Annotated in this window: 44 protein-coding genes, 1 tRNA gene and 1 pseudogene (2 of these 46 cut by a window edge); 34 read left to right on the forward strand and 12 right to left on the reverse strand. The window is 70.8% G+C overall.

All coding sequences use genetic code 11. From position 1 onward, the window contains the following. Window positions 1–1787: the 3' portion of a DHA2 family efflux MFS transporter permease subunit gene (locus H504_RS34280; RefSeq protein ID WP_084467520.1), read on the forward strand. The gene continues 205 nt to the left of window position 1, outside the view; 1787 of the gene's 1992 nt are visible here — the last part of the coding sequence; its start codon lies beyond the left edge, outside the window; it ends in the stop codon at window positions 1785–1787. 75 nt (window positions 1788–1862) lie between these two features. Here the strand turns inward: H504_RS34280 and H504_RS0110075 are convergent. Both H504_RS0110075 and H504_RS34285 read right to left on the reverse strand, forming a co-directional pair. Next, window positions 1863–5939: pseudogene (locus H504_RS0110075) on the reverse strand (type I polyketide synthase); the annotation flags it as partial. A gap of 28 nt (window positions 5940–5967) precedes the next feature. After that, the gene (locus H504_RS34285) at window positions 5968–16332 is read right to left on the reverse strand and encodes an SDR family NAD(P)-dependent oxidoreductase (RefSeq protein WP_425394049.1); all 10365 of its coding nucleotides are present in this window, start codon (window positions 16330–16332) and stop codon (window positions 5968–5970) included. Between the two features lie 268 nt (window positions 16333–16600). On the opposite strand from H504_RS34285, the gene H504_RS0110090 reads away from it, so the two are divergent. The 16 genes from H504_RS0110090 (at window position 16601) to H504_RS0110170 (ending at window position 31521) form a co-directional block, all read left to right on the forward strand. After that, window positions 16601–17635 (forward strand): beta-ketoacyl-[acyl-carrier-protein] synthase family protein, encoded by a 1035-nt coding sequence (locus H504_RS0110090; protein WP_026422712.1) that lies wholly within the window; start codon window positions 16601–16603, stop codon window positions 17633–17635. Further along, complete coding sequence (locus H504_RS34290) at window positions 17632–19536, forward strand: HAD-IIIC family phosphatase (RefSeq protein ID WP_035303884.1); 1905 nt, start codon at window positions 17632–17634, stop codon at window positions 19534–19536. Before H504_RS0110090 ends, H504_RS34290 begins: the two co-directional genes overlap by 4 nt. After that, a complete protein-coding gene (locus H504_RS0110100) occupies window positions 19533–19757 on the forward strand; it encodes a phosphopantetheine-binding protein (RefSeq protein ID WP_026422677.1) in 225 nt (74 codons plus the stop codon). The genes H504_RS34290 and H504_RS0110100 overlap by 4 nt, the downstream gene beginning before the upstream one ends. Further along, entirely contained in the window at window positions 19754–20533 is a 780-nt protein-coding gene (locus H504_RS34295; RefSeq protein ID WP_035303887.1) for a 2-oxo acid dehydrogenase subunit E2, read from the forward strand. The genes H504_RS0110100 and H504_RS34295 overlap by 4 nt, the downstream gene beginning before the upstream one ends. Then, the gene (locus H504_RS34300) at window positions 20530–21648 is read left to right on the forward strand and encodes an alpha/beta fold hydrolase (protein WP_051385699.1); all 1119 of its coding nucleotides are present in this window, start codon (window positions 20530–20532) and stop codon (window positions 21646–21648) included. Before H504_RS34295 ends, H504_RS34300 begins: the two co-directional genes overlap by 4 nt. Further along, the gene (locus tag H504_RS41920; RefSeq protein ID WP_051385700.1) at window positions 21645–22394 is read left to right on the forward strand and encodes a maleylpyruvate isomerase N-terminal domain-containing protein; all 750 of its coding nucleotides are present in this window, start codon (window positions 21645–21647) and stop codon (window positions 22392–22394) included. Before H504_RS34300 ends, H504_RS41920 begins: the two co-directional genes overlap by 4 nt. Window positions 22395–22431: 37 nt before the next feature. Next, window positions 22432–23943 (forward strand): FAD-binding oxidoreductase, encoded by a 1512-nt coding sequence (locus H504_RS0110120; RefSeq protein ID WP_035303889.1) that lies wholly within the window; start codon window positions 22432–22434, stop codon window positions 23941–23943. A gap of 21 nt (window positions 23944–23964) precedes the next feature. After that, window positions 23965–24156 carry a hypothetical protein gene (locus H504_RS0110125; RefSeq protein WP_026422680.1) on the forward strand — a complete coding sequence of 64 codons (192 nt, stop codon included), beginning with the start codon at window positions 23965–23967 and terminating at the stop codon, window positions 24154–24156. Window positions 24157–24587: 431 nt separating this feature from the next. Then, window positions 24588–26636: a PIG-L family deacetylase gene (locus tag H504_RS0110130; RefSeq protein WP_026422681.1), complete on the forward strand. Its 2049-nt coding sequence runs from the start codon at window positions 24588–24590 to the stop codon at window positions 26634–26636. A gap of 228 nt (window positions 26637–26864) precedes the next feature. Further along, entirely contained in the window at window positions 26865–26996 is a 132-nt protein-coding gene (pqqA, locus tag H504_RS0110140; RefSeq protein WP_245614166.1) for a pyrroloquinoline quinone precursor peptide PqqA, read from the forward strand. 3 nt (window positions 26997–26999) lie between these two features. Continuing rightward, on the forward strand, window positions 27000–27710 hold the full coding sequence (gene pqqC, locus H504_RS0110145) for a pyrroloquinoline-quinone synthase PqqC (protein WP_051385701.1): 711 nt from the start codon (window positions 27000–27002) through the stop codon (window positions 27708–27710). 68 nt (window positions 27711–27778) lie between these two features. Then, window positions 27779–27976 carry a PqqD family peptide modification chaperone gene (locus tag H504_RS0110150; RefSeq protein WP_425394046.1) on the forward strand — a complete coding sequence of 66 codons (198 nt, stop codon included), beginning with the start codon at window positions 27779–27781 and terminating at the stop codon, window positions 27974–27976. Further along, complete coding sequence (gene pqqE, locus H504_RS0110155; RefSeq protein ID WP_026422685.1) at window positions 27973–29034, forward strand: pyrroloquinoline quinone biosynthesis protein PqqE; 1062 nt, start codon at window positions 27973–27975, stop codon at window positions 29032–29034. Before H504_RS0110150 ends, pqqE begins: the two co-directional genes overlap by 4 nt. After that, on the forward strand, window positions 29031–29897 hold the full coding sequence (pqqB, locus tag H504_RS0110160; protein ID WP_026422686.1) for a pyrroloquinoline quinone biosynthesis protein PqqB: 867 nt from the start codon (window positions 29031–29033) through the stop codon (window positions 29895–29897). Before pqqE ends, pqqB begins: the two co-directional genes overlap by 4 nt. Before the next feature lie 285 nt (window positions 29898–30182). Continuing rightward, window positions 30183–30989: an AfsR/SARP family transcriptional regulator gene (locus H504_RS34310; RefSeq protein ID WP_035303892.1), complete on the forward strand. Its 807-nt coding sequence runs from the start codon at window positions 30183–30185 to the stop codon at window positions 30987–30989. A 43-nt stretch (window positions 30990–31032) separates the two neighbouring features. Next, window positions 31033–31521, forward strand: coding sequence for a DinB family protein (locus tag H504_RS0110170; RefSeq protein WP_026422687.1), 489 nt, complete (start codon window positions 31033–31035; stop codon window positions 31519–31521). Here the strand turns inward: H504_RS0110170 and selD are convergent. After that, window positions 31518–32495, reverse strand: coding sequence for a selenide, water dikinase SelD (selD, locus tag H504_RS0110175; RefSeq protein ID WP_026422688.1), 978 nt, complete (start codon window positions 32493–32495; stop codon window positions 31518–31520). The two genes, H504_RS0110170 and selD, sit on opposite strands and share 4 nt — an antisense overlap. 64 nt (window positions 32496–32559) lie before the next feature. Here selD and H504_RS0110180 point away from each other — a divergent pair. The 3 genes from H504_RS0110180 to H504_RS0110190 all read left to right on the forward strand — a co-directional run bounded on the left by H504_RS0110180 (window position 32560) and on the right by H504_RS0110190 (window position 35488). Next, window positions 32560–32651: transfer RNA gene (locus tag H504_RS0110180), tRNA-Sec, on the forward strand. 12 nt (window positions 32652–32663) lie between these two features. Continuing rightward, window positions 32664–33929 (forward strand): L-seryl-tRNA(Sec) selenium transferase, encoded by a 1266-nt coding sequence (gene selA / locus H504_RS0110185; protein WP_026422689.1) that lies wholly within the window; start codon window positions 32664–32666, stop codon window positions 33927–33929. Further along, window positions 33926–35488 carry a SelB domain-containing protein gene (locus tag H504_RS0110190; protein WP_425394047.1) on the forward strand — a complete coding sequence of 521 codons (1563 nt, stop codon included), beginning with the start codon at window positions 33926–33928 and terminating at the stop codon, window positions 35486–35488. The genes selA and H504_RS0110190 overlap by 4 nt, the downstream gene beginning before the upstream one ends. On the opposite strand, the gene H504_RS41005 is transcribed toward H504_RS0110190, so the two are convergent. Then, window positions 35414–35836 (reverse strand): hypothetical protein, encoded by a 423-nt coding sequence (locus H504_RS41005; RefSeq protein WP_157440326.1) that lies wholly within the window; start codon window positions 35834–35836, stop codon window positions 35414–35416. The two genes, H504_RS0110190 and H504_RS41005, sit on opposite strands and share 75 nt — an antisense overlap. 93 nt (window positions 35837–35929) lie before the next feature. Here H504_RS41005 and H504_RS0110195 point away from each other — a divergent pair, with 93 nt between their 5' ends. From H504_RS0110195 to H504_RS0110205, 3 genes are read left to right on the forward strand one after another with little or no spacing between them, the layout of a single operon-like run. Next, the gene (locus H504_RS0110195) at window positions 35930–36610 is read left to right on the forward strand and encodes a hypothetical protein (protein WP_026422691.1); all 681 of its coding nucleotides are present in this window, start codon (window positions 35930–35932) and stop codon (window positions 36608–36610) included. Next, complete coding sequence (locus H504_RS0110200; protein WP_026422692.1) at window positions 36607–37068, forward strand: hypothetical protein; 462 nt, start codon at window positions 36607–36609, stop codon at window positions 37066–37068. The genes H504_RS0110195 and H504_RS0110200 overlap by 4 nt, the downstream gene beginning before the upstream one ends. Then, window positions 37049–37591 carry a hypothetical protein gene (locus H504_RS0110205; RefSeq protein ID WP_026422693.1) on the forward strand — a complete coding sequence of 181 codons (543 nt, stop codon included), beginning with the start codon at window positions 37049–37051 and terminating at the stop codon, window positions 37589–37591. The genes H504_RS0110200 and H504_RS0110205 overlap by 20 nt, the downstream gene beginning before the upstream one ends. Window positions 37592–37608: 17 nt before the next feature. On the opposite strand, the gene H504_RS34315 is transcribed toward H504_RS0110205, so the two are convergent. Beyond that, entirely contained in the window at window positions 37609–37857 is a 249-nt protein-coding gene (locus H504_RS34315; RefSeq protein WP_157440327.1) for a hypothetical protein, read from the reverse strand. A 247-nt stretch (window positions 37858–38104) separates the two neighbouring features. Here H504_RS34315 and H504_RS0110215 point away from each other — a divergent pair, with 247 nt between their 5' ends. The 4 genes from H504_RS0110215 (at window position 38105) to H504_RS0110225 (ending at window position 41555) form a co-directional block, all read left to right on the forward strand. After that, entirely contained in the window at window positions 38105–38308 is a 204-nt protein-coding gene (locus H504_RS0110215) for a hypothetical protein (protein WP_026422694.1), read from the forward strand. Window positions 38309–38943: 635 nt separating this feature from the next. Next, complete coding sequence (locus H504_RS41010) at window positions 38944–39309, forward strand: hypothetical protein (protein ID WP_157440328.1); 366 nt, start codon at window positions 38944–38946, stop codon at window positions 39307–39309. Continuing rightward, window positions 39306–39872, forward strand: a complete 567-nt coding sequence (locus H504_RS41015; protein WP_157440329.1) for a hypothetical protein — start codon at window positions 39306–39308, stop codon at window positions 39870–39872. The genes H504_RS41010 and H504_RS41015 overlap by 4 nt, the downstream gene beginning before the upstream one ends. A 1224-nt stretch (window positions 39873–41096) precedes the next feature. Further along, window positions 41097–41555 carry a hypothetical protein gene (locus H504_RS0110225; RefSeq protein ID WP_245614168.1) on the forward strand — a complete coding sequence of 153 codons (459 nt, stop codon included), beginning with the start codon at window positions 41097–41099 and terminating at the stop codon, window positions 41553–41555. Window positions 41556–41596: 41 nt separating this feature from the next. Here the strand turns inward: H504_RS0110225 and H504_RS0110230 are convergent, their stop codons facing one another. Continuing rightward, entirely contained in the window at window positions 41597–44731 is a 3135-nt protein-coding gene (locus H504_RS0110230; protein WP_026422697.1) for a S8 family serine peptidase, read from the reverse strand. Between the two features lie 302 nt (window positions 44732–45033). Further along, on the reverse strand, window positions 45034–45360 hold the full coding sequence (locus H504_RS0110235; protein WP_026422698.1) for a hypothetical protein: 327 nt from the start codon (window positions 45358–45360) through the stop codon (window positions 45034–45036). Between the two features lie 442 nt (window positions 45361–45802). Between H504_RS0110235 and H504_RS0110240 the strand changes: the two genes are divergently transcribed. From H504_RS0110240 to H504_RS34320, 6 genes are all read left to right on the forward strand, one after another. Then, window positions 45803–46606: an amino acid ABC transporter permease gene (locus H504_RS0110240; protein WP_245614169.1), complete on the forward strand. Its 804-nt coding sequence runs from the start codon at window positions 45803–45805 to the stop codon at window positions 46604–46606. After that, the gene (locus H504_RS0110245) at window positions 46606–47400 is read left to right on the forward strand and encodes an amino acid ABC transporter ATP-binding protein (protein WP_035303924.1); all 795 of its coding nucleotides are present in this window, start codon (window positions 46606–46608) and stop codon (window positions 47398–47400) included. The genes H504_RS0110240 and H504_RS0110245 overlap by 1 nt, the downstream gene beginning before the upstream one ends. After that, window positions 47390–48292 (forward strand): transporter substrate-binding domain-containing protein, encoded by a 903-nt coding sequence (locus H504_RS0110250; protein ID WP_026422701.1) that lies wholly within the window; start codon window positions 47390–47392, stop codon window positions 48290–48292. The genes H504_RS0110245 and H504_RS0110250 overlap by 11 nt, the downstream gene beginning before the upstream one ends. A gap of 14 nt (window positions 48293–48306) precedes the next feature. Then, the gene (locus H504_RS0110255; RefSeq protein WP_035303898.1) at window positions 48307–49176 is read left to right on the forward strand and encodes a helix-turn-helix domain-containing protein; all 870 of its coding nucleotides are present in this window, start codon (window positions 48307–48309) and stop codon (window positions 49174–49176) included. Window positions 49177–49238: 62 nt separating this feature from the next. Continuing rightward, complete coding sequence (locus H504_RS0110260) at window positions 49239–49676, forward strand: cupin domain-containing protein (RefSeq protein ID WP_026422703.1); 438 nt, start codon at window positions 49239–49241, stop codon at window positions 49674–49676. Further along, window positions 49673–50008: a helix-turn-helix domain-containing protein gene (locus H504_RS34320; RefSeq protein ID WP_051385702.1), complete on the forward strand. Its 336-nt coding sequence runs from the start codon at window positions 49673–49675 to the stop codon at window positions 50006–50008. Before H504_RS0110260 ends, H504_RS34320 begins: the two co-directional genes overlap by 4 nt. Window positions 50009–50038: 30 nt before the next feature. On the opposite strand, the gene H504_RS0110270 is transcribed toward H504_RS34320, so the two are convergent. The 5 genes from H504_RS0110270 to H504_RS0110290 form a co-directional block, all read right to left on the reverse strand. Beyond that, window positions 50039–50926 (reverse strand): NAD-dependent protein deacetylase, encoded by an 888-nt coding sequence (locus H504_RS0110270; RefSeq protein WP_026422704.1) that lies wholly within the window; start codon window positions 50924–50926, stop codon window positions 50039–50041. A gap of 819 nt (window positions 50927–51745) precedes the next feature. Beyond that, window positions 51746–52366, reverse strand: a complete 621-nt coding sequence (locus H504_RS0110275; RefSeq protein WP_035303900.1) for a dienelactone hydrolase family protein — start codon at window positions 52364–52366, stop codon at window positions 51746–51748. A 126-nt stretch (window positions 52367–52492) separates the two neighbouring features. Beyond that, the gene (locus H504_RS0110280; protein ID WP_051385703.1) at window positions 52493–54535 is read right to left on the reverse strand and encodes a xanthine dehydrogenase family protein molybdopterin-binding subunit; all 2043 of its coding nucleotides are present in this window, start codon (window positions 54533–54535) and stop codon (window positions 52493–52495) included. A gap of 17 nt (window positions 54536–54552) precedes the next feature. Further along, window positions 54553–55551: an FAD binding domain-containing protein gene (locus tag H504_RS0110285; protein ID WP_026422707.1), complete on the reverse strand. Its 999-nt coding sequence runs from the start codon at window positions 55549–55551 to the stop codon at window positions 54553–54555. After that, the gene (locus tag H504_RS0110290; RefSeq protein WP_026422708.1) at window positions 55548–56039 is read right to left on the reverse strand and encodes a (2Fe-2S)-binding protein; all 492 of its coding nucleotides are present in this window, start codon (window positions 56037–56039) and stop codon (window positions 55548–55550) included. The genes H504_RS0110285 and H504_RS0110290 overlap by 4 nt, the downstream gene beginning before the upstream one ends. Before the next feature lie 181 nt (window positions 56040–56220). Between H504_RS0110290 and H504_RS0110295 the strand changes: the two genes are divergently transcribed. After that, on the forward strand, window positions 56221–57671 hold the 5' portion of the coding sequence (locus H504_RS0110295) for a sensor histidine kinase (RefSeq protein WP_026422709.1). Its footprint extends 214 nt past the window's final position; 1451 of the gene's 1665 nt are visible here — the first part of the coding sequence; the start codon lies at window positions 56221–56223; the stop codon falls past the right edge of the window.

The raw sequence follows: 57671 nt of genomic DNA on the forward strand, positions 1-57671 counted from the left end.
GTGACCGGTACGGCAGACGGGCGGTGTTCCTCGGTGCCCTCGTGGTCTTCGGGATCGGGTCGGTCGGCTGCGCGCTGGCCGACAGCGCCGTGCTGCTGGTGGTCGCCCGCGCCGTGCAGGGGATGGGCGCCGCCGCCGTGCAGCCGTTGTCGCTCACCCTGGTCGCGGGCGCGGTCCCGGCGGCGCGGCGCAGCATGGCGATCGGCCTGTGGGGCGGGATCAACGGACTTGGCGTCGCGCTGGGCCCGCTGGTCGGCGGCGCGGTCACCGAGGGCCTCGCCTGGCAGTGGATCTTCTGGATCAACGTGCCGATCGTGCTGGTCGCCATCCCGCTGGTGCGCGCGGTGATCGCGGAGAGCACCGGCCGCGACCGCGAACTCGACCTGCCCGGCGTCGTGCTCGCCACCGCCGCGGTCACCACCGCCGTCGTCGGGATCGTCCGCGCCAACGCCGCGGGCTGGACCTCCCCACTGATCCTCGGCTCCTTCGTGGCCGCGGTGCTGCTCGGCGTCGCGTTCGTCTGGTGGGAGCGCCGCGCGCCCGCGCCGCTGCTGCCCCTGCGGTTCTACCGGGTGCCCGCGTTCGTGCTGAGCAACCTGGCGTCGCTGGCCATGTTCTTCGGCGTCTTCGGCGCGATTTTCCTGCTGGTCCAGTACTACCAGGGCCCACTGGGGTTCTCGCCGCTGGAGTCCGGTCTGCGCACCCTGCCGTGGACGGCCATGCCGATGCTGGTGGCCCCGGTCGCCGGTGCCGTCGTCGACCGGGTCGGCGGCGGGCGGCTGATGGCGCTCGGGCTGCTCCTGCAGGGCGGGGCGCTGGTGTGGATCGCCGCGATCAGCCGGATCGACCTGCCCTACGGCGACCTGGTGCCCGCGCTGGCCATCGCGGGGGTCGGTATGGGGCTGGTGTTCGCGCCGACCATGACCGTCGTGCTCGGCTCAGTGCGCGAGGACGAGTACGGCAAGGCGTCCGGCGCCAACAACACCGTCCGCGAAGTCGGCGGCGCGCTGGGGGTCGCGGTGCTGTCCACCGTCCTGGGCACCGTACTCGGCCACGCCAAGATCCTGTCCCCGGTCGACCTGGCTCGCGCCTTCACCGGCGGCATGACCACCGCGCTGTGGATCGGTGCCGCCGTGGTGATCGCGGGCGGCCTGCTCGCCCTGTTCATCCCGCGCCACCGGCTGGCTCCACCCTGCCCCGCCGCCCCACACCGAGACCACGGTCGCCGACGAGGTCCACGCCGATCCCGTCCAGGCAAGAAGGGAACCACCATGTCCGGCCACACCCGCGTCCGCGTGATCGTGCCGCTGGTCGCCGTCACCGCCGCCCTGCTCACCGGCTCGGCCACCTCGTCAGCCGCGCCGCCGCAGGGCTGTGTGGTGCTGGACGACCTGTCGGAGACCATTGTGGACGGAACCGAGAACGAACTCGGCGGCCCGTTCCCCAGCGTCGGCGACAGCGGCACCTACCTCGACCGCCTCCACGACCGGTCCGGCAACCAGGTCGGCACCGTCTACGGTCTCATCAACGTGCCGTTCGCCCTGCCCGACGGCGACCTCGTCGAACACTCCGACGAGCGCATCGACCTGCCGGACGGCTCCGTCGAGGCCGCGGGCTTGTTCAACGTCACCCAGGCCGATGGCCACAAGGCGTGGCAGTTCCTGCCGCTGGTCGGCACCAGCGGCCGGTACCGGGGGATGGTCGGCAAGCGCCACTTCCAGATCCTGGAGTTCCGGCACTCGCTCAACGCACGCATCGAGATGTGCCCGGCCACCGGCACTCCCTGATCGACCGCGCCGCTGATCGAGACAGCACCGGGGCCCGGTGGCAGCCGCCACCGGGCCCCGGTGCTGTGTCCGCGGTCAGCCCGCGGCGGCCGTCGCGAGGTGGCGGGCCAGGGCTGCCGGGGTGGGGTGGTCGAAGACCGCGGCCGGGGTGAGGTCGATCCCGGTGTGGTCGCGGACGACGGTGGCGAGTTCGAGCACGGTCATCGAGGTGAAGCCCAGGTCGAGCAGGTTGCTCTCCGGTGACACCGGCGCGGTCCCCAACAGGGACTGGGCCTGCGCGGTGAGCAGCGAGACGGCCAGTTCCTCCCGGTCGGCGGGGGAGCGGTCGGTGAAGCGGCGGCGGAACTCGTCGGCGCGGTCGGCGTACTGCTCGGAGCGGGTACCGGCGGCAGGCGAGACGACACTGGGGGCGGTGGTGACCGCGGCGAGCAGCCGGGCCGCGCGCGGGTCGGCGGTCGCGGCGACCTCGTCCCAGTCGACGTCGGCGACGATCAGGGACGCCGCGCCGCCGTGCCACGGGAGGCGGTCGAACACCAGGTCCGGGTGGACGGCGTGATCCGCGGGCTGGTCGGACCAGGGACCCCACACGACGGTGAGCGCGGGCCGATCGACAGGGTCCGCCCAGCCGCGCAGCAGGTCGGTCAGGCGGGCGAACACCACGAGCGAGCAGTCCGCCGGCAGGTCCGGCACCCAGCCGCCCGCGCAGATCAGCGTCCGGCAGTGCACCGCCTCCAGCGCTGCGGCCAGGTCGGGTACCACGGTCACACCGGGCTCCGACCCGGCGTCCGCGACCAGGACGACGTCGGGCACACCGCGGCGCGCCAGCCACCGGGCGACGCGCACCCCGAGACCGCCCGCGTCCCCGAGCACCACGACTCCACCGTCCGGCGGCGGCGTCGGCTCCGGAGGCCCGACCGGTTCGATGCGGCGGGCCACGATCCCCGCCGGTCGCAGCGCGACATCGTGCTCGCCGGTCGCGCCGGACAGCACCCGGGCCACCCGCGCCCGCCCGGTGGCGTCCAGCTCATCGGGTACCTCGATCACCCCGGTCGCGCCGTGCGTGGGCCCGGTCGACCACACCGGCACCCTGGCCGCCACCAGTCCGGCCGCCAACACGGCGGAACCGACACACACCACCCCGGTCACAGACTCGTCCACCGCGTCGGCCACACCGTCCGCGCCACCGTCCGCAGCGACTGCCACGACCTTGCCGCCGTGCTCGGTGATCGCCTCGACGATCCCCGGGTGCCGCCCCACGACCAACCAGGTCCCGCGCAGGGTCGCCGGGCCGTCCGGGACCGGGCGCAGGCCGAGCCGGTGCCAGTGCCGCCGCTGCCGCCGCCACGAGGACAGGGCAGGCAGGAGCTTGGCCAGGGCGCCGCCGTCGACCCGCAGCGCGGCCGCGATGGACTCCCGGTCGCCCGACTCGACCGCCGACCAGAACCAGTCGTCCGCGGTGGCCCGGTCGGCCGGGTCGAGCCAGTAGTGGTCGCGTTCGAACGGGTAGGTCGGCAGGTCGACCCGCCGGGAACCGGGTGGGAAGGCGGCGGCGACGGTCACGGCGTGCCCGTCGACGTACAGCCTGCCCAGCGCCGTGGCCGCGGTGAGTCGTTCGGACCTTCCGCGCTTGAGCAGCGGCACCAGCGTGGTCGACCTGTCGTGCGCGAGGCAGTCGTGCGCCATCGGTGTCAGCACCGCGTCCGGGCCGAGTTCGACGAACGTGCGCACGCCGCGGGCGTGCAGGGCGGTGATCCCGGCGGCGAACCGGACTGTCCCGAGCAGGTGGTCCGCCCAGTAGTCCGGGTCGGTCAGCGACTCGGCCGGTTCCCCGGTGAGCGTGGAGATCACCGGGACAGCGGGTGCGGTGAACCGGAGTCCGCGGGCCACCTCGGCCAACTCCGCCGCCGCGGGCCGCATCAGCGGCGAGTGGAAGGCGTGGCTGACGGTGAGCCGCCGGGTCTTGCGGCCCTGACCGGACAGGATCCGCTCCAGCTCGTCGATCGAGTCCCGACCGCCGGACAACACCACCGCCGCCGGACCGTTCACCGCCGCGATCCCGACGTCGGCCCGACCGGCGATCAACGGCAGGACCGCCTCCTCGGTGGCGCGCACGGACAGCATCGCCCCGGCCGTGGACAACGCCTGCATCACCCGACCCCGGGCGGCGACCAGCGTGGCCGCGTCCGGCAGCGACAGCACGCCCGCCACGTGTGCGGCGACCAGTTCGCCCACCGAGTGACCGGTGACGAAGTCCGGGCGCAGGCCCCACGACTCGACCAGCCGGTACAGCGCGGTCTCCACCGCGAACAGGGCGGTCTGGGTGTACTGGGTCTGGTTGAGCGCGTCCGCGTCGGTCCACATCACCTCGTGCAGCGGGCGCTCCAGCAGCGGGTCGAGGTGCGCGCACACCTCGTCGAGCGCGTCGGCGAACACCGGGAACGTCCCGGCCAGTTGTCTGCCCATGCCGAGCCGTTGGGACCCCTGGCCGGTGAACATGACCGCGGTGGCGCCGGTGGTCGCCGCCGTGCCGCGCAGCACGGCGGCGGAGGTCTCCCCGGCGGCCAGCGCCTTGAGCCCGAGCACGAACTCCTCGTGCTGCTCGGCCACGATCGCCGCCCGGTGCCGGAACGTGGACCTGGTGGCGGCCAGCGAGTAACCGGTGTCGCCGGGCTGTTCGTCCACAACGGACAGCAGTTGGCCCGCCCGCGCGGCCAGTGCCGCGGGCGTCTTCGCCGAGATCACCCACGGTCCGGCGACCGGGCGCGCGGAGCGGGGCTGCTCGGCCGCGACCGCCGGGGGTTCCTCGACGATCACGTGCGCGTTGGTGCCGGAGATGCCGAACGAGGAGACCCCGGCCCGCCGTGGTCGCTCGCCCGCGGGCCACGGCACCGCCTCGGTCAACAGCGCCACCCCGCCGGACGCCCAGTCGACGTGCGGGCTCGGCGCGTCGACGTGCAGGGTCTTCGGCAGGGTGTGGTGCCGCATCGCCATGATCATCTTCATGATGCCCGCGACCCCGGCGGCGGCCTGGGTGTGCCCGATGTTCGACTTGACCGACCCCAACCAGAGCGGGCGCCCGCGGTCCCGGCCGTAAGTCGCCAGCAGTGCCCGCGCCTCGATCGGGTCGCCGAGGGTGGTCCCGGTGCCGTGCGCCTCCACGGTGTCGACCTGGTCGGCACCGATGCGGGCGGCCGCGAGCGCCTGCCGGATCACCCGCTCCTGGGCGGGGCCGCTCGGTGCGGTGAGCCCGTTGGAGGCGCCGTCGGAGTTGACCGCGGTCCCGCTGATCACCCCCCACACCCGGTGGCCCAGCCGCCGCGCGTCGGAAAGCCGCTCCAGCAGCAGCAACCCCACGCCCTCACCCCAGCCGGTGCCGTCGGCGGACGCGGCGAACGACTTGCACCGACCGTCCGGCGCGAGCCCCCGCTGCCTGCTGAACTCCACGAACACGTGCGGCGATGCCATCACCGTCACACCGCCCGCAACGGCCAGCCCGCACTCCCGCCCGCGCAGCGCGTTCGCGGCCAGGTGCACCGCGACCAGCGACGACGAGCACGCCGTGTCGATGGTGACCGCGGGCCCCTCCAGGCCAAGCGCGTACGAGACGCGACCGGAGGCGATCGAGCCCGCGCTGCCGGTGCCCAACGATCCCTCGTGCTCCGGCGGCACGTGCCCGAGCCGGGTCGCGTAGTCGCCGTACATCACGCCGGTGAACACCCCGGTCCGACTGCCGCGCAACGACACCGGGTCGATGCAGGCGCGTTCGACCACCTCCCAGGTGGTCTCCAGCAGCAGCCGCTGCTGCGGGTCGACGGTGACCGCCTCGCGCGGGCTGATCCCGAAGAACGCCGGGTCGAACTGGGCGGCGTCGTGCAGGAACCCGCCGCGCCTGCTGTAGGTGTGGCCGAGCCGGGTCGGGTCCGGGTCGTAGAGTTCGTCGACGTTCCAGCCACGGTCGCGCGGGAACTCGGTGGTCGCGTCCCGCCCCTCGGCCACCAGCCGCCACAGGTCCTCCGGCGACCGCACACCCCCGGGGTAGCGGCAGGCCATGCCGACGACCGCGATGGGCTCCTCGGCGGCCGCGGTCAACTCGCGGTTGCGCCTGCGCAGCCGCTCGGTCTCCTTGAGCGCCGAGCGCAGCGCGCTGACCAGCTTGTCCTGGTCCTTGGCCGTCGTCATCTCAGACTCCATCCGTGAGGGCCACCTGGTCGGCCCGGTCATCCCCGGTGTCGCTCTCGTTCTCGTCGAGTGCCAGCCGCACCAGCGCGTCCACCGTCATCAGCTCGATCTCCTCGGGTTCGGCGTCGTCCGGCCCGGTCGGGGCGGGGCCGTCGAACCCGGCCAGGCGCAGCAGCGGGTCCAGCAGACCGGCGTCGCGCAGCCGGGCCAGCGGGATCGACGCGACGGCGTGCCGCAGGACGTCCTCGTCGGGGCGTTCGGCCGCCGGGACCAGTTCGTCGTGCAGGTGTTCGGCGAGGGCGAGCGGGGTCGGGTGGTCGAACACCAGCGTCGCCGGGAGGGCCAGTCCGGTCCGGGCGACCAGCCGGTTGCGCAGCTCGACCGCGGTGAGCGAGTCGAACCCGAGGTCGCCGAACGCCTGCTCGGGTTCCACGGCGCCGCTTCCCGCGTGTCCGAGCACGGTCGCGACCTGTTCGACCACGAACTCCACCACCGTCTTGCGCCGGGCGACCTCCGGTAGCCCGGCCAGTTGCCGCGCCAACGCGTTCGCGTCGACCGACCCGGTGCCGCGGCTGGAAGGGGTGACCAGGTCGCGCAGTACCGCGGGCAGCGCACCGCTGTCGGCGTGCCCGCGCAGCCGGGCGGGATCGATGGCGGTGAGCACCGGAACCGGTTCACCGTCCACCATCGCGGTGTCCAACAAGGACAGTGCTAGATCCGTTGGCATCGCGGCGAACCCGTCGAGGGACCGTTGCGCGTCGACCGCGCCGCCGGTGCCCTCCGCCCAGATCCCCCACGCGACGGAGGTCGCGGGCAGGCCGGTCGCGACGCGGTGGCGGGCCAGGGCGTCGAGGAAGGCGTTCGCGGCGGCGTAGTTGGCCTGGCCCGGGTTGCCCAGGGTGGCCGTCGCCGAGGAGTACAGGACGAACGCGCGCAGGTCGAGGTCCCGGGTCAGGTCGTGCAGGTGCCACGCGGCGTCGACCTTCGGGCGGAGCACGGTGGTGAACCGGTCGGCGGTGAGGTTGCCGAGCAGTCCGTCGTCGAGCACACCCGCGGTGTGGAAGACCGCGGTCAGCGGGTGCGCCGCCGGGATCGCGGCCAGTAGGCCCGCCAGCGCGTCCCGGTCGGCGGTGTCACAGGCAGCCACGGTCACGGTCGCGCCGTGCCCGGTCAGTTCGGCGCCGAGTTTCGCCGCGCCTGGCGCGTCCGGACCGCGCCTGCCTGCCAGGACCAGGTGCCGCACGCCGTGCGCGGTGACCAGGTGGCGGGCCAGGACCGCGCCCAGGGTCCCGGTGCCGCCGGTGATCAACACCGTGCCGTCCGGGTCGAACTCCGGCTCGGCGTCAGGGGCGGGCTGGGCGCGGACCAGCCGGGGCACCCTGGCCGTGTCGCCGTGCAGCGCCAGTTGCGGTTCGCCGGTGGCGATCGCCCGGTGCAGCAGCGGGTTCGCCGGGTCGTCGACCTCGATGACGGTGAACCGGCCTGGGTGCTCGGTCTGCGCCGCCCGCACCAGACCCCACACGGGAGCCGCCGTGAGCTCGTGCTTCCGCTCAGTCAGCAGAACCAGCCTGGTCCCGGTGAACCGGGGATCGGCCAGCCAGCGCTGCAGGACGTCGAGCACGCGCAACGCTGTGGAGTTGGCGGCGGTGTGGACGGCTTCGGCGACATCGCCGGGCGCGGGCGCGCACGGCAGCACCACGACGTCCGGGACCGGATCGCGCAGGTCGAGGTCGGGGCCGACGAAGATCGACGTGACGCCGGTCGGCTCGGGCAGCGGGATCTCGGTCCAGTCGAGCCGGTACCGGGAGCGGTCCGCGCCCGCCGCGCGCAGTTGAGCCGGGTCGAGCGGGCGCAACGTCAGCCGCGCGATCGTGAAGACCGGGTCGCCGTCGGCGTTGGTGGCGTGCACCGAGACCGAGGTCTCGGTGGTCCACGACAGCCGGACGAGCAGGTCGGTGGCCGCGTTCCCGTGCCAGGTGATCCCGTTCCACCCGAACGGGACGAGAACCCGGTCGGTCGGGGTGGACGTCGAACCGAGGACGAGCGCGTGCAGGGTGGCGTCCAGCAGCGCGGGGTGGATGCCGTACCCGGCGTCGTCGACTCCGTCGGGCAGGCGGACCTCGGCGTAGACCGTGTCACCCTGCCGCCACGCGGCCCGCACACCCCGGAAGGCCTCGCCGTAGTGGTAGCCGAGGTCGGTGAGCTTGTCGTAGACCTCGTCCATCCCGACCGGAACGGCGTCAGCGGGTCGATCCGCCGTGGGCGCCGCAGGTCCCGGGTCTGCGCCGAGCACACCGGAGGCATGCCTGGTCCAGGGCTGGTCGCTGCCAGCCCGGGAGTGCACGGTGACCCGACGCCGACCGGTGTGGTCCGGCGCGGCCACGGCCACCTGCAGCCGGGTGTCGGTCTGGTCGGGCAACGGGAGCGGGGCCTCCAGGGTCAGTTCCTCGACCTGGCCGCTCCCGGTCAACCGGGCCGCATGCAGCACGCATTCGACGAACGCGGCACCGGGCAACAGCACGGTGTCGGCTATCGCGTGCCCGGTGAGCCACGTGTGCCCGCGGGTCCCGACCACGCCGGTGAGCACCAGGTCATCGGACTCGGCGACGTCCACGACGCCCGCGAGCAGGGGGTGCCCGGTGCCCGAGATGCCCGCCTTGTCGACGACGGCCGCGGGCGTCTCCAGCCAGTACCGCTGCCGCTGGAAGGCGTAGGTCGGCAACGCCGCGGCGCGCGCCCCGGGGAAGACCGCGTCCCAGTCGACCTCGCCGCCGCGCGCGTGCACGTGGCCCACGGCGGTGACCAGGGTCGTCACCTCGGGGCGGGCGCGGCGCAGCGTCGGGACGAACCGGGTACCGGTGCCCAGGCATTCGATGCCCATCGAGGTCAGCACCGCGTCCGGGCCCAGCTCGACGCAGGTGGTCACACCCCGGTCGCCGAGCACCCGGACGGCGTCCAGGAACCGCACCGGCGCACTCGCGTGCCGCACCCAGTACTCCGGCGAGCACACCTCGTCCGCGCCGAGCTCCCGTCCATCCACTGTGGACACGATGGGGATGGCGGGCGGCGCGAATTCGAGCTCGGCCACGACCGCCCGGTAGTCGTCGAGCACGGGGGCCATCAGCGGTGAGTGGAACGCGTGGCTGGTCGCCAGCCGCTTGGTCCGCCTGCCCGTGCCCGCCAGGGTCGCCGCGATCTCGGTGACCGCGCTCTCGACGCCGGACAACACGACCGCCGTGGGCCCGTTCACCGCCGCGATCCCGCACTCGGCTTCCCGGCGCGCCAGCAGCGGCAGCACCTCGGCCTCGGCGGCCTGGACGGCGATCATCACCCCGCCCGCGGGCAGCGCCTGCATCAGCCTGCCCCGGGCCGTCACCAGTCGGGCGGCACCCGGCAGCGACAGCACACCGGCCACGTGGGCGGCGGCGATCTCGCCGACCGAGTGACCGACCAGGTGATCGGGCCGGATGCCCCAGGAGGTCAGCAGCCGGAACAGGGCAACCTCGACGGCGAACAACGCGGGCTGGGCGAACTCGGTCCGGTCCAGCGCCGCGGGATCATCGGCGATGACCCCGGCCAACGGTCGGGGCAGGTGCCGGTCGAGTTCGGCGCAGACCTCGTCGAACGCGGCGGCGAACACCGGGAACACCCGGAGCCGCGCACCCATCCGCTGCCGCTGGCTGCCCTGACCGGTGAACAGGAACGCGGTCGCACCGGCGGTGACCTCGTCCCGGATGGTGGCCGCGCCGCCGGTGGCCAGGGCGTCCAAGCCGGTCAGCAACTCGGCACCGTCGCCCACCAGTACCGCGCGCCGGTCGAACCCGGTGCGGGTGGTCGCCAGCGAGTACGCCACGTCCAGCGGTGACAAGTCGGTGCTGCGCAGGTGTTCGCGCAACTGCGCGGCCTGGGCGCGCAAGGCCGCCTCGGTCTTGCCCGAGAGCACCCACGGCACGACCGGGAGCGCCTCGGCAGGTTCCCGAACCTTGACCGCGGGCGGTTCCTCGATGATCAGGTGGGCGTTGGTGCCGCTGATGCCGAACGAGGACACGGCCGCTCGACGGGGCCGCTCACCCGGTTCCCACGGCGCGGCCTCGGTGAGCAGGGACACCGCGCCCGACGCCCAGTCGACGTGCGGGCTCGGCGCGTCGACGTGCAGGGTCTTGGGCAGCGTGTGGTGCCGCATCGCCATGATCATCTTCATGATGCCCGCGACCCCGGCGGCGGCCTGGGTGTGCCCGATGTTCGACTTGACCGAGCCGAGCCGCAGTGGACGATCGCGGTGCTTGCCGTAGGTGGCCAGTAGTGCCTGGGCCTCGATCGGGTCGCCGAGCGTGGTTCCCGTGCCGTGCGCCTCCACTGCATCGATGTCCGCAGTGGACAGTCGAGCGTCGGCCAACGCCTGCTGGATCACGCGTTCCTGCGCCGGGCCGTTGGGCGCGGTGAGCCCGTTGGAGGCGCCGTCCTGGTTGATCGCGCTGCCGCGGATGACCGCGAGGACCGGGTGGTTGTCCCGCTGGGCGTCGGACAGCCGCTCCAGCAACAGCATCCCGGCGCCCTCGGCCCAGCCGGTGCCGTCCGCGGTGGCGGCGAAGGACTTGCAGCGCCCGTCGAACGAGAGCCCGCGCTGCCTGCTGAACTCGACGAACAGTTGCGGCGTCGCCATCAGAGTCACCCCGCCCGCGAGCGCGAACCGGCAGTCGTGGTCACGCAGGGCGCGCACCGCGAGGTGGGTCGCCACCAGTGACGACGAGCAGGCGGTGTCGATGGTCAACGCGGGCCCGCGCAGGCCGAGCGCGTAGGCGATCCGACCGGAGGCGACCGAGGCGGCGCTACCCGTGCCGATCAGGCCCTCGTACTCGGGCGGGATCGGGTTGATCCGGGCGGCGTAGTCGTTGTACATCACTCCCGTGTAGACACCGGTTTGGCTGCCGCGCAGCGCTGCGGGGGTGATGCCCGCGCGCTCGACAGCCTCCCACGCCGTCTCCAGCAGCAACCGCTGTTGCGGGTCGGTGGCCAGCGCCTCACGCGGGCTCATCCCCCAGAAAGCGGCGTCGAACCGGTCCGCGTCCCGCAGGAACCCGCCGTTGCGGGTGTAGACGGTGCCGTGGTGGTCGGGATCGGGGTGGTAGAGGGCGTCGAGGTCCCAGCCCCGGTCGGTGGGGAAGTCGCCGACCGCGTCAACGCCATCGGCGACCAGCCGCCACAGGTCCTCCGGAGTCCGCACCCCGCCCGGGTAGCGGCAGGCCATGCCGACGATCGCGATCGGCTCGTCGGTGCGCGTCACGGTCACCGTTGCCGCGTTCGCGGTGGGGGTGCCGACGAGTTGGGCCAGCAGGTGTTCGGTGAGTGCCGTGGGGCTGGGGTGGTCGAAGACGGTGGTCGCGGGGAGCCGCAGGCCGGTCGCGGTGTTCAGCCGGTTGCGCAGTTCGACGGCGGTCAGCGAGTCGAACCCGAGTTCCTTGAAGGCCCGGGTCGGTTCGACCAGGTCTGGGTCGGTGTGCCCCAGCACGGCCGCGATCTGCGCGCGTACCAGGTCGAGCACGATCCGCTGCCGCTCGGCCGGTGGCTCGCCCGCGAGCCTGCCCTTGATCCCCGTCGCGGTGCCCGCCGTGGCCGCTTGCCGGGGTGGGGTTCGCACGAGTCCGCGCAGGACCACCGGCACCGCGTCTGCCTTGGCGCGTTCGCGCAGCGCGGCCAGGTCCAGGTGCGCGGGCACGACGTGCGGCAGGTCCAGGGCGAGAGCGGTGTCGAGCAGGGCCAAAGCGGCCTCGGTCGGCATCGGCGCGATCCCGCCGCGGGCGAGCCTGGACCGGTCGACGTCCCCGGTGAGCGCGCTGTCCGCCTGCCACAGGCCCCAGGCGAGCGAGGTCGCCCGACGGCCGCCGGACCGGCGGTGGTGCGCGAGGGCGTCGAGGAACGCGTTCGCCGCCGAGTAGTTCGCCTGGCCGGGGCTGCCGAGGGTGGCCGCGGCGGAGGAGTACAGCACGAACGCCGCGAGGTCGAGGTGCGCGGTCAGCTCGTGCAGGTGCCAGGCGGCGTCGACCTTGGGGCGCAGCACGGTGGTCAGACCGTCGTCGGTGATGGAGCCGACCGCGCCGTCGTCGAGGACGCCCGCCGCGTGGAAGACCGCGGTGAGCGGGTGCTCGGGCGGGATCGCGTCGAGGACACCGGCCAGTTGGTCCCGGTCGGACACATCGCAGCGGACAACCGTGATCTCGGCGTCCAGTGTGGTCAGTTCGGCCGCCCCCGGCGCGTCCGGACCCTGGCGGCTGACGAGCAGGAGATGCCGGGCACCCCGCGCGACCAGGTGCCGGGCCAGCACGCGACCCAGGACGCCGGTTCCGCCGGTGATCAGCACGGTCCCGTCGAACGAGGGCGGCTCGACGGCCGGTGGCGTCGCGTGCGCGAGCCGGGGGACGAACGCCGTCCCGTTCCGCAGGGCGATCTGCGGCTCGGCCGAGGCGACCGCGGCGGCGATCGCGGCCGGGTCCGAGGTGTCGGCGTCGAGGAGGGTGAACTGGTCGGGGTGCTCGGTCTGGGCCGACCGCAGCAGACCCCACACGGCCGCGGCGGCCAGGTCCTCGACATCCGACCCCACCGGGACCGCGCCCCGGGTCAGCACAACGAGCCGGGAGTCGACCAGGCGCTCATCCGCCAACCACCGCCGCACCAGCCGCAGGACGTCCCTGGTTGCCCGGTGGGTCTCCTCGACCACGTCCTCGCCCGATGTCCTGATGGGAGCGAACACCACCGGTGGCCGGGCTTGCGCCACCGCTGCGAAGTCGCCGTCGAGCGTGACCCAGTCCGCGCTCGGCTCGGCCTGCCGCAGGGGCGACTCGGCCCAGGTGAGGTGCAACGGCGGTTGGCTGCTCACCGGGCTGTCCACGGTGATCGCTCGGGTGTGCAGCCCGCCGATGGTGACGACGGGGGAGTTGGCGTTGTCCAGGATCGTGACGCTCGTGGTCGCACCGGTGGTGACGATCGCCCTGGCCGTGACCGCCCCTACCGCGTGCAGCGCGATCTCGGTGCAGCTGAACGGAAGTCTGGCCTCGGTCGAGTCCGCCATGAGCGGGAGCAGTTGCAGTGCGGCGTCCAGCAGGGCCGGGTGCACGCTGTGGCCGCCGACCTCGGTGTCCTCGGGCAGGGCGAGGTCGGCGTAGACCTGGTCACCCAGGCGCCAGGCCGCGCGCAGCCCTTGGAACGTCGGACCGTACTCGTAGCCGCGTTCGGCAAGCCGGTCGTAGGCATCGGTGAGATCCAGCGCAGCGGCCCCCTGTGGCGGCCAGTGGGCCGGGGTGGTGACCGGCGGTGCTCCGGCGATCAACGTCGCGGACGCGTGCAGTGCCCACGGCCGGTCGTCGGTGGTAGGTCGCGAGTGGACGGTGACCGTGTGGTCGTCGCGGACCGTGACCTGTAGCTGGACCGGACCGATGAGGACGAGTGGGGCGTGCAGGGTGATCTCGTCGATCACCTGGTGCGAGCCGTGCCGGATCGCCGCGTGCAGCACCAGGTCCACGAACGCGGCCGCGGGCAGCAGCGGCGTCCCGTTCACCGCGTGGTCGGCCAGCCAGGGATGGGTTGCGGTGCCGATGTGTCCGGTGAGGACGGTCGAGGTCCCGTCGGCGAGGGTGATCGCGCCGCCCAGCAGCGGGTGCTCGGCCGCGGCGAGCCCCAGCCGCCCGGGATCGGCCGCCCCGGCCGGGGCGGTCAGCCAGTAGTTGCGGTGCTGGAATGGGTAGGTGGGAAGGTCGACGTGCCTGCCGCCGGGGAAGACGGGGAGCCAGTCGACGGGCGCGCCGTGGACGTGGGCCTCGGTGAGGGCGGTGATGAACTGGCGCAGGTCGCCTTGGTCGCGGCGCAGCGTGCCCAGGGCGGTCGCGGTGTCGATACCACCGGTCAGCACCGGGTGCGGGCTGGTCTCGACGAACAGCGAGTGCCCGGACTTGACGATGGCGTCGACGGTTGTCTGGAACCGCACGGGATTGCGCAGGTTCTGGAACCAGTAGTCGGCCGTCAGCCGGGTGGTGTCGAGCAGTTCCCCGGTGAGGGTGGAGAAGAAGGGGGTGTCTGCCCGCGTCGGCGTGATGTCGAGCGCGGCGAGCAGCGGCTCCCGCAACGGTTCCATGTGCGGGGTGTGCGACGCGTAGTCGACGGGGATGATCCGCGCCCGCACCTCGCGTGACTCGTACCAGCCGTGCAGGTGCCGCAGTTCGTCGGCGTTCCCCGCGACGACGGTGGCCGCAGGCCCGTTGATCGCGGCGAGGTGCAGGTCGTCGTACTCGGCGATGTCGTCGCGGACCCGGTCCGCCGGGAGGGCGATCGACATCATGCCGCCGCCGGTGATCGCGGTGATCGCCTGTGACCGCAGGGCGACGACCTTCGCGGAGTCGGCCAGGGTGAGCGCGCCCGCGATGTGCGCGGCGGCGATCTCGCCCTGGGAGTGGCCGATGACGGCGGCGGGTCGCACGCCGTGGCTCTCCCAGAGCCGGGCGAGCGAGATCATCATCGCCCACAGCGCCGGTTGCACCACGTCAACGCGGTCGAGGGTGGGCGCGTCGGGGGCACCGAGCAGGACGTCGACCAGCGACCAGTCGGTGTGCGGGGACAAGGCTTCGGCGCACGCGTCCAGGTGCTGGGCGAACACGGGTGATTCCCGGTAGAGGTCGACCGCCATGCGTTCCCACTGCGAACCCTGACCGGGGAACACGAACACCGGCCGTGCCTCCGCCCCCGCAACTGCCGTGACCACGTTCCCGGCGGGTCGGCCATTGGCCACCGAGGCAAGTCCCGCGCGGAATTCCGCCCACGAGCCGCCCACCACCGCGGCCCGGTACGCGAACCTGGTTCGGCTTGTCGCCAGGGCGAACCCGATATCCGACGGGTGGGTCTCCGGCAGGTCGAGCAGCCGCCGCGCCTGATCGCGCACCGCCTCGGCCGTCCGCCCGGACAGCACCCACGGCACCGCACCCCCGGCGAGCTCCCGATTGGCGAGCTCCGGAGTCGCGGGGTCTTCGGCAGGTGGCTCTTCGAGGATGACGTGGGCGTTGGTGCCGGAGATCCCGAACGAGGACACCCCGGCCCGCCGTGGTTGCCCGCCCGCCCGCCACGGGCTCGGGTCGGTAAGCAGGCCGATGGCGCCGCTCGTCCAGTCGACGTGCGGGGTGGGGGTGTCCACGTGCAGCGTCCTGGGCAGGATGCCGTGCCGCATTGCCATGATCATCTTGATCACCCCGGCGACGCCCGCGGCGGCCTGGGTGTGCCCGATGTTGGACTTGATCGAGCCGAGCCGCAGCGGCCGATCCCGGTCCCGGCCGTAGGTGTTCAGCAGCGCCTGCGCCTCGATCGGGTCGCCGAGTGTCGTGCCGGTGCCGTGCGCTTCGACCGCGTCGATGTCCGTTGTGGACAGTTGGGCGTCGGCGAGCGCCTGCTGGATGACCTTCTCCTGCGCGGGTCCGTTCGGCGCGGTGAGGCCGTTGGACGCCCCGTCCTGGTTGACCGCGCTGCCCCGGATCACGGCGAGCACCGGGTGCCCGTTGCGCCGCGCGTCCGAGAGCCGTTCCACCAGCAGCACCCCGGCGCCCTCGGCGAAGCCCGCCCCGTCGGCCGCTCCCGCGAACGACTTGCACCGGCCGTCCGGCGCCAACCCCCGCTGGCGGCTGAACTCCACGAACAGGCTCGGCGTCGGCATGACCGTCGCCCCGCCCGCCAGCGCCAGGTCGCACTCCCGCTCGCGCAGCGACCGCACCGCCAAGTGCAGCGCGACCAGCGACGAGGAGCACGCCGTGTCCACGGTCAGCGCCGGGCCTTCCAACCCGAGTGTGTAGGACACCCGACCGGACGCCACGCTGGTCGTGTTGCCGGTCAGGAAGTAGCCGTCCGTCGCCTCGGACACCCCGGGCGCGTACTGGTTGTAGATGACACCGGTGAACACCCCGGTTCGGCTGCCGCGCAACGACTCCGGCACGATCCCGGCCCGTTCCACCGCCTCCCAGGCGGTCTCCAGCAGCAGCCGCTGCTGCGGGTCGGTCGCCACCGCCTCGCGCGGGCTGATCTCGAAGAACGCCGGGTCGAACGCGCCCGCGTCGGACAGGAACCCGCCGGTCCTGGCGTAGCTGGTGCCCGGGTGGTCCGGGTCGGGGTGGTAGAGCCCGGCCGGGTCCCAGCCCCGGTCGGTCGGGAACGCGCCGATGGCGTCGGTCCCGTCGGCGACCAGCCGCCACAGGCCCTCCGGGTCGCGGACCCCGCCCGGGTAGCGGCACGCCATCGCGACGACCGCGATCGGTTCGTGCGCGGCGGACTCCACCCTGGCCAACTGCTGCCGGGTCCGGCGCAGCTCCGCGGTCGTCCACTTGAGGTAGTCGACCAGGCGGGTCTCATCCGGTTGCCTGTCATCGGTCATCGCGTCCCTCTTCCCCGGGTGCGCACGGCGAACGGGTCCCGCGCCGCGGCGGCGTGGCCGCGGCGCGAGCGCAACGGCCATCGTCGGCGCGGTGCCTAAAGGCTGTCCTAGGGCCTGCCGGCGGGCCCAGCGGGCAAGGCCGCCTTTAGCGGCTCTTTGCGGCCCGCCCCGACGATTGCCCCGTCACGCGCCGACCCGACCGCGGCGCGTTCCCAGACCTGCCGGAAGGACCGCGATGGCCGAGATCAACCTGGCCGCGGTGGGCACCGCGCTGCCGGGGCCGCCGATCGACAACGCGCGCCTCGGCGAGCTGTTCGGCAGCGGCCCGGTGTTCGCCCAGTGGATCGACTCGTTCATCGGCACCAAGACCCGCCACCTCGCCGTCGACCTGGACACCGGGGAGATCACGCACTCGCTGGCCGACCTCGGCGAGAGCGCGGGCCGCCGGGCGCTGGCCGCCGCGGGCCGGACCGCCGCCGACATCGACCTGGTCGTCCTGGGCACCGCGACCCCGGACGCGCTGATGCCCGCGACGGTCAACCTGATCGCCGACCGGCTCGGCATCGACGGCGTGCCGACCTACCAACTGCAGTCCGGTTGCAGCGGCGCTGTGCAGGCGCTGGACATCGCGCACCAGTTGATCACCACCGGCAGGCACCGCACCGCGCTGGTCCTCGGCGGCGACGTGTGCGCCAAGCACGTCGACCTGAGCGTGGACTTCGCCAAGCTGCCGCCAGAGCAGTTGATCAACACCGTGCTGTTCGGGGACGGCGCGGGCGCGGCCGTGCTGACCGGCCTGCCGGTCCCCGACCCGGTCCGGCTGCGGCGGGTGCTGGTCCGGTTCACCGGGCTCAACCGGCCGCCAGGCCAGCGGGTCGAGTGGTTCGGCCTCGGCGACCGGCACCTCGACCTGCCCGCCTTCGCCGAGGACTTCAAGGCGATCGAGGAGTCGGTGCCGGTCATGGCGGGCGAGATCCTGGACGAACTGCTCAAGGACGAGGGCTGGGTCGACACCGACGTCGACTACCTGCTGCCGCCGCAGCTCTCCGTGCGGATGACCGACGAGATCGTGCGCGGCCTCGACCTGCCCGGCGCGCGGGAGATCAGTTGCGTCGCCGACACCGGCAACGCCGCCAACGCGCTGCCGTTCTTCCAACTCGAGCGGTTGCTGCCGGACATGGGCGCCGGGACCCGGGCGGTCGCCATCGCCGTCGAGTCCAGCAAGTGGATCAAGGCCGGGCTGGTGCTCGCCAAGGGGGGTGCCCGGTGACCACGACCACCGACCCGACTGCCCGGCAGCGGTTGCTCGACCTGCACCGCGCGGGCGCGCTGGCCGCGAACTACCCCGCGGTCCGGCGGTTGCTGGCCGAGGTCGACGCCGAGGACCTGGCGCGGTGCGGCCAACTGCTGGCCCGGCTCGACCCGGCCGACGTGCTCGTCGCTCACCCGGAGCAGCCGGTGCTGACCGTCGCCATCACCGGCCACGGCACGGTCGAGCCGCTGGTCCCGCCGCTCACCGCCGAACTGGCCCGGCACGGCCTGCTGCTGCGCCCGCACGTCGCCGACTTCGACAGCTACGTCTTCGACCTGTCCGACCCGGACAGCGCGCTCTACCGGGCCGAACCCGACATCGTGCTCTGCCTGCTCGACCCGCGGGTCGTGTTCGACGAGGTCCCCACCCCGTGGGGACCCGACGACGTCGAACGGGTCTTCGCCGAGAAGCTCGCCCTGATCGAGGGCCTGCTGACCCGGTTCACCGCCACCACCTCCGCGACCCTGGTGCTCAACACGGTCCCGCTGCCCCGCGACCGCGGCGCGCAACTGCTCGACTACCGCTCCCGCGGCAGGCTCGGTGTCGTCTGGCGCGAGGCCAACGCCCGGTTGCTGACCCTGGCCCAGCAGCGGTCGAACCTGGTGGTGATCGACCTCGACCCGCTGATCGCCGAGGGCCCGGCGGCAGTCGACCCCCGGCTCAGCGTCTACGCCGGGGCCCACCTGTCCGCCGAGCTGCTGACCGGCTACGCCAGGGAAGTCGGTCACCTGGCCCGCCAGCTCACCGGTCGCACCAAGAAGGTCCTGGCCCTCGACCTCGACGGCACCCTCTGGGGTGGGATCCTCGCCGAGGACGGCGCGGACGGGATCACCGTCGCCGGTGGGTACGCAGGCGCCGCCTTCGCCGCGTTCCGCGAGCTGGTCAAGCAGATCGGCTCCCAGGGCGTGTTGCTCGCCGTGGTCAGCAAGAACGACGCCGAACCGGTCAGCGCGGTCCTGCGCGAGCACCCCGACCTCGGTCTCACCGAGGACGACTTCGTGCGGGTCGTCGCGAACTGGCTGCCCAAGTCCGACAACCTCCGCGCCCTCGCCGACGCGCTCAACCTCGGCGTCGACAGCTTCGTGTTCGTCGACGACAGCACCTTCGAATGCGGTCTGGTGCGGCACGAACTGCCCGAGGTCGCCGTCGTCCAGGTCGGTACCGACCCGGCGACGCACCTCGGTGCCCTGCTGCGGGACGGCTGGTTCGACACCCGCGCGCTGACCGCCACCGACCGCATCCGGGCCGCGACCTACCGCGCCGAGTTGGCCCGCAGGGACTTGCTGGACAGCTTCGCCACACTCGACGACTACCTGCGGCAACTCGACCTGGAAGTGCGCTTCGCGGCGGCGACGGACGCCGAGGTACCGCGGGTGTCGCAGATGAGCCTGCGCACCAACCAGTTCAACCTGACCACCCAGCGGTGGCAGGAGAACGACGTCCGCGCGGCCCTGGCCGACCCCGCCCGACAGGTGCTGACCATCCGGGTCCGCGACCGGTTCGGCGACAGCGGAATCGTCGGCGTGGTCAGCTACCGCCGAGACGGCGCCGTCGGCCACATCGACAACTTCGTGCTGAGCTGCCGGGTGTTCTCCCGCGGCGTCGAACAGGCATGTCTCTCGGCGCTGCTCGGCCACGCCCGGGAGTCCGGCGTCGAGGCCGTGCAGGGTGTGTACCGGCCCACCGCGAAGAACCACGGCGTCCGCGAGTTCTACCCCCGGCACGGGTTCGAACCGGTCGACGGCCCCGACCCCACCTACCGGCACGACCTCACCCGGATCGCTCCGCCGCCGGACCACGTGCGCCTCGTCCTGGGCGACCCCGTCGACCCGGCCCGCGCTGAAGGGACCCCCGCATGACCGCCGACGAGTTCGTCGACCTGGTGCGCGACGAGTTGGGCCTGGACATCTCCGCCGAGCACCTGGACCGGGGGTTCGACCAGGTCCCCGGCTGGAACTCGATCAACTCGCTGCGGCTGCTCGCGCTGCTGGAGCGGGCGGTCGGCAAGCCGCTGTCGGTGCCGGACCTGCTCTCGGCACCCACCCTCGGCTCGGTGTACGCGCTGGCGGCGGGCGGATGAGCGTCGCGCCGGTCGCCCGGGAACGCAGGCACACCCTCGGTTTCCTCGGCTACGCCCGGTCGTTCGCGCCGGTCTTCCTGGACACCGAGGTCGACATGACCGCCGTCCGCGACCACCGGGACCGCCGGGGCGGGGACACCCGCTACTCGTGGACCACCTACCTGCTGCACGCCGCCGCGCGGGTGCTCGCCGAACACCCCGAGGCCAACTCCGCCATCCGGGGCGGGATCCGGCCCAAGGTCGCCAGGTACGACGCGGTGCACGTCAAGCTGGCCCTGGACAAGCGGCTCGCGGGCCACCGGGTCGTGCTGTCCGCGGTGCTGCCGGACGTGCACACCGCCGGACTAGACGAGATCCAGCGGTCGCTGGCGCACTACCGCGACGGCGACCCGGAGACGATGCCCGAGTTCGCCCGGACCCGGGCGCTGCACCGGCTGCCCCGGCCGCTGGGCGCGCTCGCGTTCAAGGCTGTCTCCCGGTCGTTGCGGGCCCGCGGCCGCACCATGGGCACGCTCGCCGTCAGCTCGCTGGGCCACGCCGCCGTCGACGGGTTCCACTCGGTGGGCGGCACCACGATCACCCTGGGCGTCGGCCGGGTCGTCGAGCGGCCGGTGGTCCGCGACGGCCGGGTCGGCGTCGCGCCGGTGCTGCGGCTCAACCTCGCCTTCGACCACCGCGTGATCGACGGCGCCGAGGCCGCCGACGTGCTCACCGCCATCCGCGACCGGCTGGAGCGCTTCACCGCTGCCGACGGCGAGCCGGAGGTGACCGGGTGAGCAACGACGTTGACGAGCTCAAGCAGTTCGCCTGGCTGCACGCCAAGGCCCAAGGCCTGACCGGCGCCCGCACCGTCCTGGACCGCATCCGCACCGACGACGGCGACGCGCCGGGGGCGTGGACCGGGGAGTGGTCCCGGGCGGCCGACCGGCTGCGCGACCGGGGCGAGACCCTGGCGGCGGTCGGGCACTACACCATGGCCCGTTTCCCCTACGTCGACGGCGAGGCCCGCGCTCAAGCCCAGCGCGACTGCGCGGACTCGTTCGCCGAATGGGCTGCCCCCCGGTCGGTCGAGCGCCTCGACCTCGACGTCGATGGCGCGCGGGTCCGGTGCTGGACCACCGGTCTGTCCGCCCGGCACCGCCGACCGGTCCTGCTGATGTGCGGCGGGATCGTGAGCGTCAAGGAGCAGTGGGGCCCGGCGTTGCCCGCGATCGCCCGCCTCGGTCTGGCCGGGGTCGTCCTGGAGATGCCCGGCGTCGGCGAGAACCCGCTGCGCTACGACGGCGACAGCGCGCGGCTGTTCAGCGCCGTCCTCGACGCCGTCGCCGACCGGGTCGACCCCACCGCGTGCTACCTGCTGGCGTTCAGCTTCAGCGGCCACCTGGCCCTGCGCGCCGCCCTGCGGGACCACCGGATCCGCGGGGTCGTCACCGCGGGCGCCCCCGTCCGGCAGTTCTTCACCGACGCCGGGTGGCGGGCCGCGCTGCCCAGGGTCACCGTCGACACGCTGGCCCACCTGACCGGCTCCCCGGCCGACGGGCTCGGCGAGCTGATGGCGCCGTGGGCGTTGACCGACGACGACCTCGCCGCGCTGGACATCCCGGTCGGCTACGCGGCGAGCGACCGCGACGAGATCATCCCGCCGGGCGACCCGGAACTGGTCCGCACCGGGATCCGTGCGGTCCACCTGGTGCGCGCCGACGACGTGCACGGCTCGCCGCGGCACATCGCGCAAACCCGGCTCTGGGCGGTGCACACCGTCCTGCGGATGCGCGGTGGCCGTCCGGTGCACCGCGCGCTCGTCGGCGCCGCGCTGCGGGCGGCCCGGCTGCGATCCCGGATCGGGTCCCCCCGGCGGGAGTCCCAACGAACAGAGGTGGTGGCGGGTTGAACAAGCGAACACTGGTCGAGGGCATCATCACGCACGCGGCGGCGATCGAGAAGATCGTGCTCGAGCTCGCTCCGGACGCGCCGATCCCGACGTGTCCGGAGTGGACGCTGACCGGTCTGGTCGGGCACCTCGGTCGGATCAACGACGCCGCGCTCAAGAGCCTGGACGCCGACCCGGCGGGCACCTGGCCGCCGTTCGTGCAACCGCCGCAGGACTGGGAGTCGGCGTTCGCGTGGTGGCAGCAGCGCGGCAGCGAGTTCCTGGAGCGGTTGCCCGACCTGGACCCGGCCGCCCCGTCCTGGGTCTTCTCGCCCGGCGCCCCGCGCACCGTCGAGTTCTGGCTGGGCATCATGGCCCACGAGATGGCCCTGCACCGGCTGGACGCCGAGTACGCCCTGCGCGGCGCCGACCAGCCCGACCTGCTCACCTTCGGCTACCAGCCCGACTTCGCCGCCGACGGGGTGCACCGCTTCCTCACCGCGATGATCCCGTCGTTCGTCTCGCACCGGGAGCCGATCGCGGTCACCGGCACGGTGCTGGTGCACGCCCGGGACGTCGACCGGTTCTGGCTGATGCGACTGGTCCCCGACCGCATCCCCGAGGTGACGGTGCCGGACAGCCCCGTCGACGCGGACGTGGTGCTCGCGGGCTCCGCGGAGGGCGTGTACCGCGCGCTGTGGGGCCGCCCGACGACCGCCACCACCACCGGCGACGCCGCCCTGCTCTACGGCGTCCGCGCGCCGTGACCAGCGCCGACCATCCAGGACGGAAAGCGAGAACACCATGACCCTCTCCCGCCGTTCGCTGCTGCGAGCGAGTGCCGGTGCCGCCATCGCCACGGCGGCCACGGCTGCCGCGGGCCCGGTGTGGCCCAGCGCGTGGGAACAGTTGCGGCGCAACCTGCAGGGCACCCTGGTCCTGCCCGGCAGCGCCGACTACCCGCAGGCCAAGCAACTGCACTTCGCCGAGTTCGACGCGGTCAACCCGTCCGCGATCGCCTACTGCGCGTCCGCGCGCGACGTGGTGACCAGCGTGTGCTTCGCGCAGGACCACGGCATCCGGGTGACCGCCCGCTCCGGCGGCCACAGCCCCGCTGGCTACTCCCTCACCGACGGCGGCCTGGTCGTCGACCTGTCCCGGCTGCGCTCGGTCACCAGCGGCCCGTCCTCGGTCGTGATCGGGCCGGGCGTGCAGCAGGTCGACGCGCTCAACGCGCTGTGGCCGCAGGGCCTGGGCATCGTCGGTGGCCTGTGCCCCACGGTCGGGGCGGGCGGCTTCATCCAGGGCGGCGGCATCGGCATGCTCACCCGCAAGCACGGCCTGGGCTGCGACCACCTCCTCGGCGCCGACGTCGTCCTCGCCGACGGCCGCCTGGTGCACACCAGCGCCGCCCGGGAACCCGACCTGTTCTGGGCCCTGCGCGGCGGTGGTGGCGGCAACTTCGGCATCGTCACCGCGTTCGAGGTCACCCCGGTCCCGGTCAACCGGATGATCAACTTCAGCACGTCCTGGGCCTGGGCGGACGCCGCCGACGTCATCCGCGGCTGGCAGCAGTGGGCCGTCGACGCCCCGCTCGAACTGGGCTCCGGCATGGTCGTCCAACTCACCGACGCCGCGCCCGGCGCCGTCCCGGTCGTCCTCGTCTTCGGCGCCTGGAGCGGCTCGCCCGCGGCGCTGGAGACCGCGCTCGACGACCTGGCGTCGCGCGTCGGGCACGCCCCCACCAGCCGCACCGCCCAGGACCTGACCTACCGCGACGCGATGATGCAGCGCTACAACTGCTCGGAGCGCACGGTCGACCAGTGCCACCGGGTCGGCACCACCCCGGTCGCCCAACTGCCCCGCGCCGACTTCACCATCGAGCGGAGCAGGCTCTTCGGCGCGGCCATGTCCACCACGGCCGTCGACGAACTGCTCACCGCGTTCGACGCCGACCGCAGGGCGGGTCACCTGCGCGCCATCCACGGCGCGGGTCTCTTCGGCGGCACGGCCAACACCGTCGCCCCCGACGCCACCGCCTTCGTGCACCGGGACGCCCAGTTCAGCATGGCCGTGTCCACCAGCCTGGCGGGCAGCGCCCCCGCGGCGCAGGAGCGGTCGGCGGCACTGGCCTGGGCGGCGACCGGGTTCGGCGCGCTCAGCCGCTACTCCACCTCGACCTACCAGAACTTCATCGACCCCTACCTCGACGGCTGGCAGACCTCCTACTACGGCGCCAACTACGCCAGGCTCGTCGACGTCAAACACCAGTACGACCCGAACCGCTTCTTCACCTTCCCACAGGCGATCGGCTGAACGCTCACCAACCGTGTTCGGGTGAGTCTGCGGTCCGGGCGGCAATCAATCCACAAAGGATGGATCGGCGCTGCCGGACAACCGAACCGGGACCAACTCTACGGCGCCTTCGCCGACAGTTGGACCCAACCACCCCCCACCCCCACCCCCTACACCCTCCTCATCGACCCCACCGGCAAATCCACCGCCACCCTCCGCCTCCGCGCCGCCTGAGATCCGCGGCGGATCTCGCAGTGCCGGACCGAGTCGGAGCACGGGGACTGCCCGCGTTGGGCTGAGGTGTCCGCCCTTCGCGCGATCGGCGGCATTTGGTCTAGACCCTTCCTCCTCGGTCGTCTCGCGATCGTGCCGGGAAGTGTTCTCGCGCGTTCACGCCGTATGTCCTCTGGCGGACAATGGCTCAACCATTTGCTGAAGTTGTCCGACGGAAAACGGGAATCTGCCTGGATTACCGCGTCTGACGCGGCAGGTGTGCGGCCATTCGCGAGCTGGGACGGGTCTTGGTGAAGTCGATCACTTCCGCGCCGTGGTACGGGCGAAGTCGTTCTGAAAACTCGTGATCTTCGCCCGAACTTCTCTCCCGACGGTTGTGCCACGATCGACCGGGAAAGGGACCTCGGCATCGGAGAAATCGGGGAGATCTCATGCCACACAAGGGAATCGCGCTTGTCGGCGCGGCCATCGCATTGGTGGCCCTGGCACCCGCGGCGCAAGCCGCCATACCGACACCTGTGGTGGTCAGCGTTGTCGCGCACCAGGACGACGACATCCTGTTCATCGATCCGGACCTGCGGAACACGATCCACGCGGGCCGGGCGGTCACCAACATCTTCGTCACCGCGGGCGAGGCCTGGTTGGCGCCGGGCGCCCCGGGCCCCCTGCCGGACGCGTCGGGGTGCCGGGCCGATCTGGTCCGTGAGGCCTACGCGTACTGCCGCCAGCGCGGCGCGATGGCCGCGTGGGCGAACATGGCGGGAGTGGCCGACACCTGGTCCGCCGATCGCGTCACCATTTCCACCACCGCGGGCAACGTCCGGGTGGAGCGCCGAACGCTGGCGGCGCGCCCCAACGTGCAGCTCATGTTCCTCAACCTGCCGGAGAACGCCGACAGCAATTCCGACGTCGCGGGTCCGGACGGCGCGAGCCTGGTGCACCTGTGGCAGAACGACCGCACCGCCAACACGTTGGTGCCGTGGGGAAACACGAACCAGCGCTACACCTATGACCACGCGCGGTTGACGCAGGTGCTCGCCGGGTTGTTCACCCGGTTGCAGGCCACCGTGATCCGCACGCAGGACCCCCACCCCGATCCGCGCTACCAAGGCGATCACAACGACCACGTGATGACCGCGCGGTTCGCGACCGAGGCGGCGGGCGTCTACAGCGCGACCCGGTCGTCCGTGCAGCTTTACCACTACCGGGACTACAACATCGCGGACGCGCAGCAGAACCTGCCCGGTTCCGCCAGCACTGACAAGGGTGCCACGTTCTCCGCTTACGCCGCCTGGGACGGCTTCGCGGACCCGACACCCACGGGTGACTACCTGTCGTGGACCCAGCGGCTCTACCACCGCGACCCAACTGGAACCACCTGGGTCGGGCAGAACAACGACGGCCGGTTGCAGGCGTTCGCGGTGGAGAGCGGCAAACTGGTCACCTGGTACCAGCGCGCGGGCGGCGCGATCAACACCGGCGAGGTGCTGACGACGCCGTGGCCGCTGTCGCCCGGGGTGACCGTCGGCCGCAACGCCGACCGGCGCCTGCAGGTGTTCGCCCGCCGAGCCGACACCAACGAGATCGTCTCCACCTGGCAGACCGCCGTCGACGGGAACTTCGCCACCACCTGGGTGTCGCTGGGCAACCCCAACACCGGTTCGGACGACGCGTTCCAGGTCGGTGCCCCGGTTGTCGCGCTCGGGTCCGACGGTCTACTGCGGGTCGCGGTGAAGAACGCAGGCGGCGGGGTCAGCGTGAACACCCAGCAGGCGCCGAACTCCGGCTTCGGTACCACCTGGGACGACATCCACGGCACGGGCGCGCAGGACCCGATCGCAGTGGAGGTCGACCGCGAGGGCGGCGTGAACGTGTTCGCCTACGCCATCGAGAACGGCGTCGGCCACATCCGACACTGGTACGCCCCCTACGACGCGGGCACCCACACGACGGGTGCCTTCACCCAGCAGCCCTACCTGGCGGGCTATGAACCAGCAGGCCCGCCCACCGCGGTGCACAACGAGGACGGCCGCCTCGACGTCTTCTACCGCCTGGCCACCAACTCGACCGACGCGTTCGCGGGCCTGGTCGGCCACACCTGGCAACACCCGGACAACACCTGGACCACCTCCGGCGAGGAAATCGGCGGCCAGGGCGGCGTCGGCGAGGTCGCCGCGGCCGATGCCCCGGGCACCTGGTCGGACTCAACACCAATCGCTGACTCCCGCATCCTCGTGTTCACCACCAATGGAACCGGCGGCCTCAGCACCACTCGCCAATCCGACCCCAACGGCGGATACCCGGGAACCTGGACTGACCTCGCAGGCGTACACGTAGGCCAACCCGCGTCCGGAGTAGACCGCCAAGGCTGCGTGTTCTCCTTCGCCCTGACCGACTCCGGCTCCCTGGTAGTCCGCAACCAAACAACCTGCTCTGGCGACCAGCCCCTATCGCGAGTCCGCGAGATCGCGGGCCCCTGACCCACAGCAACCCGCGACCTCTCGCAGCCCTCGGAACCTCTGGGGGCTGCGAGAGGTCGTTGCGCCAGAACGTCAAACCTCGGTCGTTGGTGCCCTGGTCAGGGCGCTGCGCACGATGAGGGCGGTGGCGGCGTTCGTGGCCAGGAGCGCGGCCGCTTGGTGTTCGTCAACCACTGGAGACGTAGGGCGCTCCAGGTGTGGTCCAGCGGGGGTCCAGCGGGGGAGGGGATGCTGGGACGGCACGTGTCCCTGGAAGCGAGAGGAGTGCAGATGGACAGCCGCGAGGTGTGGGTGGCGCCGGAGTTTGACGACTACGACACGCCGATGGAGATTACCGCGTACGTCGCTCGGCAGGACTAGGCGGTGGTCCGGACGGACGTCCCGCCGACCGAGTTGTTGTCGGGTGAGGAGTTCTTGGGGCGGTTGCGGGCTTTGGAGGACCGGTATTGGGGTTCGCACCCGTTTCACCTGCGCATGCATGCCGGGGAGTTGAGCCGGGATGAGTTGCGGTTGTGGGCGGCGAACCGCTGGTACTACCAGAGTGTGTTGCCGCGCAAGGACGCCGCGATCGTCGGCAACTGCCCGTTGCCCGAGGTGCGCCGGTTGTGGGTGGAGCGGATTCGCTACCACGACGGGGCGGTCGACGGTGAGGGTGGTCGGGAGGATTGGCTGCGGTTGTGTGACGCGTTGGGCCTGGACCGGGCCGAGGTGCTCGATGAGCGGCACGTCGTCCCCGGGGTCAGGTTCGCGGTGGACGCCTATGTGCGGTTCGCGCAGACGCGGCCGTGGGTGATCGGGGTGGCGTCCGGGCTGACCGAGATGTTCTCCGGGCATTTGATGCGCCGCCGGGTGACTGACGTGTTGGCGCACTACCGGTGGATCCGTCCCGCGGATCTCGCCTACTTCACCACCCGGGTCGACGCGGTGTCCGGTGAGGGGAAGGAAGCGGTCGACCTGGTGGTGGCGCATTGCCGCACCAGGGCCGAGCAGGACGCCGCCGTGGCCGCCTTGGCCTTCAAGTGCGATGTGCTGTGGTCGATGTTGACCGCCATCGACGGTACGGCGCCTCGGTGACCGGGTGGGCGCCGCGGCTGCGGCGGGGCGCGCGACTGGGGTTCGATCCTGTCCGGCGAACCCCAGTCGTGCTCTTCCCGGAGGGGGTGCTGGTGTTGAACTCGACCGCCGAGGCGGTGCTGCGGTCCTGCGACGGCGCGGCGACGGTGCCGGAGATCGTGTCGGTGCTGGAGCGGCGGTACGCGGGGGTGCGGGCCGAGGACGTGCTGACCGTGCTGCGCGGGTTCGCCGCGCGTGGCGTGATCCAACCGGAGGAGCAGGCGTGACCCAGCCGCCGCTCGGTCTGCTGGCCGAGCTGACCCACCGCTGCCCGCTGCACTGCCCGTACTGCTCGAACCCCGTGGAGCTGGTGGTGCGGGACCGCGAGTTGACCACCGACCAGTGGCGTTCGGTGTTGACCCAGGCCCGGGAGCTCGGGGTGCTGCAGGTCCACCTGTCCGGCGGGGAACCGTTGGCGCGTCGGGACTTGCCGGAGCTGGTGAGCCACGCGTCGAGCCTCGGCTGTTACGTCAACCTGGTGACCAGCGGGCTGGGGTTGACCGAGGAGCGGATGGCCGACCTGGCGGCGCGCGGCATCGAGCACGTGCAGTTGTCCGTGCAGGCCGCCGATCCCGCCCGCGCCGACCTCATCGCCGGGACCAGGGCCGCCAAGCACAAGCGCGCGGCCGCCAACGCGGTGCGCGCGGCGGGGCTGCCGTTGACGGTCAACGCCGTGCTGCACCGGGGCAACCACGACCAAGTGGGTGCGATCATCGACCTGGCGGAGGAACTGGGCGCCGACCGCTTGGAGTTGGCCAACACCCAGTTCTACGGTTGGGCGTTGCGCAACCGGGCGGCGTTGATGCCGACGAAGGCGCAGTTGGCGGCGGCGGAACCGATCGTGCGGGCGGCCAGGCGGCGGCTGGCCGGGCGGCTGGAGGTGATCTACGTGTTGGCCGACTACCAGGAGAGCTACCCGAAGCCGTGCATGCACGGGTGGGGTGCCCGGCAGTTGACCGTGGCCCCGGACGGCGCGGTGCTGCCGTGCCCGTCGGCGACGGTGATCAACACGCTGGAGTTCGAGAACGCGACCCGGCGGCCGCTGGCGGAGATCTGGTACGAGTCGCCGTCGTTCAACGCCTTCCGCGGTGAGGACTGGATGCGCGAGCCGTGCCGCTCGTGTGAGCGCCGCTCGGTCGACTTCGGCGGGTGCCGCTGCCAGGCGTTCATGTTGACCGGCGCCGCGGAGAACGCCGACCCGGTGTGCGCGTTGTCCCCGCACCACGGCCTGGTCGAGGACGCCGTGCAGCCGGTCGCGGAGCTGCCGTTCGTGATGCGCGGATGAGGGTCGTCGTCCTGGGTACGGCCGCGGGCGGTGGTCTGCCCCAGTGGAACTGTGCGTGCGAGTTGTGCGAACGCTGCCGCGAGGGCGATCCGGCCGTCTTACCCCGGCTGCAGGACTGCGTGGCGCTGACCGCCACCGGCCGCGACTGGTACCTGCTCAACGCCTCCCCGGACCTGCGGGCCCAGATCGTCGCCACCCCGGAGCTCACGCCCGGCCCGGGGCGCCGCGAGACGCCCGTGCGCGGCGTTCTGCTGACCGACGCCGAACTCGACCACACGCTCGGTCTCACGCTGTTGCGCGAGGGCGAGTTGACGGTGTGGGCGTCGGAACCGGTGCTCGCCGCGGCGGCGGTCCGTCCCATTTTGTCGTATTACCAGGATTGGTCGTGGCTACCCGCGGACTCGGCGTTCACACTCGACGACGGGCGATTGGAATGCGCGGTGTTCCCATTGTCCGGGAAACGACCACGATACGCGCGGGAGGCGGCGGAGTCGAACGACTGGGTGGTTGCATATCGAATCACAGATGTGGCGACCGGCGGTTCCCTGGTATACGCACCATGTTTGGCCGGGTGGGCACCAGGATTCGACGAGTTCACCGCGGGCGCGTCCTGCGCGCTGATCGACGGCACTTTCCACGCCGCCGACGAGATGTCGAGCAGTACCGGCCGCGCTGACCAGCGGGTCATGGGCCACCTGCCCATCGTGGAATCGCTGCCGCTGCTCACCGGCAGCTCGACGAAGTGGTTTTACACACACCTGAACAACACGAACCCGGTGGCGGCGCGCGGTTCCGCCGAACGCGACCGGGTCGAGGCCGCAGGCGCGGCAATCGCCGAGGACGGCACCCGGATCGACCTTTGATCCGGATTCCGTGGTGTTTTCCCGGGGTGCCGCGGCCCACGTGATCACTCGAATGGATGGCAGGGTCGGCAGAGGCTTGCCTTTTCCCGGTGTGAACCGATTGACTCCCGGGGTCGGGAAGGTTTCACCGGCCGGGCGACAACCGTGGTATTCACACACTCGGTATTCACACACTCCGGTATGTGTGGACCGGGCTGTGCGAACGCGTGAACTGCCGTGCGTCGTCCGGGCCCTGCTGCCGCGTCACCTCCCAGGTCGGGTTCCCAACGCCACCAGGGGTAGGTCATGCACATCACCGTGCTCGGTCCGCTCACCGCCGTCGCCGGGCAGCACACGGCGGCGCCCAGCGCCACCAAGCCGAAGCGGATCCTCGCGTTGCTGGCCCTGCGCGCGAACACCGTGGTCAGCACCGCGCGGTTGATCGATGAGCTCTGGGGCGCGCGCCCGCCCGCGAGCGCGGTGGTGACGCTGCAGACGTACGTGCTCCGGCTGCGCCGCCTGCTCACCCCGCTGCTGGACATCCCGGTGCGGTCGGTGCTCACCACCGAGTCCGGCGGTTACGCGCTGCGCCTGTGCCCCCAGCAGTTGGACCTCACCGTGTTCCGGCAGCACGCCGCCGACGGGGCCGACGCGCTCGCGGCGGGCGACCCGGAGCGGGCCGCGACCCTGCTGCGCGACGCCTTGTCCCTGTGGCGCGGGCCTGCGCTGGCCGACGTGCGGCCGGGCAGGCTGCTCGACGTGCACGTCACCCGGCTGGAACAAGAGCGGCTCAGCGCGCTCGAACAGCGCATCGAGGCCGACCTGCGGCTCGGGCGGCATCTCAGCGTCCTTGGCGAGTTGGCGGAGCTGTCCCAGGAACACCCCCTGCACGAGAACCTGCACGCCCTGTACATGGTGGCGTTGCACCGCGCGGGCCGCCGCTACCAGGCGCTGAAGGTGTTCCAACAACTACGGCGCTCCCTCGCCGACGAGTTGGGCCTGTCGCCGACGGGCTGGGTCGAACGCGTACACCAAGCCGTCCTGTGCTCGGACGAGTTGCGTTGCCTCGACGAGTTGGGTCTACCGGGTCAGGTCACCGGTACGCGCCCGTGAGGCTCTTAGACTTGGTCTCCAGTCAAGCGACAGGGAGACGTCGATGGGGTCGTTCGATGTGCCGTTGGACGACGAACGCACTCAGCTCGACGCGTTCGTCGAGGAGTACCGCGGCGCTGTCGAGGCGGTGCTCGACGGTCTCACCGAGGAGCAGGCCCGCCGCAGGCTCGTCGCGTCGGCGACGACGTTGCTCGGGCTGCTCAAACACGTCACGTGGATGCAGCGGGTGTGGTTCGAGGAGTGCGTCGGCGGCACGTCCCGCCAGGAGCTCGGCCTGGTGGGGAGCCCGGACGAGTCCTTCCGGCTCGCGGCCGACGACACTGTCGCCTCGGTCACCGCGGCCCACCGGCAAGCCTGCGCCACCGCCCGCACGGCGGTCGCGGCCCTGCCACTCGATGCCGTCGTGACCGGCCACCGGTCCGGGCCGCGCACGCTTCGCTGGGTGTACCTGCAGGTGTTGCGGGAGTTGGCCCACCATTGCGGACACGCCGACATCCTGCGCGAACAGGTACTCGTGGAGAATGACTCTTAGCGCACCACGACGGTGTGGTCGGTTCGCAGGACCAGCTCGCCGATGACCGTGGCGCCGGGGATCTCCCCGGCGAGTAAGAGGCCACCGGACGTCTGGGCGTCGGCGAGCAGCAGCGAGTCGGCGCCCAGGGACACGTGCGGTGCCACCCAGTCCAAATTCCGCTTGGTACCGCCGCTGACATACCCATCGCGCAGTGCTTCCCGTGCTCCGTCGAGGTAAGGGACGGCGGCAGCGTCAACGATCGCTGTGACCCCGCTCGCGCGCGCCAACTTGTGCAGGTGGCCGAGCAAGCCAAACCCGGTGACATCGGTGGCGCAGGTGACGCCCGCCGCCACGGCCGCCACAGAGGCGTCCCGGTTCAGCGTGGCCATCACCTCGATGGCCTCCTGGAAGACCTCGCCGGTTGTCTTATGCCGGTTGTTGAGCACGCCCAGACCGAGCGGTTTGGTCAACGACAGCGGTAGACCTACCTGGCCAGTGGAGTTCCGCATGACTCTTGCCGGATCGACCACACCGGTCACGGCGAGCCCGTACTTCGGCTCCGGGTCGTCCACGCTGTGCCCACCACCGATGTGACACCCCGCCCCGGCCGTGACGTCCGCGCCGCCGCGCAGCACCTCGGCGGCCACCTCCATCGGCAGGACATCCCGTGGCCAGCCCAGCAGGTTCAGGGCGACCACGGGGGTGCCGCCCATGGCGTAGACGTCGGACAGCGCGTTCGCGGCGGCGATCCGACCCCAGTCGTGCGGGTCGTCGACCACCGGGGTGAAGAAGTCCGTGGTGGCGACCAGCGCGAGGTCGGGCCGCAGCCGCACGACCGCCGCGTCGTCTCCGGTCGCCAGGCCGACGAGCAGTTCGCCGTGCGCGTCCCGGGGGGTGGTGGTCAGGCCGGACACCACTCGTTCGAGTTCGCCCGGCGGGATCTTGCAGGCACAACCGCCACCGTGTGCAAACTGCGTCAACCGATAAGACACGCCCGGTAGTGTGGCACGTTCGGTCCGTTATCAGCGCTGTGTCATGATCTGCGGCGTGTCCCGGGGAGGCGTCTCCGGCCTGGTGGCCGGCTCGGTCTTCAACACCGACGAGCGACAGGACCTGCCGCTGGCGGGTTCGATTCCCGTCCGCCTCCGCCGGACCCGGCGATGAGCGACCCGCGCAGGCAGGTGCCGCGCACCGACGCCCTGCTCGCCGAACTCGCCGACGAGGTGGGCCTGCACGGTCAACGGGCCGTGAAGACCGCGATCCACTCGGCGCAGCAGCAGGTCCGCGCAGGCGCCATCCCGCCCGCGCGGGCGGCCGCCGAGGCCAGGGCCGCGTTGCGCGCCGGACCGCGGCCGGTGATCAACGCGACCGGCGTCCTCGTCCACACCAACCTCGGCCGGGCCCCGCTGTCCGGTCCGGCCCGGGAAGCGCTGCGGCTGGCCGCGGGCACGACCGACGTCGAGTTCGACCTCGCTACCGGCACTCGCCGCCGCCGCGGTCAGGACACCCTGGACGCGTTGCGCGCCGCCGTGCCCGACGCGGGTGACGTGCACGTGGTCAACAACAACGCCGCCGCCCTGCTGCTGTGCGCGGTCGCCATCGCGGGCAGCCGGGACATCGTGATCAGCCGCGGCGAGCTGGTCGAGATCGGCGACGGCTTTCGCATACCGGACCTGCTTACCTCGGCGGGCGCGCGGCTGCGCGGGGTCGGCACCACCAACCGCACCACCGTGCGCGACTACGCCGACGCCATCACCGGTGACACCGGCTTCGTGCTCAAGGTCCACCCCTCCAACTTCCAGGTCACCGGGTTCGCCTCGACCCCGTCCGTCGCGGAACTGGCCGCGTTGCGCGCGCCGCTCGTCGTGGACATCGGATCTGGCCTGCTGAGTCCGCACCCCGCGCTGCCGGACGAGCCGGACGCGCGAACCGTGCTGCGTGATGGCGCGACCTTGGTGACCGCGAGCGGCGACAAGCTCCTTGGCGGACCGCAGGCCGGGTTGCTCTTAGGGGACGCTCGACTGGTCGAGCGACTGCGGCGGCACCCGATCGCGCGGGCACTACGGGTCGACAAGCTGACGTTGGCTGCGCTGGGCGCCACACTGCGGGGACGGTCGCCGGTCGTAGACGCTCTGGAAGCCGACACGGCCGACCTCACTCGACGGGCCCAAGAGATCGCGGTAGCCCTGTCAGGGCTCGGTGTCGATGCTGAAGCCGTGTCGTCTATGGCCGTAGTTGGTGGGGGAGGGGCGCCGGGCGTCGAGTTGCCGAGCGCTGCGGTGAGCCTGCCCGAGCGGTACGCGGTCGCCTTGCGCCTACGGGCTGTTGTGGGTCGGGTGGAGCACGGTCGCTGTCTGCTCGACCTGCGTACCGTGCCCGCAGACGACGACTCCGCGCTCATAGAGGCCGTGTCGCAGTGCACGTGATAGCCACCGCCGGCCACGTCGACCACGGCAAGTCCACTCTCGTCCGCCGCCTCACCGGGATGGAGCCCGACCGCTGGGCCGAGGAACAACGACGCGGCCTGACCATCGACGTCGGATTCGCCTGGACGACGTTCCCCCGCGTCGGCGAGATCGCCTTCGTCGATGTCCCCGGCCACGAACGGTTCGTGCCCAACATGCTCGCCGGGGTCGGCCCGGTCCCGGCGGTCCTGTTCGTGGTCGCCGCCGACGCCGAGTGGATGCCGCAGGCCGAGGAACACCTCACGGCCTTGGACGCGCTCGGCGTCAGGCACGGGCTGTTGGTGGTCACCCGTGCCGATCTCGCCGACCCCGCCGCCATCCGACAGACCGCCTCAGCGCGCATCTCCCGAACCTCGCTGGGTGCCATACCGTCCGTCGTCGGTATGGACGGGCTCCAGAGGGCCATAGAGGACCTCGTGGAACGGATGCCCGCGCCGGACGTCGACGGTGATGTGCGGCTGTGGGTGGACCGCTCGTTCACCGTTGCCGGAGCGGGCACAGTCGTCACGGGCACCTTGCAAGCAGGCACACTGCGTCCAGGAGACGAGTTGCTGCTGCGCGGCCGACCTGTGCGGGTGCGCGCACTTCACGCGTTAGGCCAATCGAAATCCTCCGTGTCCGCCGTCGCGCGGGTGGCCGTGAACCTGCGGGGCGTGCCGCGAACAGACATCGAACGCGGCGACGCGTTGCTCACCCCGGACGCCTGGTGGGACGCGCGAGTCGTTGACGTCACCGCCGCTGACTTGCCCCGGCAGCTAGTCGTGCACATAGGCTCGGCGGCCGTACCGGCCCGCGCACACGGTATTCCCAACGGTAGCCGGTTGTTCCTCTCGCGCCTCTTACCTTTGCGAGTAGGCGATCGCGTATTGCTCCGCAACCCCGGCACCCACGAGCTCGTCGGCGGCACGGTCACCGACCTCGACCGGTTGAGCAAGTCGCCGTTCTTCCTGCGTGCACAACAGAAGGCCCTGGGCCGACAGGGCAAACTGATCGCGGGGGAGTGGCACACCGATGCCTGGGACGACCTCGTCACCCGAGCCGACACCGAGTTGACAGCCTGGCGCGCGGCGCATCCCATGGACACCGGAATCCCGACCGAGACCCTGCGCCACAAGCTCCGCCTCCCCAGCGCCGACCTCGTCGCCCCCTTGCTCACCCGCCGGACCGAGCTGCCCAAGGCGATCATGAAGGCGTTTTCGGCTCTGCACGACGACTTCGTCGCGGCCCCGTTCGCCGCCCCGGACGCGAACCGCCTTCGCGAACTCGGGCTCGGTTCCCGCGAACTCGCCGCGATCGTCCGAACGGGTCGACTGGTCAAAGTGGCCGATGGCGTGTTCTTACCGCCAGAAGCACCAACTTGCGCGGCCGCCGTACTAGCCCGGATTGACCAACCTTTCACCACTAGCCAAGCGCGACAGGCCCTCGGCACGTCCCGCCGGGTAGTCCTACCGCTGTTGGCGATGCTCGACCGCACCGGCGTAACCGAGCGGCTTCCCGACGACACCCGTCAACTGCGGTAGTAGCCACCACGTCATCGCCAACACGAACCCAGCCGCCAACGCCAGTGTGGACTGGACCGCAGGCTCGGCCGTCGAACCAATCGCGAAGAACGCCGCCCGGCCCACAACGAGCCAGGTCACCGGGCCTTCACCGCGGAAACAACCACACGGCGAACCAGGCCGCCGGAGCCTGCGATCCGCGAGATAGAACGTGAATGCCCCATAGAGGGCCACCACGGCATAAGGGGTGAGGACAACCGAAGCGGCCACGGTCAACTCCGCCACCGCGAGCCACCACCGGCCGCGAACGTGCCCGATCGCGGCGATGACCAAGAGGATCGCCCCGCCGACGGCCACTGCACCCACCACGCCGACCACGCTAGACCCGCTGTGGGGAACGGGAATCCGACATCCGGCCCAATTGGTTGATCACCGTCCGGGTGTGCTCTAGCGTCAACGCGCATGACCCCGGCTCAGCGGCTCGACCTGGTGGCGCCCAGCGGCGCCCGGGTCGCCATCACCCTCCCCGGCCCGGAGCCGGTGTCCAGCGTCGCCGCCGCCGTCCGGTTCGCGGGTGGCTCACACGGCACGGGCTTCCAGATCGGCCCGCGCGGCTACCACGAGTTCGCCAACACCCACGTCGCCCCAGGGTCGGTCCGTGACCGGTTCCTGGTGCACGGCAGGGAAGTCGTCGTCTCCGAGGCGAGCGACGGCGAGTCGTCCATGGCGGCGCTCATCGGGGACTACCACGAACTGCTGACCGTCTACGCCGGTCCCGCCCCGCGCCGTGACAAGGTGTTCGCCTTGTTCACCTCCTTGCGGGTCAACGACTCCGTCGCCGGTATGACGGTGTCACCCCGTCGGGCCACCCTGCTGGACACGATGAGCGAGCACATCGTGCTCGCCGTCCGCGACCACGGCCAGGTGTCGATCCCCGGTCCCGCCCAGGCCCACAACCACGTCCCGGCGCACGCGGGCGCCCGCACCGAACACGGCGAGGTGTGGAAGGTGCCGCTGCCGACCAGCGGCCACATGTTCGTCCTCGGCTTCCCGGCCGGGGTCGCGGAGGTCCAGTTGGCCGGGGACACCCGGCGGCACCTGGACTGGCTGGACGGCATCGCGGTGTCCTGGAGCGCCGCGTGAGCGCGCTGACGGCGTTCCTGGTCATCACCTGGGCCGCGATCGTCGTGCTGTTCCTCGGCCTGGCCGCCGTGCTCCGCGAGGTCCGGCTGCTGCGGGCCACCGTGGCCCGCGACCCGGGCGGGTTCACCGCCGCCGAGCCGGACATCGACCTGGGCGAGCGGTTCGCCGGGAAAGTGGTGCTGGCGGCCGATTCCGGGTGCCCGCTGTGCGTCGCGGTCGCCCGGCGGCTGACCGACGCGGTGCTGTTGACGCACGAACCGGCCTCGGTGTGGGACGTGCCGTTGGACGTGGTGACCGACCGGGCGGCGTGGCGGCTCGTGTCGCACCTCGCGCCGCCGGTGCTGATGCTGGTCGGATCGGACGGGCGGGTGCGCCGGATGGTGCTGCCGGTCCGCGTGGAACAGGTGGACGACGTGCTGGACGACTGGGGGGTGCGCGGTGGCGCTCACACTGGCTGACATTCCGGACCACGAGGCGGGGACCGGCCGCTCGACCGCGTTGGCGGACCTGGAGTTCACCGGCCGCCGCCGCACCGTGTTGCGCGGCATCACCCTGGGCGCCCTCACCCTCGGCGCGGCCGCCCTGGCGTTCCCGCGCCGCGCCCGCGCCGAAACCGGCCCCAACGCCCTCTCCGGCTGGGACCGCACCGACTGCCACGACGCCTACCCCACCGGCTACGACGAGAACCCCGACACCAGCGGCACCTTCGTCAACGGCTATGCCGCCTGCGTCGGCGGCGCCTGGCGCGGCAGCGACTTCTGCGACGCGGGCTGGCACAAGTACGGCACCACCACCCAGGGCGACGTCCAGGTCGACCACCTCCCCGTCTCCACCGCCTGCGGCACCACAACCACCAAGAACGCCTGGCGCTGGACCACCCCCGACGGCAACGTCTACCGCTGCTCCGACGGCTTCAGCACCTACTGGGGCGGCGGCCAATCCGGCTACACCTACCTCACCATCTGCCGCGCCAGGGTCTGACCATTGTCCTCAGTGGACTACGCACAGGGCCTCGGCAACCCCGGGTGCGGCGTGAAGTCCGCGCTCCCCGCCGCCCAGGTGAAACGGGCCAGATCAGCCTCGACCAGCGTCATCCGGCCGGATGTGGTGTTCTGCGCCCCGCTGTATGGTGCGGGCGGCACCGGGTTGACCGCCCGCCACCACCGGCCGCCGAAGTTGGTGAACTCGATGCCGCAGTGGGTGTAGAGCTCGTAGTCGTACGTCTCCCCGACCACGGGCTGCTTCACCGTGCCCGCCGGAGCTGCCGACGTTGTCACTACGGTCGTTGACCCTGGCGCCCCGGCGCTCGGCACGGTGGCATCGCAGCCTGCTGCGAGTACAAGAAGGACAACCATGCCAAGCACTACACGCATAGCCCCGTACCGTACGCACGGGCGGCAGGCGACAAGGCCACCGGCCCCCACCTGCCGGTGCCGTGCGTCACATCCCACGCGATGCCGCCTACGGTCTACGGCCGCTGACCTGATAGTGCCGGTGACCGGCTACGACCTCAGACAGCATGACTTTGCCGCCGCGCCGCTGAGAGTGGGCCCCAGCCAGCTCTGCACCAAGCTCGATCCCAGCTACGCGAACCCGACGTTCTCCGCTCTGGTCATCCATGCCGCTCTTGACGCGGCGCTGGATACGCATGACCTAACCGAGGAGCAGGATCGCCGGGTGATCGCGGGTCTTTGTTGAGCTGTTGCGGGAGTTCGCGGCAGGCGAGACGCCTGCGCTGGGAGCGGTCCTGGTGAATGGGGGCTGGACTGTCGCCGCTTCTGTCCAGGCTGTGCGGCTTATTCGGCGGTGTCGAAGTAGAGGCCGATGGCGGCTGAGGTGGTGTGCCTGGCGGTAAGGACGGCCGTCATCGAACGGTCGCAAGGGCGCTGATCCGGGAGATCGCGCTGCGCAGCGGTGAAAGGGTGCCCGGCATCATCGAGATTGATTCCCAGGGCTGAGTTGCGTTCACCGCGTTCTAACGAATCGCCAAGCGACATTGAAGACTCACTACGATCGCGCGAAATAGGACGCAGATAGCGTTGCGCGTAGGGCAAACCTTGCCACAAGAGGCTTGTTGGCTACCCAGAGTAACGACAGGGCGGCCATGTGGGTGGTAGTTTGGCAAACATGTGCACACCGTCCGAATAAAAGATGCACTTCGTCGCGATCCAGCTCTGGCGGAACCCCTGCGTAGTCTCATGGCAGAGATCGAGCCGCATACGCTTGCAACTGGCGGTGCTGGCACGCAAACGGTACGACAGGAGGCATCAGGCCGCGGCCGAAACTATGCTGCTGGACGTGACATCAACATCGGTCGGAAGACGAGCTAGTCGATGAGTACGTTCGACAGGGGCTCCACCGAAAGCGGCACGGACGACGCATCCGAAGCTATCCGGCTGGAGATGGAAGCTGGCGGCCATGGGCGTAACTATTACGCCTATGGCGATATGGTTTTCATCCACCACCTGCGCGACGTCATACGATCTGAGCGGATCTCATCATCCAGGCTGACGGATGAAATGCGGTATTTTGTGGAACCTGTTGGCTTCCGGGATGCTCTCACGAAGCTGACTACGCATCGTATAGTCGTCCTGTGCGGTCCGGCAGAGTCAGGACGACACACTTCAGCACTTGCCCTGATTGTAGAGCTCAACCTGCTCAGGCAGAGGGCGGTCCAGCCTAGTCCGTTCTGGCTGTGAGGGAATTGGTACCGGACTGGAGCGACCCCGACGTCCATCGCCTCCCGTCGGTACCATCAAGCGGATACCTCCTTGAACTGGCTCGCGCTGGGGACGCCAGGCCCGGCGTCGACTTTGGTCGCGAACTGGTTGAATACTCTGGCTCGCTGGAAAGTGAAGATGCCTTCCTGATTGTCCTCGCAACACCTGAAGAGTGGCAAGACTGTCGGGGCGCAGCCGCCGTGGTTACGGTCGATTTGTCACCTCCCGATGCCAAAGAGATAGTCAGGCGGCGACTGGGCGATCAGTTTCGGCCAGAGCGGCTGCGTCATCCAATGACAGACTTCTTTACCGAAATCCTCGGGGCCGACCTTCGTCTAGCGAATGCTATTGAGCTTGCCAAGGCGGTCGGTGAAGCCACTGACACCGACGAGGCAATGCGCCAGGTAGTAGACAGATTCCAGGGGTGGACAAGCTACCTCACCGAATGGTTCAACCAAAACCAGTCAGTCGGAGATCGTGCGCGACTGATCGCCGCACAGCTGATTACCTTGCGATCCAACGGGATGAGCAAGCTAGAGTAGCGCGAGTAGCGAAGCGCCTGCGCAGTCTCAAGGACATATTGTCCGAACCGGGATTGGCTCAACTATGGTGGGCCGACCGAAACCCTGAACTACTGCCGTACCTGGCCAATGGCACGTTTGCGTCAGTTATGTCGGCACTTCCGCAGTCGTCGACAGGCGCGACGGATACCTATTCTTCAATCCTAAGCGACTACCTGTCTTCCCTGACCGACGAGGATCACCGATACGCGCTGACAGTTTTGAGCATGCCTTGGAAAAGGTCGGCTCCCCGGCTGAACTGGTCCGCCTCAAAAAGCTACGCGAGAGCCAAGTGGCCGACGAGGACGCGTGAGAAGTCTCTGTGTATTTGGGGCTCAAGTTCGGGTTGATCATGGTCGTGGTCGGCGGGCTGATCTTGTCGGTGCTGGTGGGTAGGCTGTGTATTTGGGGGCTTTGCTGGCGGTTGATCTTGGTGTGTGTGGGTTGGCCTCGGGTTTCGGCCTGGTCGCCTGGCGGCGACGCCGGCCTGGGGCGCCAGATAGAGCGGGAGTGCCCGCTGGGGTGAAGTTGTTTTGTTTGGGGCCCCTGTGCGGTGGCCTGGGTAAGGCTAAAAGGCGGGGCCACTGGAAAGCGTGGCCTTACCCGCCAGCCGGCTTAGGCTGCTGTCCCCCCCCCCCCCAACAAAGCAACTTCACCCCAGCGGGCGGTTGGTGTCGGCGGCTTCCGAGGAGCGCGGTGCAAGTGTGGCGCTTCGTCGATGGGGGCGGGTTTCGAGGAGCGCGTGCCGGTTCGGTGTGGTGGGTTGGCGGGTGGCGGTGGTGTTGTGGGTTGGTGGTCGTGGGTGGTGCTGTATGGGAGGGGGATGGGGGGGATGCGGTGGGCTGGTTGAGGTGTGGTGCGTGGGTGAGGGGGCGCGGGTGCGTGGTGTGGGTGCGTGGTGTGGGGGAGTGGGAACTGTTGTGGTGTGGGGGATCGAGGTAGCGTGGGTGGGAGGTGGTGAGGGGAAGGGGTGTGGGGGTGAGTCGGTGGCATCCGCTGGTGGTGGCGGTTGTGGTGGCGGCGGTGGCTGTTGGTGGGGGGTTGTGGGCGCCGTGGGTGTTTGTGGGGGTGGCGGCGGGGTTTGCGACTTCGGGGTCTACTTGAAGTAAGAACTCGGCACATGTGCTGAGCTCGCCGGTCTGGCGGGGGTCTCCTGTGGCCGCGTTCTGCGGTGGGTTGGTGGTTGGTGGCGCGATCAGTGCGTCGGTGTTGGTTGTGGTGGGGTCGTTGCTGCGTGCCCCGTTGCCGATGTCGGTGCGGTGGGGGGTGGTTGGCGCCGTGGTTGTGGTGGTGGGGTTGACGGAAGTTGGGGTGCTGAAGATCCGGTTGCCGGAGAACCGTCGGCTGGTGCCGGAGGGGGTGTTTCGGCTCGGCAGGCACCTGGGGCCGTTGCAGTTCGGGATCGAGATGGGGACGGGGGCCCGGACCTACCTGCCGAGCGGGCTGCCGTACGTCGCGGCGGCCGTTGCCCTGTTCATCGCGTCGTTTCCGCAGGCGCTGCTGATCGGGGTGGGGTTTGGCGTGGGGCGGGCGGTGATGACGACCGCGCACCTGCGGTACCCGGGTGACTGGGACCTGCAGTGGGCCCGGTATTCGACCCGGTTGGCCGTGTTGCTCAGTGGGACGTTCCTGGTGTCGCTCCTTGGGGTCGTCTTGGCGAGCTGAGCGTCCGGTGGTCGGGGACGACCCCGACCACCGGATGTGGTTCAGCCGACCTGGTAGGCGCGGATCACGGTCTGGGTCACCGCGTTCCCGTCGGCGTCCTGGGCGTTGACCCGCAGGGACACGAACCCGGCGGTGCTCGGGTTGACCAGGACCGCCACACCGTCACCGGTGGACGAGTGCAGGGTCAGCGCCGGGTGCCAGGTCTTCCCGTCGTCGGTGGAGTAATCGGTGCGCAAGGTCGTCACCCGGGACGTGGGCGCCCCGGCCTGCCGCTGCACGGTCAGCCGGATGGGCAGCACGCTGCCGGGCGCCGCCTTGCCCTGCGAGTCGACGTCGGCGGTGGTGCGGACGGTGAGTGCGGGTGGGGGAGTGGTCGAGCCGCTGCCGCCTTCCTTGAACGTCCACGAGATGTCCGCGTGGGTGCCGATGACCGACCACGGCACGGTCCGATCCACCGAGGTCAACAAGGTGTAGGTGCCCGGGGTCGACGGGAGCGGGAACGACCCGGCGCCGGGTAAGTCGCTTGTGCCCAGCACCTTCCCGTCCCGCGTCAGCTTCGTGCTGCCCGTGGCGTTGGCCGCCAGCACGGTGGACTGGTCCGGGTCGCCGCCGGACAACGGGGCGACCGCGACCGTCAAGGTGTCACCGGCGCGGGCGATGCCGAAGCCCAACTCGGGCGAACCGAACGCCGGGCTCAACGGGGCGCGGTTCCAGTGCGTCGCGTACCGGCCGGGCTGGTACGTGCGGTACGACACCGAGGTCTCCACGTCGGACGCGTCGGCTGGGAACACCCCGAACAGGTGCTCCCAGCTCGGCCCGGCGGCGAAGTACTCGGTGCGGTTACCGGGCACCGGGATCTGATACGCCTGGAACGCCCCCGAGTTGACCCCGGGTGCGTCGAGCCGGGCGTAGTCCGCGCGCAGCGACAACGAAGGCGCGCCCTGCGCGTAGTAGCGGGCGTCGACCTGGGCGAGATCACGTTGCCGCGCCGTGTACTGCCCGGACGGCATGGTGCCCCTGTCGAGGAACGCGAGGTGGTAGATCGACCCGGTCGCCTCCAACGTCGCCCGGTAGGCCACCAGGAACGTGTGGTCGGAGACCCTACCGTCCACCGGCACCAGGTAGACCTGTTGTCCCGGTTGCGAGAACCAGCCCAGCGCGGATGTCCGGTCACCGCTCGCGTTCCCCGACACCAGGGTGAACTCGCCCGCGACCAACGAGGTCTTGGCGTTGTCCACCGTCGTCGACACCGCTCGACCCCTGGTCGCGTCCAGCGTCACCGACGTGTCCCGGTCCACCGTCACCCCAGGCCGGGTGAGCAGGCTGACCTCACCGGTGGTCGCCACCTCGATGGCCTGGAAGTCGTAGTGGCCCTTGGGAAGCCGCGTCACGCCGGTTCGCACGCCGAGAGCCGCGCCGGTGTCGGTGTTCACGGCCTTCACCACCGTCGATGCCGACGAGCCTGTGCGCCCCTTGACCGTCACGGTCGCGTTGTAGCTCTCGGCCTCCAGCACCGCCGTGAGCGCGGTCTGCACCACCACACCGCCGCCGGTACCGGTCAACCGCCCGCTCTGCCGCCCGGTGCGCCCGCTCGGATCAGCGTTGACCGCCACGGCCGCCGTGCCGTGCGCGGGCACGACGACCTGTTTGACGGCCGCGCTGAACACCGGGTTGTCGGTGCTCAGCGCCAGAGTCACCGCCGCGTCACCGTCGTTGCGGTAGGTGACCGACTTGCTCAGCCTCGTCGAGTGCGGCCACGCCAGGAAGCCGTACCCGAGTCCGCCACCGACCGCGCTCACCACCTGCTGGACCGCGCGCGCCGCGTCGACCCGCCCCGCGCCCTGCTCGAACGCGTCCGCGGTCGGCTTCGCGCTGCTGACCAGGACCGCCCGCAACTGCTCCGCCGTCCAGTCCGGCCGCCGCTGCGCCATCAGGGCCGCGGTGCCGGCCACGTGCGGGGCCGCCATGGACGTGCCCGACAGCGTCGCGTAGTGCTCGTCGACGGGTGCCTGGTCGCCGGACGGGGTGCCCACCACGCGGTCGGACACGATGTCGCTACCGGGCGCGGCTAAATCGGGCTTGACCGCGTAATCACCCAACCTCGGCTGCCGCGGTGAGAACGGGCTTGTGGTGTCCTCTTTGGTCACGCTGCCCACCGCGACCGCCGAGTCCGCCGCCGCGGGTGAGGTGACCGACGCGAACGGGTCCGGGGTGTCCAGTGCCCGGTCGTTGCCCGCCGCCACGACGAACAACGTGCCGTACTGCGCGGTCAGCGTGTTCAGCGAACGCGACACCGGGTCCTTGCCGTCGCTGTACGCGCCGCCCAGGCTGATGTTGACGACCTTGGCCTTCGGCGCGATCCACTCCATCCCCGCGATCACGGCCGAGTCGGGACAGCCCATCCGCGCGCACACCTTTCCGCTGACCAGCTTGGCGTCCGGCGCGACCCCGCGGTACCTGCCGCCCGAGGCGGCACCGGTGCCCGCGATGATCCCGGCGACGTGCGTGCCGTGTCCGATTTGGTCGGTGGTGCCGGTTCCGGTGAAGTCGTTCTGCTCCACCACCTTCCCGGCCAGGTCCGGGTGCGTCCCGTCGACACCCGTGTCCAAGAGCCCGACGGTGACACCTGCACCGGTATAGCCGGCCTGCCACGCGCTCGGCGCGCCGATCTGAGCCACGCTCACGTCCTGCGTCGGCTGGGAGTACCCGTCCAACCACACCGACGCGTGTGTCGTGGCCAGCCAGGACCAGAAACCGGGCCCGACTTTCATGGCGGCACCGTTGACGCTGGGCAGCGGCCGCACATCCGTCGCGGACAACGACAAACCCGCCCTCGGCCCGCTGTCGGTCACGATGACCGGGGTGGCCGAGTCGCGGGGGAGCAGCGACAGGTCGAACAGCCGGGGATCGAGCCTGCCGGACTCGACCAGCGGCTCGGCGTCCGCGGGCACGATCCTGCTGCCGTCGCGCAGGAAACCGACGTGCTCGCGGCCGGGTGTCGGCAGCACCTCGACCGCGAACTCCCCGCGTGGACCCGGCAACACCCGTAGTCGATCGCCGGTGACCAGTGTGACCGCGTCCCCGGCCGGTGCCGTCGTGGCCGCCCCGACCCCGGCCGATGGCAGCACCAGCGCGGCGGCCACGACGACCGCCCCGACCAGACCCCTGAAGCGCATGGCGATTCTCCGTTTCCTGACGTGAGGAAACAGTGGTACCAGGAGTGCGGCGATGACCGCATCCCTTCATCCACAGGCTCGTCCGGACGGCCGTTTCCCGCCGGCTGCCCGGGATTCCGCCTGGCGCACCGCGAATCGCGTTCATGATCGGTGCCAGATGACCGTGGTGCCAACGGGTGTTGGTTCCAGGTAGAGCTACCGGTGGAGGTAGCTCTACCTGGAACCGTTGGCAACAAGTGTGAATAGTGTGATCGCGGATGGGGGGTCGTGGACTGGACCATTCGGCGCACGCCGCGCCGGGGTCAGGAGGTCGGGTAGTCCGTGGCGTCCCCGGCCATCTGCGCGTCCCCTTCGCCCAACTGGCCCTCGTCCTGCTTGGCGACGCGGGGGACGAACAGCAGCCGCAGGTGGAGCCTGTGGTCGCGGCCGAGGACGAAGGTCAGGATCGGACGGAGGTTCGCGCGGGCGGCGGCGGTCAGGGCGGTGATGGTCGGGCTGGTGGTCGTCGCGGTCGCTTTAGACGCTGTGGTGGCTGTGGCGGACGCGGTGGTCGTGGTCAGGAGAGCCGTGGTGAGGAGGGCGAGCATCATGGTGGCGACGGTGACGGCGGCGGTCAGTGCTCGGGACATGACGGTCCTTCCGTGCGGGCTGGCGGTCGAGCGGTTGGGCTGCGGGCGGTGAACGGTTGCGTGTTGGTGATGACTCGGGTGCGGATCGGTGATGCCACTCGCCCCGCGACCACTCGAACGAGACCCCGGTCACCGCGGGTCAATCGGTCACATCGCCCCTGACCTGGGCAACGATCGTTGGGGTGCCTCCTCCGGCCCGGCGACCTCCCTGGCCGACTCCCATCCAGCGAGCGTCAACCACCGTGGTGATTACGCGCTGTGAGCGGTTGGTGTGCCAGCCCGCCCGTGTTCACCCACTCCGGCGGTTGACGATGGCCGCGAACTGCCTGATCCACAGTCGACAGTCCACCTCGAACCCCGGTCAACAGGTTGGCACGGAGAGTCAAGATTCCCGCCCGCCACCCCGCATACCTTCTTCCGCACCCGGAAAGGGAGGGGAAGGATGATGCTGGACACCCTGCACACGCTGGAGATCGTGCGCCGCCGGGGGTTCCTGGCCCGCTGGGGTGTGGGCGCGGTGCTGGTCGCGCTGGTCGCCTGGCTGGTCTTCACCGTGGTCACCAGCCCGAACCTGGACTGGGTGGTGATCGGGAAGTACTTCCTGTCCACCCCGATCATGGAGGGGGTCGGGACCACCCTGGTGCTGACCTTCGCCACCCTCGGCGTCGGGTTGGTGCTCGGCGCGGTGCTCGCCCTGATGCGGCAGTCGGGGAACCCGGTGGCCATCGCCGCCGCCGGTGGCTACATCTGGTTCTTCCGCGGTGTGCCGCTGGTCGTGCAGATCGTGTTCTGGTTCAACCTGTCGCTGCTGTTCCCCACCCTCGGGTTCGCCTCGACGAACGAGGTCATCACCCCGTTCCTGGCCGCCATGCTCGGCCTCGCGCTGCACGAGGCCGCCTACATGGCGGAGATCATCCGCGGTGGATTCCTGGCCGTTCCGCGCGGGCAGGTCGACGCGGCGCTCACCATCGGCATGACCCGGGCGACCGCGACGTGGACGATCGTGCTGCCGCAGTCGATCCGCGTCATCCTGCCCGCCTTGGGCAACCAGTTCATCTTGATCCTCAAGGGCACCTCGCTCGTATCGGTCATCGGCGGCGGTGACCTGATGACCAGGGCCCAGCAGATCTACGGCCAGAACTACCAAGTGATCGCGCTGCTCTTAGTGGCTACGGGTTGGTACCTCATCCTGGTCACCGTCGCCGGTATCGGGCAGCGGTTCCTCGAGCGTTGGGCGGCTTCCTGATGGCGGGCGGACTCCGGTTGCGCGGTCTGCGCAAGTCCTACGGTGACCTCGAAGTGCTCCGCGGCGTCGATTTGGACGTCGAGCCGGGCGAGGTCGTGTGTGTGATTGGCCCATCCGGCAGCGGTAAAAGCACGTTGCTGCGGTGCGTCAACCACCTGGAAGTACTCGACGGTGGTTTCGTTCAGGTCGACGACGTCCTCGTCGGCTACGAACCCCGCGACGGCAAGCTCTACGAGAGCAGCGAGCGCGAGGTCGCCCAGGCCCGCCTGCGGATGGGCATGGTCTTCCAGCAGTTCAACCTCTTCAGCCACCTCACCGCCCTGCGCAACGTCACCCTCGGTCCGACCAAGGTGCTCAAGCGGGACCCCGGCGAGGTCGACCGGGAGGCTCGGGCGCTGCTGGACCGGGTCGGGCTCGCCGCACACGCCGACAAGCTGCCCGCGCAACTGTCCGGCGGTCAGCAACAGCGGGTCGCGATCGCCCGCGCCATGGCCATGAAGCCCGCGGTGATGCTGTTCGACGAGCCCACCAGCGCGCTCGACCCCGAGCTGGTCGGCGAGGTGCTGACCGTCATGCGCGGGCTGGCCGAGCAGGGCATGACCATGGTGGTGGTCACCCACGAGATCGGGTTCGCCCACGACGTCGCCGACACCGTGGTGTTCATGGACGACGGTGTGGTCGTCGAGTCCGGTCCCGCCCACCAGGTGCTCACCACTCCCACGTCAGAACGCACCGCCGGGTTCCTCGCCCACGTCCGCCGACACCCCCAGAAGGAGAACGACCATGCGCAATAGACCCCTCAGATACCTCGCGGCATCGGTGGCCGTACTCGGCCTTCTTACCGCGTGCGGGGACCCCGGCGCACAACAACAACCGGCCGCGGGGGCGAACACCGCCCTACCCGCCAAGGACCAAGCACTGCACGACATGCTGCCGCAGCGGGTAAAGGACGCAGGCGTGCTGCACGTTGGCACTACCTTGCCGAACTTGCCGTACCTGCTCACTGACGACAGCAACAACATCACCGGCGGTATAACCGTTGACGTCGGCAAGGCCGTCGCGGCGAAACTCGGACTGGACTACCGCATCGAGAACATCGCCTGGGAGGCGCTGCTGCCCGGCGTCGTCGCGGGCCGCTTCGACATGGCCGACGACGGCCTGTCCGACACCGCGGAACGCCAACAGGTCGGCGTGTTCGTGGACTACATGCAGTCCGCCAGCGTCCTGGTCACCGCGAAGGCCAACGAGGGCAAGTACAAGTCCGTGGACGACGCCTGCGGCAAGCGGATCGCCACCATCCGCGGCACCACCGACGTCCAGCACGCCGACGACATCTCCAAGGCCTGCGTCGACAAGGGCAAGCCCGCCGCCGAGGCCCGCCAGTACCCGACCGCGCAGGACGCCGACCTCGCGCTGCGCTCCGGCCAGGCGGACTTCCAGGTCGCGGTCACCGAGCAGGCCAAGTACGCGATCAGCACCCAGAACGCCCCGATCGTGATCGTCTCCGACAACTTCGGGCTCAGCTACGTGGGCATGTACCTGCGCAAGGACGACACCGCACTGGCCAACGCGCTGCTGGCGGCGTTGAAAGCGCTCAAGTCGGACGGCACACTCGACCGCGTCATCGGCCACTATGGACTCACGTCCATCCCGGAGCCGGGGCTCAACCTGGCGAAGGGCAACTAGCGGAAGGGGACGGCGTGGCCGGATTCCCAGGGCCGATCCCGCTGCACGAGATCGAGGTCCCGACGCCGAGCGGCCTGTCGCCGTTCGCCATCGGGACCTTCGACGAGATCGGCTCGTTCACCCGGGCCCGGTTCCCGCACCGGCACGACTTCTACGAGATCCTCTACCTCACCGGCGGCGGCGGTGTGCACGTCGTCGACTTCGAGCCGTACGAGATCGAACCGAACACGCTCTACGTCATCGCGCCGGGCCAGGTGCACTTCTGGCAGGACACCGAGCTGACCCGTGGCCGGGTGCTGGTGTTCTCCGAGGAATTCCTCCTCGTGCACCCCGGTGGCCTGCTACCCGGTCCCGCCGGGAGCCCGCGGCTGCGGTTGCGCGGCGCCGAGATCGACCTCATCGAGGGCGTGCTCGACGACATCGACCGCGAGTACCGCGCCCGCGATGCCGGGTACGCCACCATGCTGCAGGCGCACCTGCACATCCTGCTGGTGCACGTCCAACGCCTGCGGCGGACGGAACTGTCCGTGCCGTCGTCGTCATCGACCGTGTGGCGGTTCACCCGGCTGGTGGCCAGGCACTTCCTGGTCGAGCGGTCCGTGTCCGCCTACGCCGACCGCGTCGGGGTCAGCACGAGCCACCTCACCGACCTCGTGCGCGCCGCCCTGGGCACGACCCCGGGCGCCGTCATCCGGTCGGCCCTGGCGTTGGAGGCCAAGCGGCTGCTGGCGCAGACGGAGCTGTCCGTCGCCCAGATCGCGCACCGGCTGGCGTTCGAGGACCCGTCCTACTTCGGCCGGTTCTTCAAGCGTGAGACCGGTGCCAGCCCCGGGGACTTCCGGCGGGACATCCGCGAAAAGTACCAGATCGCCCTCGGGGCGTGACTGGGGTCTCCGGCCCCGGGTTCCTACCTTCGAAACAGGCCGAATCGAAGGAGAACCCAGTCATGGCAGGCAAGTGGGAGAAGAACATCGTCCGGAACATGGTCCGTGAGGAGCTGCCGAACGAAGGGGTGCTGGCCTACGGCGAAACCGAGGGCGGTACCAGCGGGGCGCACGCGCTCATCAGCGGCTGGCAGGTCGACGGGGCCAAGGTGCACATCGCCTACAGCTGGATCTACCAGGTGCCGACCCCCAACCCGTACGTCTTGGAGCACGTGCACGACTACGACGAGGTCCTGCTCTGGATGGGCTCGAACCCCGACGACATCAACGACCTGGGCGCGGTGGCCGAGCTGACCATCGAAGGCGAGGTGTACGAGATCTCCACCAGCGCGTCGGTGTACATCCCCGCGGGCGTCCGCCACTGTCCTCTTGGGTACAAGAGCGTCGACCGCCCGTTCCAGTTCATCGCCTTGTCGTTGAACCCCGAGTACAAGTCGTGACGGATCCACTACTACTACGACGCATCCACGCGTTCATCGACGCCCGTCTCGCCGATCCGGAGTTGACCCCAACCCGCGTCGCGGCCGCCAACCACGTGTCCACTCGTCAGCTCTACCGGCTGTTCGAGAGCGAGGGGACAACCGTGGCCAGGTGGATCCGGGACCGCAGGCTGGAGAACTGCCGCAAGGACCTGCTGACCGCTGACGCGTCCGCGGTCAGCGTTGTCGGGGCCCGGTGGGGCATCCCGGACTCGTCGTACTTCAGTCGGGTCTTCCGCCAACAGTACGGGTGCCCTCCCAGGGACTACCTGCGGAAGACGAGGGTGGGATAAGAGGTTCGTGGTGAGGTGGGCGCTCCCACCTCACCACGGCTCTCCCTTGTGGACCCGGCCCGCGAGTTCGGTGAGCGCCGCCCCCAACGGCCGATCCACCCGGACCGTGGCATGCACGTCCCCCCGCGTCGGCCCGTGCGTGATGATCGCGACCGGCTTCCCCCGCTCAGCGGCCCGCCGGACGAACCGCAGCCCGGACATCACCGTCAGCGACGACCCGAGCACCAACAACGCGTCCGCCGCGTCAACGAGCTCGTTGCACAGCTCGACCCGCTCGCGCGGCACGTTCTCGCCGAAGAACACCACGTCCGGCTTGAGCACACCGCCACACCCGTGACAATCGACGACGATAAAACCTCGCGTAGTGGCTTCGTCCAAGTACACGTCCCCGTCGGGGTTGACGGCATCGGTAGTGACGTCGAAGCCCGAGTTGGCGGCGTGCAGCCGCTCATCGAGCTCGCCCCGACTGGTCAGCGCGCGGCATTGCAGGCAGATGACCCGGTCCAGGCTGCCGTGCAGGTCGATCACGTCCGGAGTCCCCGCGGCCTGGTGCAACCCGTCCACGTTCTGCGTGATGACACCCGACACCAACCCGGCCGCCCGCAGCTCGGTGACCGCGCGGTGCCCGGCATTCGGCTCCGCCCGCGCGATCGTCCGCCACCCGACGTGGCTACGCGCCCAATACCGCTGCCGCGCCCGCGCCCCGGCGACGAACTCGCCGTACGTCATCGGCACGTGCTTGCGCAGGCTCCCCTCGGCACCCCGGTAGTCCGGAATGCCCGACTCGGTGGACAGCCCCGCCCCGCTCAACACCACGACCCCGCCCCGCCCGACCACCGCGACGACCTCGTCGAGGCTGGTGGTGCGGGGGAGGGGCGGCCCGGTGGACGTCCAGGTCAACGTCGGCCTGGTGCGCATGGCGGGAATCTGACTGCCCATGCGCCCGAGTTTACGGATCGCCGCCACCCGTTGCGGGGATGTCACACACCGTGACAGCCGTGGTGACCAGGTGAAACCCTGATCCCGAGCCTCCCCTTCAGGTCTCGCCTGCTGAGTTTAACTATCCACTATTCACTATCAAGATATCCAGTAGTTAGCCTCGAAGGTCGGCTCGGCAAGAGGGAAACAGACAGAAAAGAACGCCTAGACGAGAGAGACGGCCACCTTGGCCGCATTCGAGTCTCCGGCGGCGAGCGGTGGGAGATGACAAAGGACATCCAGGCGAAAGCGGCAGTCGGTGGTTCGTTGGGTATCGGCCTGGCCACGGCGTTCCTGGCAAGCGCAGAAACGGCCTCGTACTGGACCGGCGACGCGGCCAGGGGTGAGGCACCGGAACGGCCTCGCGCTGGGGCGTGGACGGGTTCGGGTCTCTCAGCAGCGCATGGGACACCAGGCCCACTCGACGGCGGGCGGGTGAGCAGGTCTAGGTGACCCGATCGTTGGGACCTGCGCACGCGACATACCGGCGGGGGAGAGGGGTGCTGAAAGTGCACCGAAGCGACCGGATTCTGGCGCCAGTCCATCTGGGACTTGGCGGAGTGGACCGACCGAGTCTGTCGGCGCGAAGCCTGACTCTGCTGAGAGCAGGGCGGGTGAAACCACCGGCCGTTGTGTCGGCTCTGCTGACTAGGCTGGAATTCGGGGGCTGCTCAGCACGATTGATCTTGCTGGCCACAGGCCCGTGCGCGGAACTGTTGACGGGTCGCCGCCCACGCGCCGGCGGGCGGCGACGTCGACCTAGTTCTTGCGGAGGTGGTCGCGGAACCAGGCGGTGGAGAGTTCGCAGACCCGGTTCATCGCGCCGTGTTCGGTGAAGAGGTGTCCGGCCTCCAGTACGACCCGCAGTTCGCTCGGGCCGCCGAGCGCGGCCTGGGCCTGCTCGTTGGCGTGCATCACCTCGGGGTCGTGCTGGCCGACGACCAGCAGCGTGGGCGCGCTGACCATGTCCAGTACGGACTCGGCCAGGTCCGGCCGTCCGCCCCGGCTGACGACGGCGCGGACGGTCCACGGGCGGGCGGCGGCGGCGCGCAGGGCGGCGGCCGCGCCGGTTGAGCTGCCGAAGAGGCCGATCTTCATCCGGTGGGTGTACTCGTGGTGTTCGACCCAGTCGATGGCGGCGAGCAGCCTGCCGGTGAGCAGCGGGAGGTCGAACCGGTGCGCCTCGGCCTCGGTGGGGGTGAGCAGGTCCATCAGCAGGGTGCCGATGCCGTGTCGGTTGAGGACCTCGGCGACGGCGCGGTTGCGGGGGCTGTGCCGGGAGCTGCCGGTGCCGTGCGCGAACAGCACGATCCCTGGCGCTCCTGGTGGAGCGACGAGGTCGGCTTCGAGGTGGTCGGCGGGCAGTTCGATGACAGACATGTGCTGCTCCTCTCCGGGTTCCCGGGCGCTGAGCGGGCGGGGACGACGTGTCTCCATTGAACGCCCAACCCGGTTGGGAGCGTGGCCGGTTCGGGTAGTCCGGTCGAGCGAAAAGTCAGCGCGAACTCAGGGCAAACCGGCCAAAAGCTTGTCAAGCGTCAAGGGCAAGTGCCGTACCCGGATCCCGGTGGCGTGGTGCGCGGCGTTGACGATGGCCGCCGCGGTGCCGACGATGCCGATCTCGCCGATCCCCTTGGCGCCCAGGCGGTTCACGTGCGGATCGTCCTCTTCGATCCAATGGGCCGCTACGTCAGTGGCATCGGAGCAACTGGCGATGTGGTACTCGGCGAGGTCGTGGTTGATCACGTGGCCGAACCGCGGGTCGAGCACGCTGTGCTCGTGCAGGGCCATGGACAGCCCCATGGTCATGCCGCCGACGAACTGGGAGCGGGCGGTGCGCGGGTTGATGATTCGCCCGGCGGCGAACACCCCGAGCAGTCGGGGGACGCGGATCTCGCCCGTGTCGGCGTGCACGCGGACTTCGGCGAACTGGGCGCCGAAGGCGTAGGTGGCGTAGGGGCCGCCCTCGAAGCCGGTGCCGATGAAGGTGTTCTCCGCTTCGTCGCCGTCGGCCGGGTCGTCGCCGTACTTGTCGCGGAAGGTGTCGGCGGCGGTGAGGATCGCCGAGCCCCAGGTGGCGGTGCCGGACGAGCCGCCTGCGACGGAGGCGAACGGGTACGCGGAGTCGCCGATCCGCACGTCGACCTGCTCGACCGGGACCCCGAGGGCGTCGGCGGCGATCTGCGTGAGGACGGTCCAGGCGCCGGTGCCCAGGTCGGCCGCGCCGAGCTCGACGGTGTACCGGTTGTGGTCGAACCGGATGTTGGCGGTGGTCCGGAGGGTGAACGCGGGGAACACCGAGGCGGCGACACCGGTGCCGATGAGCCAGTCGCCGTCGCGGGCCCCGGCGACCCGGTCGGCCCAGCCGAACCGCTCGGCGCCCTCGCGCAGGCAGGCGATGAGGTTGCGGCTGGAGAAGGGTTTGCCGGTCTCCGGGTCGACCTCGGGTTCGTTGCGGACGCGCAACTCGATCGGGTCGATGCCCAGCGCGTCGGCGAGCTCGTCCACGGCGACCTCGGGGCCGAACATGCCGGGGCATTCGCCGGGGGCACGCATGTAGGTGGGGACGGCGACGTCGAGGGCGGCGATCCGGTGGCTGGTGGCGCGGTTGGGCGCGGCGTACATCATCCGGGTGGGTGCCGCGGTCTGCTCGACGAACTCCTTGATCCGCGAGGTCTGGCCGTAGGCGGCCATGGCGAGCGCGGTGAACCGGCCGTCGCGGTCGGCGGCGACGGTGGTTTCCTGGATGGTGGGGGTGCGGTAGCCGACGATGGCGAACATCTGTTGCCGGGTGAGGGCGAGCCGGATCGGGCGGCCGGGCAGCGCGCGGGCGGCCATGACGGCGATGACGACGTTGCCGTGCGGTGAGCCTTTTGCGCCGAAGCCGCCACCGACGTACGGGCAGATGACACGGACCGCTTCTGCGTCGAGCGAGAAGAGGCCGGCGATGTCTGTTCGTACTGAGTGGACGCTCTGTGTGGACTCCCACAGGACCAGGGAGTCGTCTTGCCATAGAGCCGTTGTGGCGTGGGGCTCCATGGGGCTGTGGTGGACCATCGGGGTGGAGTAGGTTTCCGCGACCGTGAGGTGTGCCGAGCGCACGGCCTCGCCGACGTTACCGATGGAGGTATCTGGTTCCAGTCCGGGGTTGATTGCCTTGGGCCGGTACAGGTCGTCGCGGTCGGTGGTGAAGATGCTGTCGTGTTCGTCCACGTGGTAGGTGAAGTGGACGAGTTCGGCCGCGTGTCGCGCGATCTCGGAGGTCTCGGCGACCACTGCTCCGACGATCTGGCCACGGTAGGCGACTTCACCGTCTTGCAGCACGGCAAGCTCGGCGTCGTCGGTGGGGGCAAGCTTTTCGACGTTGCCCGGTGTGAGAACGGTAAGAACGCCCGGTAGCGCCAACGCGGCCGATACGTCTACGTCGGTGACCTGGCCGCGCGCGATGGTGGACAGGATGAGGTGGCAGTAGGCGGCGTTGTCGACTTCGGCTTCATACGCGTAGGTGGCGGTACCGGTGACCTTGGCGGGGCCGTCACGCCTGACCATGTCTTGCCCAACCGCGTTCACTGGTTCTCCTGGGTCAGTCCGCGCAGCACCGAGACCACGGTTCGGGTGACTAGGGGGATTTTGAACGCGTTGCCGCCGTCCATACCGTCCACGGCGCGCGCGTCAACCAGTTCAGCCGCCGCGGCTTCGCGGAAGTTGTCCTCTATGGCTGCTTGTCCGCGTAGTGCTTCCTCGGCCAGGTACGCCCGCCAGGGTTTGTGCGCCACACCGCCGAGCGCGATTCTGACGTCGCGCACCACACCGTCGGTCACGTCCACGGCCGCTGCCACGGAGACGAGCGCGAAGGCGTAAGAGGCGCGGTCTCGAACCTTGCGGTAGCGGGACCGGCGTGCGATGGGCGTGTCGGGCAACTCGATGGCGGTGATGAGGTCGCCGTGGTGGAGCACGGTGTCTCTTGACGGTTCGTCGCCCGGTAGGCGGTGTAGCTCGGTGAACGGGATGGTGCGTTCCCCGTCTGGCCCCAGTACGTGCACTACGGCGTCGAGCGCGGACAGTGCTACCGCCATGTCCGAGGGATGAGTAGCCACACAGTGCTCGGACGTACCGAGGATGCCCTGGTACCGGGCATGACCTCCCACGGCAGCACAGCCTGACCCAGGTCGCCTCTTATTGCACGGTGTGGTGTTGTCCTGGAAGTAGCCGCACCTGGTGCGCTGCAACGGGTTGCCGCCCGCGGTGGCCATGTTGCGCAGTTGCCCGGAGGCACCGGACAGCAACGCCTCGCTCAACATCGGGTACCGCTCGCACACACGGGGGTCGGCGGCCAGATCGCTGTTGCGGACCGCGGCGCCGATCCAGAGCCCGCCGTCACGCTCGACGACCTCGTCGGAGGTGACGCCGGTGATGTCGACGACGAGGTCTGGGTGGGTGAGGCCGAGCTTGAGGTGGTCGACCAGGTTGGTGCCACCGGCGAGGAACACGGCCGAGTCGTTGCCCGCGACGGCGCGCATGGCGGCCAGGGCGTCGGCGGGGACCTGGTAGTCGAAGGCCCTCACGCGCGGGCCGCCTGCTGCACGGCGGTGACGATGTTGGTGTACGCGCCGCAGCGGCACAGGTTGCCGCTCATCCGCTCGGCGACCTCGGCGCGGGTGAGTTCGGTGTCGCCGTGGTGGCTTGGCCAGCCGCGGCGGAACTCGTCGAGCGCGCCGACCGCGGAGCAGACCTGGCCGGGCGTGCAGTAGCCGCACTGGAAGGCATCGTTGTCCAGGAACGCTTGCTGCACTGGGTGGAGTTCGCCGTCCGGGGCGAGGCCGTTGGCCGTGACGACGTCCTTACCGCCCGCGGTAACGGCGAGGACGAGGCAACTGAGCACCCTCCGGCCGTTGAGCAGGACGGTGCAGGCGCCGCACTGGCCGTGGTCGCAGCCCTTCTTGGGGCTGGTGTTGGCGAGCCGTTCGCGCAGCGCGTCCAGCAGCGTGGTCCGGGTGTCGACGGTCACCTGGCGGTCGGTTCCGTCGACCCGCAGGTTGATCTCTGTCTGCACAGGGTGACCCTACCGCGACCGGGCGTGTCCGACCCGGGCCGTTCGGCGGGTGCGCCCGCCTCCCCAGACGAGGTGATCTTCGGGTGGGTGCCCTTCCCCGGCTCGGGGTGGTCGTGACAGTCTGCGTTCGGCACGCCGGGTCCGGCGGCGGGTTCCGGTCACGATCGCGGGAGAGTCGCCCATGGAGCAGCGCGGCAGAGCGACGGACCTGATCTCCGGGCTGCGGCTGGACGAACTGTTGCGTGAGCTGCACGAACGCCTCGGCGATCTGATGCACACCCGGGACAGCCTGCAGGGCCTGCTGGACGCGGTGATGGCGGTCGGCGCCGGTTTGGAGCTCGATTCCACGCTGCAACGGATTGTGCGTGCCGCCACCGCTCTGGTCGACGCCCGGTACGGGGCCCTGGGCGTGCTGGGTGACGGCGGGTTGGCCAGGTTCGTGCACGAGGGCATCGACGCCGCGACGCGCGCGCGGATGGGGCACCTGCCGGAGGGGCGTGGCCTGCTCGGGCTGCTCATCGAGCACCCGGAGCCGATCCGGCTGGTCGACCTGGCCAAGCACCCGGCGTCGGTGGGGTTCCCGCCGAACCACCCGCCGATGGGCAGCTTCCTGGGTGTGCCGGTGCGGGTGCGCGGCGAGGTGTTCGGCAACCTGTACCTGACCGAGAAGCGCGGCGGCCCGTTCACCGCCGACGACGAGGCCGTGGTCCAGGCGTTGGCGGCGGCGGCGGGGGTGGCGATCGAGAACGCCCGGCTGTTCGAGCGGTCCCGCGACCGCGAGCGCTGGTTGACGGCGGCCGGTGAGGTCAACACGCAGTTGCTGGCGGGCGCGTCGCAGGGGGAGACGCTGGACCTGATCGCGCGGCGGGTGTTGGAGCTGACCGAGGCCGACTGCGTGCTGATCCTGCTGGTGGACGAGACAACCCGGGACCTGCTGCGAGTGGCGGCCGCGACCGGCAGTGTCGTCGATTTGGTTGCCGACGACGAGGTGGCCGCGTTCGGTCCGCTGATCGAGGCGGTGTTGACCGTCGAGGAGCCGCGCGCCGTGGTGGACCTGTCGGCGGAGGTCGGCTGCGGGTCGCTCGGTCCGGCGGTGGTGGTGCCGCTGCGCACCACGGGTGGCGTGTTGTTGGCGGCGCGGGAGAAGGGCGGCCGGTCGTTCCGGCCGGACACGGTGCCGATGCTGGCGTCGTTCGCCGGTCAGGCGGCGGTGGCGCTGGAGCTGGCGGAGAAGCAGCGGGCCCAGCGGATGCTCGACGTCCTCGCCGACCGGGACCGGATCGCCCAGGACCTGCACGACCACGTCATCCAGCGGCTGTACGCGACCGGGATGAGCCTGCAGGGCACGCTGCGCCGCATCGACGACCCGGAGGCGCGGGCGCGGGTGCACCGGTCGGTGGAGCAGTTGGACCAGACCGTCCGGGAGATCCGCACCTCGATCTTCGACCTGCAGGCCGTCGACGACTCGACCAGCCTGCGCAGGCGGCTGCTGGACGTGGTCGCCGACGTGGGCGCGGGCAGCCCGGTGTCGCCCGCGGTGTCGATGTCCGGCGCGATCGACACCCTGGTCCGCCCGGAGATCGGCGATCAGGCCCTCGCGGTGCTGCGCGAGGCGCTGAGCAACGCCGTCCG

This window comes from Actinokineospora inagensis DSM 44258 (assembly GCF_000482865.1).
GTDB lineage: Bacteria > Actinomycetota > Actinomycetes > Mycobacteriales > Pseudonocardiaceae > Actinokineospora > Actinokineospora inagensis.

Bases quoted from the DNA above. Each gene is read 5' to 3' on its own strand.
- H504_RS0110120 (WP_035303889.1), top strand. From the start codon at position 22,432: ATGACCCTCTCCCGCCGTTCGCTGCTGCGAGCGAGTGCCGGTGCCGCC.
- H504_RS34295 (WP_035303887.1), top strand. From the start codon at position 19,754: ATGAGCGTCGCGCCGGTCGCCCGGGAACGCAGGCACACCCTCGGTTTC.
- H504_RS0110130 (WP_026422681.1), top strand. From the start codon at position 24,588: ATGCCACACAAGGGAATCGCGCTTGTCGGCGCGGCCATCGCATTGGTG.
- H504_RS0110170 (WP_026422687.1), top strand. From the start codon at position 31,033: ATGGGGTCGTTCGATGTGCCGTTGGACGACGAACGCACTCAGCTCGAC.
- H504_RS0110240 (WP_245614169.1), top strand. From the start codon at position 45,803: ATGATGCTGGACACCCTGCACACGCTGGAGATCGTGCGCCGCCGGGGG.
- H504_RS0110100 (WP_026422677.1), top strand. From the start codon at position 19,533: ATGACCGCCGACGAGTTCGTCGACCTGGTGCGCGACGAGTTGGGCCTG.
- selA (WP_026422689.1), top strand. From the start codon at position 32,664: ATGAGCGACCCGCGCAGGCAGGTGCCGCGCACCGACGCCCTGCTCGCC.
- H504_RS34310 (WP_035303892.1), top strand. From the start codon at position 30,183: ATGCACATCACCGTGCTCGGTCCGCTCACCGCCGTCGCCGGGCAGCAC.
- H504_RS0110090 (WP_026422712.1), top strand. From the start codon at position 16,601: ATGGCCGAGATCAACCTGGCCGCGGTGGGCACCGCGCTGCCGGGGCCG.
- H504_RS0110230 (WP_026422697.1), bottom strand. From the start codon at position 44,731: ATGCGCTTCAGGGGTCTGGTCGGGGCGGTCGTCGTGGCCGCCGCGCTG.
- pqqB (WP_026422686.1), top strand. From the start codon at position 29,031: ATGAGGGTCGTCGTCCTGGGTACGGCCGCGGGCGGTGGTCTGCCCCAG.
- H504_RS0110245 (WP_035303924.1), top strand. From the start codon at position 46,606: ATGGCGGGCGGACTCCGGTTGCGCGGTCTGCGCAAGTCCTACGGTGAC.
- H504_RS0110275 (WP_035303900.1), bottom strand. From the start codon at position 52,366: ATGTCTGTCATCGAACTGCCCGCCGACCACCTCGAAGCCGACCTCGTC.
- H504_RS41010 (WP_157440328.1), top strand. From the start codon at position 38,944: ATGAGTACGTTCGACAGGGGCTCCACCGAAAGCGGCACGGACGACGCA.
- H504_RS0110250 (WP_026422701.1), top strand. From the start codon at position 47,390: ATGCGCAATAGACCCCTCAGATACCTCGCGGCATCGGTGGCCGTACTC.
- pqqA (WP_245614166.1), top strand. From the start codon at position 26,865: ATGCTGGGACGGCACGTGTCCCTGGAAGCGAGAGGAGTGCAGATGGAC.
- H504_RS0110280 (WP_051385703.1), bottom strand. From the start codon at position 54,535: ATGGTCAGGCGTGACGGCCCCGCCAAGGTCACCGGTACCGCCACCTAC.
- H504_RS0110195 (WP_026422691.1), top strand. From the start codon at position 35,930: ATGACCCCGGCTCAGCGGCTCGACCTGGTGGCGCCCAGCGGCGCCCGG.
- H504_RS0110270 (WP_026422704.1), bottom strand. From the start codon at position 50,926: ATGCGCACCAGGCCGACGTTGACCTGGACGTCCACCGGGCCGCCCCTC.
- H504_RS0110260 (WP_026422703.1), top strand. From the start codon at position 49,239: ATGGCAGGCAAGTGGGAGAAGAACATCGTCCGGAACATGGTCCGTGAG.
- H504_RS0110235 (WP_026422698.1), bottom strand. From the start codon at position 45,360: ATGTCCCGAGCACTGACCGCCGCCGTCACCGTCGCCACCATGATGCTC.